Source organism: Paraburkholderia kirstenboschensis (genome assembly GCF_904848585.1).
GTDB lineage: Bacteria > Pseudomonadota > Gammaproteobacteria > Burkholderiales > Burkholderiaceae > Paraburkholderia > Paraburkholderia kirstenboschensis.
Window position 1 is genome coordinate 460205 of sequence record NZ_CAJHCR010000002.1, and the last position, 57671, is coordinate 517875.

47 protein-coding genes and 2 pseudogenes (2 of these 49 running past the window's edge) are annotated in these 57671 nt (G+C 62.3%); 19 read left to right on the plus strand and 30 right to left on the minus strand.

Translation table 11 applies throughout. The annotated features are described in order from the left end of the window. From JMY24_RS08655 to JMY24_RS08680, 6 genes are all read left to right on the plus strand, one after another. A protein-coding gene (locus JMY24_RS08655) for an aconitase family protein (protein ID WP_128594829.1) crosses the window boundary here: on the plus strand, nt 1-86 show its 3' portion. 1873 nt of this gene lie to the left of the window's left edge; only the last 86 of its 1959 coding nucleotides appear in the window; the start codon falls outside the window, past its left edge; its stop codon occupies nt 84-86. Then, nucleotides 83-289 carry an isocitrate/isopropylmalate family dehydrogenase gene (locus JMY24_RS08660; protein ID WP_128594828.1) on the plus strand — a complete coding sequence of 69 codons (207 nt, stop codon included), beginning with the start codon at nt 83-85 and terminating at the stop codon, nt 287-289. The genes JMY24_RS08655 and JMY24_RS08660 overlap by 4 nt, the downstream gene beginning before the upstream one ends. Before the next feature lie 47 nt (nt 290-336). Further along, on the plus strand, nt 337-1776 hold the full coding sequence (locus JMY24_RS08665; protein ID WP_128594827.1) for an MFS transporter: 1440 nt from the start codon (nt 337-339) through the stop codon (nt 1774-1776). 262 nt (nt 1777-2038) lie between these two features. Continuing rightward, on the plus strand, nt 2039-2386 hold the full coding sequence (locus JMY24_RS08670; protein ID WP_128594826.1) for an H-NS histone family protein: 348 nt from the start codon (nt 2039-2041) through the stop codon (nt 2384-2386). A 1198-nt stretch (nt 2387-3584) separates the two neighbouring features. Continuing rightward, nucleotides 3585-3815 (plus strand): hypothetical protein, encoded by a 231-nt coding sequence (locus JMY24_RS08675; RefSeq protein WP_128594824.1) that lies wholly within the window; start codon nt 3585-3587, stop codon nt 3813-3815. A gap of 402 nt (nt 3816-4217) precedes the next feature. Continuing rightward, nucleotides 4218-5561, plus strand: coding sequence for an alkaline phosphatase family protein (locus JMY24_RS08680; RefSeq protein ID WP_128594823.1), 1344 nt, complete (start codon nt 4218-4220; stop codon nt 5559-5561). Nucleotides 5562-5617: 56 nt separating this feature from the next. Here JMY24_RS08680 and JMY24_RS38315 read toward each other — a convergent pair whose 3' ends face one another. The 3 genes from JMY24_RS38315 to JMY24_RS08695 all read right to left on the minus strand — a co-directional run bounded on the left by JMY24_RS38315 (nt 5618) and on the right by JMY24_RS08695 (nt 8773). After that, a complete protein-coding gene (locus JMY24_RS38315; protein WP_328809179.1) occupies nt 5618-5923 on the minus strand; it encodes a dodecin family protein in 306 nt (101 codons plus the stop codon). A 265-nt stretch (nt 5924-6188) separates the two neighbouring features. Further along, nucleotides 6189-8066: a potassium transporter Kup gene (locus JMY24_RS08690; protein WP_201701833.1), complete on the minus strand. Its 1878-nt coding sequence runs from the start codon at nt 8064-8066 to the stop codon at nt 6189-6191. A gap of 308 nt (nt 8067-8374) precedes the next feature. Next, nucleotides 8375-8773: a hypothetical protein gene (locus tag JMY24_RS08695; RefSeq protein WP_128594822.1), complete on the minus strand. Its 399-nt coding sequence runs from the start codon at nt 8771-8773 to the stop codon at nt 8375-8377. Between the two features lie 332 nt (nt 8774-9105). Here JMY24_RS08695 and JMY24_RS08700 point away from each other — a divergent pair, with 332 nt between their 5' ends. Next, nucleotides 9106-9315 (plus strand): hypothetical protein, encoded by a 210-nt coding sequence (locus tag JMY24_RS08700; protein WP_128594821.1) that lies wholly within the window; start codon nt 9106-9108, stop codon nt 9313-9315. Between the two features lie 27 nt (nt 9316-9342). Continuing rightward, nucleotides 9343-9561 carry a hypothetical protein gene (locus JMY24_RS38320; RefSeq protein ID WP_128594820.1) on the plus strand — a complete coding sequence of 73 codons (219 nt, stop codon included), beginning with the start codon at nt 9343-9345 and terminating at the stop codon, nt 9559-9561. Nucleotides 9562-9727: 166 nt separating this feature from the next. Here JMY24_RS38320 and JMY24_RS08705 read toward each other — a convergent pair whose 3' ends face one another. Further along, nucleotides 9728-9937 carry a hypothetical protein gene (locus JMY24_RS08705; RefSeq protein ID WP_128594819.1) on the minus strand — a complete coding sequence of 70 codons (210 nt, stop codon included), beginning with the start codon at nt 9935-9937 and terminating at the stop codon, nt 9728-9730. Nucleotides 9938-10238: 301 nt separating this feature from the next. Between JMY24_RS08705 and JMY24_RS08710 the strand changes: the two genes are divergently transcribed. Continuing rightward, a complete protein-coding gene (locus JMY24_RS08710; RefSeq protein ID WP_201701834.1) occupies nt 10239-10778 on the plus strand; it encodes a plasmid partitioning protein RepB C-terminal domain-containing protein in 540 nt (179 codons plus the stop codon). A 169-nt stretch (nt 10779-10947) separates the two neighbouring features. On the opposite strand, the gene JMY24_RS08715 is transcribed toward JMY24_RS08710, so the two are convergent. Then, nucleotides 10948-11463: a hypothetical protein gene (locus JMY24_RS08715; RefSeq protein WP_128594817.1), complete on the minus strand. Its 516-nt coding sequence runs from the start codon at nt 11461-11463 to the stop codon at nt 10948-10950. A gap of 692 nt (nt 11464-12155) precedes the next feature. On the opposite strand from JMY24_RS08715, the gene JMY24_RS08720 reads away from it, so the two are divergent. Then, nucleotides 12156-12440, plus strand: coding sequence for a hypothetical protein (locus JMY24_RS08720; RefSeq protein ID WP_128594816.1), 285 nt, complete (start codon nt 12156-12158; stop codon nt 12438-12440). Nucleotides 12441-13490: 1050 nt separating this feature from the next. Here the strand turns inward: JMY24_RS08720 and JMY24_RS08725 are convergent. Together JMY24_RS08725 and JMY24_RS08730 are read right to left on the minus strand one after the other, a co-directional pair. Then, nucleotides 13491-14232: pseudogene (locus tag JMY24_RS08725) on the minus strand (amidohydrolase family protein); the annotation flags it as partial. Between the two features lies 1 nt (nt 14233). Beyond that, a pseudogene (locus JMY24_RS08730) lies at nt 14234-14687 on the minus strand (MFS transporter); the annotation flags it as partial. 565 nt (nt 14688-15252) lie between these two features. On the opposite strand from JMY24_RS08730, the gene JMY24_RS08735 reads away from it, so the two are divergent. From JMY24_RS08735 to JMY24_RS08750, 4 genes are all read left to right on the plus strand, one after another. Then, nucleotides 15253-16089: an IclR family transcriptional regulator gene (locus tag JMY24_RS08735; protein WP_128594814.1), complete on the plus strand. Its 837-nt coding sequence runs from the start codon at nt 15253-15255 to the stop codon at nt 16087-16089. A gap of 378 nt (nt 16090-16467) precedes the next feature. Continuing rightward, nucleotides 16468-17922, plus strand: coding sequence for an MdtA/MuxA family multidrug efflux RND transporter periplasmic adaptor subunit (locus tag JMY24_RS08740; protein WP_201701836.1), 1455 nt, complete (start codon nt 16468-16470; stop codon nt 17920-17922). Nucleotides 17923-17940: 18 nt separating this feature from the next. Continuing rightward, complete coding sequence (locus JMY24_RS08745; protein WP_201701838.1) at nt 17941-21090, plus strand: MdtB/MuxB family multidrug efflux RND transporter permease subunit; 3150 nt, start codon at nt 17941-17943, stop codon at nt 21088-21090. Between the two features lie 4 nt (nt 21091-21094). Continuing rightward, complete coding sequence (locus JMY24_RS08750) at nt 21095-24412, plus strand: efflux RND transporter permease subunit (protein ID WP_128594810.1); 3318 nt, start codon at nt 21095-21097, stop codon at nt 24410-24412. Nucleotides 24413-24516: 104 nt separating this feature from the next. Here JMY24_RS08750 and JMY24_RS08755 read toward each other — a convergent pair whose 3' ends face one another. From JMY24_RS08755 to JMY24_RS08765, 3 genes are all read right to left on the minus strand, one after another. Beyond that, nucleotides 24517-24981, minus strand: coding sequence for a hypothetical protein (locus JMY24_RS08755; RefSeq protein WP_128594809.1), 465 nt, complete (start codon nt 24979-24981; stop codon nt 24517-24519). Between the two features lie 23 nt (nt 24982-25004). After that, a complete protein-coding gene (locus tag JMY24_RS08760) occupies nt 25005-25568 on the minus strand; it encodes a peroxiredoxin (RefSeq protein WP_128594808.1) in 564 nt (187 codons plus the stop codon). Between the two features lie 226 nt (nt 25569-25794). Continuing rightward, entirely contained in the window at nt 25795-27132 is a 1338-nt protein-coding gene (locus JMY24_RS08765; RefSeq protein WP_128594807.1) for an EAL and HDOD domain-containing protein, read from the minus strand. 296 nt (nt 27133-27428) lie between these two features. On the opposite strand from JMY24_RS08765, the gene JMY24_RS08770 reads away from it, so the two are divergent. Together JMY24_RS08770 and JMY24_RS08775 are read left to right on the plus strand one after the other, a co-directional pair. Next, the gene (locus tag JMY24_RS08770; RefSeq protein ID WP_201701841.1) at nt 27429-29243 is read left to right on the plus strand and encodes a putative bifunctional diguanylate cyclase/phosphodiesterase; all 1815 of its coding nucleotides are present in this window, start codon (nt 27429-27431) and stop codon (nt 29241-29243) included. A gap of 91 nt (nt 29244-29334) precedes the next feature. Then, the gene (locus tag JMY24_RS08775; RefSeq protein ID WP_128591730.1) at nt 29335-30792 is read left to right on the plus strand and encodes an HDOD domain-containing protein; all 1458 of its coding nucleotides are present in this window, start codon (nt 29335-29337) and stop codon (nt 30790-30792) included. Nucleotides 30793-30942: 150 nt separating this feature from the next. On the opposite strand, the gene JMY24_RS08780 is transcribed toward JMY24_RS08775, so the two are convergent. From JMY24_RS08780 to JMY24_RS08850, 15 genes are all read right to left on the minus strand, one after another. Next, nucleotides 30943-32322 (minus strand): EAL and HDOD domain-containing protein, encoded by a 1380-nt coding sequence (locus tag JMY24_RS08780; RefSeq protein WP_201701842.1) that lies wholly within the window; start codon nt 32320-32322, stop codon nt 30943-30945. Between the two features lie 331 nt (nt 32323-32653). Beyond that, nucleotides 32654-33460 (minus strand): ABC transporter substrate-binding protein, encoded by an 807-nt coding sequence (locus JMY24_RS08785; RefSeq protein WP_128594805.1) that lies wholly within the window; start codon nt 33458-33460, stop codon nt 32654-32656. A gap of 279 nt (nt 33461-33739) precedes the next feature. Next, the gene (gene astE, locus JMY24_RS08790) at nt 33740-34792 is read right to left on the minus strand and encodes a succinylglutamate desuccinylase (protein ID WP_128594804.1); all 1053 of its coding nucleotides are present in this window, start codon (nt 34790-34792) and stop codon (nt 33740-33742) included. Continuing rightward, nucleotides 34776-36116 carry an N-succinylarginine dihydrolase gene (gene astB / locus JMY24_RS08795; protein ID WP_128594803.1) on the minus strand — a complete coding sequence of 447 codons (1341 nt, stop codon included), beginning with the start codon at nt 36114-36116 and terminating at the stop codon, nt 34776-34778. Before astB ends, astE begins: the two co-directional genes overlap by 17 nt. 9 nt (nt 36117-36125) lie before the next feature. Beyond that, nucleotides 36126-37589, minus strand: coding sequence for a succinylglutamate-semialdehyde dehydrogenase (gene astD / locus JMY24_RS08800; RefSeq protein ID WP_201701844.1), 1464 nt, complete (start codon nt 37587-37589; stop codon nt 36126-36128). 2 nt (nt 37590-37591) lie between these two features. After that, nucleotides 37592-38629: an arginine N-succinyltransferase gene (astA, locus tag JMY24_RS08805; RefSeq protein ID WP_128594801.1), complete on the minus strand. Its 1038-nt coding sequence runs from the start codon at nt 38627-38629 to the stop codon at nt 37592-37594. Continuing rightward, nucleotides 38626-39684 carry an arginine/ornithine succinyltransferase subunit alpha gene (gene aruF, locus JMY24_RS08810; protein WP_128594800.1) on the minus strand — a complete coding sequence of 353 codons (1059 nt, stop codon included), beginning with the start codon at nt 39682-39684 and terminating at the stop codon, nt 38626-38628. Before aruF ends, astA begins: the two co-directional genes overlap by 4 nt. A gap of 55 nt (nt 39685-39739) precedes the next feature. Next, nucleotides 39740-40975, minus strand: coding sequence for an aspartate aminotransferase family protein (locus JMY24_RS08815; RefSeq protein ID WP_128594799.1), 1236 nt, complete (start codon nt 40973-40975; stop codon nt 39740-39742). Between the two features lie 176 nt (nt 40976-41151). Then, nucleotides 41152-42201: a GlxA family transcriptional regulator gene (locus JMY24_RS08820; protein ID WP_201701846.1), complete on the minus strand. Its 1050-nt coding sequence runs from the start codon at nt 42199-42201 to the stop codon at nt 41152-41154. Between the two features lie 24 nt (nt 42202-42225). Further along, the gene (locus JMY24_RS08825) at nt 42226-43017 is read right to left on the minus strand and encodes an ABC transporter ATP-binding protein (RefSeq protein WP_201701856.1); all 792 of its coding nucleotides are present in this window, start codon (nt 43015-43017) and stop codon (nt 42226-42228) included. A gap of 78 nt (nt 43018-43095) precedes the next feature. Beyond that, complete coding sequence (locus tag JMY24_RS08830) at nt 43096-43809, minus strand: ABC transporter permease (protein WP_128590816.1); 714 nt, start codon at nt 43807-43809, stop codon at nt 43096-43098. Between the two features lie 4 nt (nt 43810-43813). Then, on the minus strand, nt 43814-44503 hold the full coding sequence (locus tag JMY24_RS08835) for an ABC transporter permease (RefSeq protein WP_128590814.1): 690 nt from the start codon (nt 44501-44503) through the stop codon (nt 43814-43816). Between the two features lie 334 nt (nt 44504-44837). Next, nucleotides 44838-45791, minus strand: coding sequence for a patatin-like phospholipase family protein (locus JMY24_RS08840; protein WP_128590813.1), 954 nt, complete (start codon nt 45789-45791; stop codon nt 44838-44840). A gap of 38 nt (nt 45792-45829) precedes the next feature. Beyond that, nucleotides 45830-46381, minus strand: a complete 552-nt coding sequence (bamE, locus tag JMY24_RS08845; protein WP_193414888.1) for an outer membrane protein assembly factor BamE domain-containing protein — start codon at nt 46379-46381, stop codon at nt 45830-45832. 603 nt (nt 46382-46984) lie between these two features. Then, on the minus strand, nt 46985-47971 hold the full coding sequence (locus JMY24_RS08850) for an ABC transporter substrate-binding protein (RefSeq protein WP_128594798.1): 987 nt from the start codon (nt 47969-47971) through the stop codon (nt 46985-46987). 163 nt (nt 47972-48134) lie between these two features. Between JMY24_RS08850 and JMY24_RS08855 the strand changes: the two genes are divergently transcribed. Further along, a complete protein-coding gene (locus JMY24_RS08855; protein WP_201701858.1) occupies nt 48135-49046 on the plus strand; it encodes a LysR family transcriptional regulator in 912 nt (303 codons plus the stop codon). Between the two features lie 237 nt (nt 49047-49283). On the opposite strand, the gene JMY24_RS08860 is transcribed toward JMY24_RS08855, so the two are convergent. From JMY24_RS08860 to JMY24_RS08875, 4 genes are all read right to left on the minus strand, one after another. Beyond that, nucleotides 49284-50885: a rhodanese-related sulfurtransferase gene (locus tag JMY24_RS08860; protein ID WP_201701860.1), complete on the minus strand. Its 1602-nt coding sequence runs from the start codon at nt 50883-50885 to the stop codon at nt 49284-49286. Next, nucleotides 50882-51490: a cysteine dioxygenase family protein gene (locus JMY24_RS08865; RefSeq protein WP_128589877.1), complete on the minus strand. Its 609-nt coding sequence runs from the start codon at nt 51488-51490 to the stop codon at nt 50882-50884. Before JMY24_RS08865 ends, JMY24_RS08860 begins: the two co-directional genes overlap by 4 nt. Nucleotides 51491-51726: 236 nt before the next feature. Continuing rightward, nucleotides 51727-52572 (minus strand): class II aldolase/adducin family protein, encoded by an 846-nt coding sequence (locus JMY24_RS08870; RefSeq protein WP_236597350.1) that lies wholly within the window; start codon nt 52570-52572, stop codon nt 51727-51729. 11 nt (nt 52573-52583) lie between these two features. Further along, nucleotides 52584-53699: an LLM class flavin-dependent oxidoreductase gene (locus JMY24_RS08875; protein WP_128594797.1), complete on the minus strand. Its 1116-nt coding sequence runs from the start codon at nt 53697-53699 to the stop codon at nt 52584-52586. 306 nt (nt 53700-54005) lie between these two features. On the opposite strand from JMY24_RS08875, the gene JMY24_RS08880 reads away from it, so the two are divergent. Then, a complete protein-coding gene (locus JMY24_RS08880; protein WP_128594796.1) occupies nt 54006-55001 on the plus strand; it encodes an LLM class flavin-dependent oxidoreductase in 996 nt (331 codons plus the stop codon). A 110-nt stretch (nt 55002-55111) separates the two neighbouring features. Here JMY24_RS08880 and JMY24_RS08885 read toward each other — a convergent pair whose 3' ends face one another. After that, a complete protein-coding gene (locus JMY24_RS08885) occupies nt 55112-56242 on the minus strand; it encodes an alpha/beta fold hydrolase (protein ID WP_128594795.1) in 1131 nt (376 codons plus the stop codon). 797 nt (nt 56243-57039) lie between these two features. Here JMY24_RS08885 and glgC point away from each other — a divergent pair. Then, nucleotides 57040-57671, plus strand: the 5' portion of a protein-coding gene (glgC, locus tag JMY24_RS08890; protein ID WP_128589869.1) for a glucose-1-phosphate adenylyltransferase. The gene runs 634 nt beyond the window's last position; the window shows 632 of its 1266 coding nt (coding positions 1-632); it begins with the start codon at nt 57040-57042; its stop codon lies off the right edge, out of view.

Below are 57671 nucleotides of genomic sequence, written 5' to 3' on the forward strand. Positions count from 1 at the left end.
GGCTCGCCAGCCCGCCAACCGTCGTGGCAAGTGCACTGGCCGGCAGGATTATCTCCTTCGCCGAACTCAAGGAGCAACACCAGTGAAGATTGCTGTCATTCCAGGCGACGGCATCGGGCCCGAAGTGACCGCTCAGTCGGTGCTGGTTCTGAATTCTCTTCGTCGGCACGACTTTGAATTCGATGCGGTCGAGCTGCGGGCCGGTGCAAGCGTTTATTGCCCAGGAACGCGACTCGTTGGCACTCGCGAGATGGGTGAAGCCATCGCGCAAGCCGCGCAGAACAGTTAGCCGTCTTCTGCCTGGCAGCATCAACCAAATACTAGACGGAGACAACCATGACTACTATGGAAGGCGCTTCATCCTTAGGCGCCAAAGAAACTAGCGTGCCCGGTGAGGATTCGCTCGTCGATAAAGCCGGAATATCTGCACGTCTTGACCGACTTCCCGCCACGCGGAGCGTCTGGAAACTGATCGTGTTGCTCAGCCTCGGCTTCTTCTTCGAACTGTACGATTTGCTCTTCACCGGGTATATCGCACCGGGTTTGGTGAAGGGAGGAATTCTCACTTCGACGACCCACGGGCTTTTCGGAACGTCGGGTGTTGCGAGCTTCATCGCATCTCTCTTTAGCGGTTTGTTCGTCGGAACCATCGCCTGCGGCTTCCTCGCTGACCGCTTTGGTCGGCGTGCAATCTTCACGTATTCATTGCTCTGGTACGTAGCGGCTAATACGGTAATGGCTTTCCAGGAAACGGCGACGGGGCTGAACTTCTGGCGCTTCGTCTCCGGTCTTGGCATCGGCGTTGAGCTCATCACCATTGGCACTTACATGTCCGAACTCGCACCGAAGCATATGCGCGGGCGGGCGTTTGCAATCTGCCAGGCAATCGGATTTTCCGCGGTCCCGGTCGTAGCCTTTCTGTCTTACTTGCTCGTACCGAAAGCCTACCTGGGATTGGACGGCTGGAGGTGGGTCGTATTGATTGGCGGTATCAGTGCGGCGTTCGTGTGGTATTTCCGTCGAAACTTACCGGAAAGCCCTCGATGGCTCGTCAGCAAGCAGCGATTCGCAGAGGCCGACGCCGTGCTATCTCGGCTCGAAGCTCAGGTCGAGAGCCAATACGGAAAGCCGCTTCCTCCGCCAGGACCGTCCGAGCCGATTGCAATCAAAGGCGGCTTCTCTGATATGTGGAAAGCGCCGTACCGGAAGCGGACCCTCATGCTGATTGTCTTTCACATATTCCAGACGGTCGGCTTTTACGGTTTTGCTAACTGGGTACCCACGCTGCTTGTGAAGCAGGGAATCACAGTAACCTCAAGCCTGCTTTATACGACAGTCATCGGCTTGGCGGCTCCCCTTGGGCCTTTGCTCGGCTATCTTATTGCTGACCGCTTTGAACGCAAGCACGTCATTGTTTGCATGGCGGCGCTCAATATCGTGGCCGGACTGCTTTTCAGTCAAACAACCTCGGCCGTGGCGATAGTGATGCTAGGCGTTTGTCTAACGCTTGCGGGCAATATCATATCCTTCACGTACCATGCCTATCAGCAGGAGCTGTATCCCACTACGATTCGTGCACGGGCGGTGGGCTTTGTTTACTCCTGGAGTCGGGCGTCAGCAGTATTCAGTTCGTTCATCATTGCGTTCATGCTGAAGGACTTCGGCGTGACCGGCGTGTTCATCTTCATCGCCGGCGCGATGATGCTGGTTATCCTGGCAATCGGACTGATGGGGCCCCGGACGCTCGGAAAGTCGCTGGAGAACATTTCTCGCTGACCTTGCTGCATGGGTGGTCAACTCGAGACGGCGGCAGAGACTGCTGTTGCTGCCGCCTCTCGTGGCTTCGAATGAATGCCGCGCAAGTCGCTTGAGCCAAAAATTGAATGAGCGCTCATAATCCAGGTGGCCGGCTCGTCGCCATTTTCGCTGGTCCTCGTATCGCTCGACCGTATCACGTGAGCGCATCTCGACCACCTATACTTACGAACTACCCGCCGAAATCAATCGACGGGGATATCGGCAACAGAGTTCAGAACATATGGCATATCAGGGTATTGAAATCGCTCAACTGCGCGCACAACAAGAAGCATTAAACAGGCAACTGGCTGAAGCCAAGGAACGGGAGACCCTCCTCGTGTTGCATGAAATCGTGCAAAAGATGGGTGAGTACGGCATCTCCGTCTCCGAGCTGACGGGGCGCAAGGTAGGCGTTCAAGCAAATGAACTGGCAGCAAAATACCGCGACCCCGTAAGCGGCTCAACCTGGAGCGGCCGTGGGCGAGCACCCGCCTGGATTGCAGGCAAGGACCGCAACGAGTTTCTGGTGGATAAGCGTGCCGCCCCGCACGCTATGGCGCAAGGGGTGCTGTTTTCTGAAGGGCATTGAACAAGTCGCGTTGCTCCACCGTCTCGTCTGGGGTTGTGATTTCACCGGTCCTTACCTTCGCCTCGCGAGAAAGCTGCCAACCTGGCCCCGAATCTGGGCGGCGCCGTAACTTCTCGCCGCCGATGGAAACCTGAAACGGAACAAAGGCTCGGGATACGCCAACCGTCTTACTCCGCTGACGCGGGGCGGTCGCTGCGCAGGCCATGCAACTCCAGGCGCGGACAACATCAATTTGCGCTTCACACATTGCGCGATTGGGTGCAGCCAACACGCACGGCGCTGTCACTTCGCAGCCGCGAGCTCACTGCCTCGCCGCCCACGCCGCGAGGCCGCCAAGCGGACGTTGTGTCAGCAGCAAACGCCGTCGCAAGCTGTCATTTCTTGCCGCGCCTCCATCGGCGGTCAAGCCGGGATTTCGCGAAAGACACGGCGTATTCGCACGCGGCTTTCTCGGTAGGAAAATGTTTCATCGGCCCATAGGCGCGCTGTTTGCCGAGTCCAGTGGTAACGATGGCAATCGCGGCATATCCGCTCGCGGATAGCGACGCCACAGGCACTATGGTCGCGCCTGCGTACTCAACCGGCTTTGTGTGCATGGCAGGTACCTCCCCAAGTCTGCAAGACTAGCAACGGGTGACGGCGAACTATGTGCGCACCCTCACAAACGTGACAGCTCACCTAAGCGCTTATTAGCATGCGTAATGCCGGGCTACGATTTCTAGAGTAGGCGACTCAGGCTTTTCTGGTCGAAGAAAAGTGGTGATAGAGTGCGGCGCCAAGCCGGCCGCTCTGACAGAATCAGAGCGGCCGGAGAAACGGAACCAGGCTAAGGCCTACAGTGAATTGAGCCTCGAATTCGATCGCCAGCCATCAGATTGGACTCAAACTTCCCACGGGCATTGACCGACACGACGCACCAGGAGCACCATGCGCTCGTACGTAGAAGGGTCGCCAGGCCGCACATACGACTCTGGAAGCACCGAGTTCTGTAAGCCGTACCTTTTTAGCGTATCGACGTCGAAGCAGGCGCTGGCGCGTCTGTACCTGCATTGATGTTATGCGTCCCTCCCAGGTAACGGCATCAAAACATCCTTCGGGTCATAACGGGTCCCTCTGCCGCCACGGGACGGCACAAGGGAAGCCGTGAGCTACGGCTCGTGCGGCATCAGCCGTGTCGGCTGAAGACAGGAAGTCCAACATGAAACTCGACGACGCCGATTTCCGGCAACTGCGCCGTCTCGCTCCGGTTCTCGACGACTTGCTGAATGCAGGCGAGGTCGAGCATGCGGACCAGGCTGTACATCTTGCTGCACTGGCACAACTCTGCTGGCACCTGTTCGAGGCGTATCAGCGTCAGTACCCTGATGAGACGGCGCAGGCAAGCCTTGATGCAATCGAGTCGCAACATCGCAAGCCGTCCCGGTTGTAAGCCCCGGTTGTAAGCCCCGTTTGTCAGTCCGCGCCCGAATGAGCAGATGTGCTGATTTTGCCGTAGGGCGTCGGACAGCCCCGCACGGCACGATAAGCGGACGTCAATCAGAAGCCGAGCGATTCAGACTTGCAGATGTATTGGCGACGCGCTCGCCGAACGCTCATGCGCGTCGCGGGCACACATGAAGCCCACCCAATAACCGAATACGACGCTGTGGGCAATGCAGTACGGGGTGGATTGTCATTGCGTTTTCCAGACGTGAGCATATAAATAAACCAGTTGGTTGCGCTCAACAGTAATTAGGGCGGAGTCGAACCGGCAATAACGGCCCGAATGCCTTTCTGCGCTGGCTTGCCGCCGACATGAAAGACCCACGGGTAATACATTCTGAGGTGCCCTATGTCGGCGATACAGCACGTTTTCGTTCTGATGCTTGAGAATCGTTCTTACGACAGCGTGTTTGGATGGTCCAACTTGACGGGCGTCTCACCCGGAGGTGAGACCACAACCGCCAACGGACTGCCCACTACGCCCATAGTCAATTTCGGACGAACCGGGACGGCTTATCAGCTAGGCAAGGGTGCGCCCTATGCGCTTGGCTTCGACCCCGGACACGAATTTACCGACGCCTGCGTGCAGCTGTGCGGGCTACAGGTCGCCAGTGGAGATACCGTGCGTAATGACTCCCTCGTTATCGGCCCGAACGGCTATCCACCATTTGCGACGGACACTTCGACGATGGGTTTTGCCGCGACGTACGAGGACCATTCCGACGCGGTAGCCGACGCTTTTAACGCCTTCACACCGGACCAGCTCCCGGTACTGAACTTCCTGGCCCGCCAGTACGGCGTGTGCGATAACTGGTTCGCATCGATGCCGGGGCCAACGTGGCCCAATCGTTTCTTTGCTGTGGCCGGCACCTCGTCCGGGCTCGACCATTCTCCGAGTGATGTGCAAGTTGTGGAAGCGGTGTTCTTCAACGCACCGCTTTTCACTTTTCCGAACGGCACGGTTTTCTCAAAGCTTCAGGAGTCGGACTGGCTTATCGTGCAAGGCGACGTTGCACAGACGCGCGGTATTCACGGGATGCAAAATCTGCTTAGTCGTTTCGTTCGAATGGATACGCTGCTTTCCCGGCTTGCTGATAATTCATTGACCGAGAAATTTATCTTTATCGAGCCAACGTACGATGCGAAGAATGACTTCAGAAACGGCAATTCGATGCATCCGGCCGGCGACGTTCGGAACGGGGAAGCGTTGGTCAAGCGGGTGTACGACGCTATAAGTGGCTCTAACCTATGGTCCAGCAGTGTGCTGCTCATAGTCTTCGATGAGCATGGTGGCTTCTTTGACCATGTGACGCCTCCAGATGCCGAGCCGCCGGGCTCCGCCGAAAATGCCCGCCTGAAAACTCACGGCTTCGCGTTTGACAGGCTCGGCGTACGCGTGCCGGCCATCGTCGTCTCTCCTTTCGTTCCCGCTGGCACCATTGACCATTCGGTGTACGACCACAGCTCTATTCTGAAAACAACAGATACACTGCTTGGGCTTAATGGATTGCTCAACCTGACGGCGCGTGTGCGCGCAGCGGACAACTTCGCGAAGATGTTGAGCCTTTCCACGCCTCGTTCCGATATCCCGCAATGCCCGTCACCCGTCGCTGCGAGTGGTGACCCGAGACCCACCAGCGAAGGCGCTCCGCGGTCGAAGGACCCTTTTCTGCCACTGTACGCGCATCACTAGAGCCAGCGGCTCACACCGGGACATCCGGTGCCCGACAAGCGACCATCGTAGTGAGCTCAGGCGACCGCCTTCTTCTGGCGACTCCGAGTGGCAACTTCAACCGCGGATGGCGGGAAAGACGCGCATGCCGCGACAGCAGAACGGGAGTACGTTGAAGGGCAATCGCGAGGGCCTCCGTGCACGACGGGTCCCGCCGTTTGATGATGTCGACGTGGCGAATTCGCACGGAGTTCCACAGCATTCTTCGAGGCATCTTCCCAGGAGTTCGGGCTGGTGCCGATAATCTCACTGACGCTGTAAACGCTGCATTCAGTGTCCTGCGTGGCCATGATTAGGAGAGGCGATTCCCGCACCTCGGTCATTTCATCATAGGCACCGACGCGCCAACCGTCGTCGCTGCCCTCGGAGCCGCGCGTCCCGGCTGGTTAGCGGCCGGTGGAGATTTTTCGGATGTTGTGCGCCCGCCACCTATCTCGCAGGCGTTCGTTCCTAACGAAGGCCGGCGCTTAATGCTCGTGGAGCGATTGGCCTCGTTACGAGCGCTGTACAGCCAACTATCGCCGCTTTTCCCAACGCGATGTTGTCAAGGACGGAGCCGAAACTCTTCGCTCGAGTCGGCATTACCCTTCAAATCTCTACCTGCGCTCCCAGTTCGATGACGCGATTGGGCGGAATCTTGAAGTAATCAGCCGCGTCGCGAGCGTTGCGAGACATCGCGGAATACAAGGCCTCCCGCCATAGCGCCATGCCGGCTTTCGGCGTGGCGAGGACGGTCTGGCGAGCGATAAAGAAGGAGGTTTGCATCGGGTCAATCGAGAGTCCAGCATGCCGACCTTCTTGCAAAGCGCGCGGTATGTCGCGCTCATCCGAGAACCCATAGTAGACGTTGACTTGATAGCAGTTGTGTCCATGCGGGACCACCTTGATGCGTTCCCTATCCGGAACTCTGGGGATGTCGGTGGCGTACACAGTCAAAAATATCGTTCGTTCATGCAGCACCTGGTTATGCAGCAGGTTATGCAACAGCGCATGGGGTACGCCGTCACCTTCTGCACGGAAGAATACGGCCGTACCAGGCACGCGTAGTGGTGGATTGATGAAGAGCGACTGCAGGAAGTCGTCGAGAGGAATGAGTTGGCGTTGGAGGCTTTGGAATACCAGTTCGCGCCCCCTTCGCCACGTCAGCATGAGCATGACCATCAGCGCACTGATTGTTAGCGTAAACCAGCCGCCGCTAATGATTTTCAAACTCGTGGAAGAGAACAAAGCGACGTCAATCGTCAAAAAGAATCCGGTCGCGGCGACCGACAGCAACAGCGGGAATTTCCAGCCGAAACGAACAACGAAGAACGTCAGCAGCGTCGTCGTCAACATCGTAGCGGTCGCAGCAATGCCATAGGCCGAAGCCAGATTGGAAGACGAGCCGAATCCCACAACGGCCAATATGACAGCCGTGAGCTGGAGCCAATTGACGAGCGGGATGTAGATTTGCCCCTTGTGACTTTCAGAGGTCTGGAGGATACGCATACGGGGCAGGAAGCCCAGTGCAATAGCTTGCTGGGTCACTGAAAATGCACCAGAGATTGTCGCCTGCGATGCGATAACCGTCGCCATCGTCGAGAGCACTACGAGCGGATAGACGCTCCAAGGGCCAAGTTGCAGAAAGAAAGGATTCGAAACCGCTGCCGGATTCGATAACAACAACGCGCCTTGCCCGAGGTAATTGAGTGCCAGCGCGGGAGCGACGATAGAGAACCAGGCCAGGCGAACTGTCTTCTTGCCAAAATGGCCCATATCGGCATACAGCGCTTCCGCACCCGTGAGCGCCAGGACAACCGCACCGAGCGCGACGAAGGCCAACCACCCGTTGTGGATGAGAAAGCCGAGGGCGTGGAGCGGATTGAAGGCAATCAGAATGACCGGGTTCTTGGCGATATTAGCAACGCCCATCGCAGCAAGCGTAATGAACCAGACCAGCACAATTGGGCCGAACCATTTTCCGATACCGGCTGTGCCCCTGCGCTGCAACAAGTACAGCGCAACAAGAACGGCCAATGTCACAGGGATAACATACGGCTTAAGAGCAGGCGCGGCCACTTCCAGCCCTTCAATGGCCGACAAGACTGAAATGGCTGGCGTAATTACACCGTCGCCGAAAAACAGCCCTGCGCCGACCATGCCAAGCAGCATCACCGGATAGTACCAACGGGATTTCTGAGTGACGGACGATAGCGCTAACGCGGTCATCGCCATAATGCCGCCTTCCCCTCGGTTGTCCGCCCGCAAAACAAGAGTTACATACTTGAGCGAAATCACGATTATGAGGCCCCACAAAATCAGCGAGACCACCCCCAGCACATTGACAGGGACAGGCGAAAGACCGTGATGTTTCGCGAATACCTCCTTCATTGTGTAAAGCGGACTGGTTCCAATGTCGCCATACACAATTCCGATGGCAGCCAGCGTTAGCGCAGCAATGCTATTTTTATTGGAGTCTGAAGTCACGACGCCGCCTCATTGTTGAGCCTCAAGGCATGTAACTGCGGAGCGAACTGCTGCTCCAGCCCACTACGAAACTTCTGCAACCGTCGCATCGCATCCGACCGCAACCGACTACAAGTCATTGCAGACACTGCCACGTCGCTGTGCTCTACGGATTCCGATATTAACTTCTCGTCGTCTTGGGCTGACTACATCGGATGGCACAGAACGCGTCGGCCATAACAATTGAATTGTTAACGTCAGTCCGGAATCAAGTCGCCGAGGCAACAGGATGATGACCCGTCCATTTTCCAGTTACCACGCATCGGCTGTCACGGCGACTCAGTGCAGCGACGCGATTCCGGCCGCGCCCACAGCGGGCAGGCCCAACAGAGGAAAGCAGCGACGCATGCGGTGAAGAGGATTCCGCCTTGACCGTGGCCGCGCATGAATGGGTTCAACCCGCCATACCAAGCCTCTACAAAGACAATGACGAAGGCAACCACAGTTGTTAGGATTCTTGCCCGCCGGGAGCCAAAAACGGTCGCCGCTCGCAGAAGCTTCGTCCGCATGAACAGGTAAACGGCAAGTGCCGCAAGCAGCCCCTCCATGGTCCAGAACGCCTGGTCCCTTCCTCTGATGAGATAGTCGACTCCATCGTACCAACCGATGAACAATGTAATCGCGAAGGCGCCGATTGCAGCCAAACCGATGATGACGTGAGCTTTCACAGGGCTGTCTCCATTCTGTTCAAGGCAGAACAACGTCCCGGCGAGTATATCTCGCGCAGTGAATGACTGGGAGTCCGGGCGGAGCCAGCATGTGTCGACCGCTATGGACAATGGTGAGGTCAGACAAGCACTTCGTTCCGATGACTCCGAGTGGCAACTTCAACCGCGGACTGGCGGGAAAGACGCGCATGCCGCGATAAATACCTGTATGAATGTACAGTACTCTACAGGCGAAAACGGTATCTGTGAACCGCAGACTCCTCGCGTCGACAGCCAGGCCAATTGGTCGGCCTCGAGGTGTGGAGTCGCAGGCTTGGTAAAGGAGGTGCAGCATGAGAGCGGATGTTTGGGTCCGGGAGGCCCAGCGAGAATCGAGTCTTGTCGATGCGCTGTTTAAAGCGCGCAATCTGATTTCCATGCACAACGGCATCACTGTGCGGTGCGACGGCGAGGAATGGGCGCTGGACTTCGGTCAGGAGTTTGAGGCGATTGACGCAGCTTTAAAGACGGCCGGAATCGACGTCACACGCCTTCGGCAGTGAGACGACACCGCATGTAGAGGTCAAGTGATGCAAGCGGATCAGTTTTGTGGATACGCGCTATGGGGGCATGCGATAAAACCGCATGAAAACATCCGTCACTCCCCGCGGTTTGCAGCGAGCGGCACCATCACGTGCGACAAAAAGTTCGTCGAAGCGTCGGGAGTTCTTGGTCTGTTTGACGCCGCGCAGGACGCAGAAGAAGCTGGACTAGCATGGGCGCGCGCCTGGATTGACAGCCACGCATAGCGAGACCGATTTAGCCGACGATAAGAGCTGAGATGCCGGACGAAGCCTTGCTTGTCCGACGCACACTGCGCTGACGGCTCTGTGCCCATCTTGCCTCACTCGAAGCGACAGGCCTTGAACATCGCTTCCATTTCCTGAACGAAGCCGGATGCATCGAGTGCGGCAACTACTCTTTTGACCCGTCCTGTAAGCCCTTCCTCGCGTCCGGGACTATGCCGAGCATGCGAAGCGTGTCTTGTATGACGTCGACCTCAGCCAGCATGCGCTCCTTGGAGCCAACAGGAAGGTCCTCCGGCATCATCTTCCCTTGCGCTTTACGAATGGCATCGACGGTCACGCAGAATGCGAAGGCCGCTAGATAATCGTTGTCCTCCACGTCTTGTCTCTGTCGATAACCACAACAGGCTAGATATCGACCGAATTTCACCTTTCTTGATGGCATTGGAATGTTTACTCAAAGAGGTTCGGGCAATCCCCGGTTCGCCCGGCACGTCAACAGATGCGAGCTGACCAGCACCGCGGATACGCGCTTTTGGAATATGCAATAACGCAGCCGGAGGACATCATCCGGAATGTAATGAAGCCGCTTCTGAACGAAGAGAGGTTCGTTGGGCTGCTGCGTCAGGAAGCAATTGGAAGCATACCGAAGGTGCTTGACAACGAATCCGGGAGCAACCGTGAACAGTGCAGATATGCAGGCGGATACCGCGCCGCTGCGCCCGGCGTTCTCGCCCGACCTGATGACGCTGAGTGTTGATGTACTTCGGCCGCATCGTCCACTTCCCGTGTCCGCCATCTCTGGCAAAAAATATCTTCAGGTCCTGGCGTCGGTCTACTCGACACTAAGATGGCTGACGCCTCTCAGGCAGATTGAGGCCGCGGAGCTCATGTGTAGCCAGGCCAACTTCACATCAGCATTTGCAAAGGCAATCAGGTCAACGACACCGGTGGAGCAATTGGTAACCCGGGTGCGCCGGCCAAGACGCGATGCAACGGAGGCTTCATTGCAGATTGCGCAGTTGGAGCATGAGATAGCCACGCTAGAGGCAAGTCACTCAGAGGCCGAGGAAACGTACAGCGTCGAGCATTTTGAGCTGGCTGTTTCCTTGGCCTTTATCGCCAGACTCCTTAATAACGATGCAATCTCGACGTGGTTGCATGAGCATTACGACCACCTATGGGGACAACTCGAAGCCGTTGCAAGCGAAGCTGCCTAAAAGAAGTAAAACCAAGCGCGCCGTACATACCATCGCCTGGTTATGCGGCGCTCGTCGAAACGGACCGCGACTCGCAAGTTGCGCATAATCTTCCTTGAGCTTGCGTCGGGTTCACCCATGGCCTCAGCTGTGGAGGAACTGTTGAACACGAGCGCATCTCGGTTAGCGTTCAATGCGAACGCCCGTGACCGCCGCCACCGCCCCAGTATCGGCCGCCGCCGCCCATACCACGCCCTGGGTATCCGTGCCCGCCCCAACTGCCATGACCGCCCCAACCGCCCCGATATCCATGGCCCCAATAGCCGTGGTGGCCCCAGTAGCCGTACCGGCTCCCGCCATAACAGCATCCGCCCCAGTAGCCGAAGCTCAGTGACACCGATGGTCCCCACCACGCGGGCCAGCCGTAGTACGGATACGCGACGGGGTAATACGCAGGCACGACGAAGACGGGCGCGGCTGGTGCGATATAGGTGTTCGCCGATGCGGTTACATCTGACGCGGCCGCACCGGTCGCGGCTGCGTCGGTCACCGAGAAAGGATATTGCTGCTGCGGCGCTGCCGCTGGCACTTCGCCGTACGGAACGTAGCCGTAGGGCACGTAGTAGTAGCAACCGGACAAAGCAGCGGACAGGACCACCACTGCAACGACGCCGCCCGCACGCGACGTTGCATCCAGCGTTTTCATAACCAGCTCCGGGGTCCGACGCGACGTAACGTGTGCCGCGGCTTTAATACAGCTAGCTTACTCCAGCAAGCAGGATGCCTGGCGTCGCGGGGTTCCTACGCAACTGGCTGCGGCCGCCGGGAACGGTCTCGAACGTCGGCCATTCATCAGTGGTCGTCGGGGCGGGGGCTCGCTTCGGAGAGTTACGCCTGTAAAACGCTTTCGCTTAGAGCGCGGAGTGTGGCGCACGGACACGTCTTGCCCTGGCCGAATACCCCACTACTGCGAATGCGTTCGACGGCGGCAGGCTCGGCGATGGCCTTCACGCCACAGCGGCCGAATCCCTCAACCGTCGGCCACCCCGGCTGGGACACATCAGGCTGAGTCATCGCGAGCATCCTGTTTTCGAATCCAGTCGCGAGTATTCGCCGTCACCCAGAGCAACGGCGTCATCATGGTCGTAGACAAAGTTCTGATGCCGAAGTAATAGGACAAGCACTCAGCGTCAGGCGCTCGAATCAAGCGTAACGATGTCATTTTTGGTGCCGGGCCACGACTCACTCACATGCCTCGCATCTGGACGCAGCAAATGTCTGCCCTGTTTGCATTGGAGTGGCTGCTTGCGATTTGCCGCTGCGCAACCAGTCAGGCTTTAGCGGCATACGAGACTTTGGCGTGGTTGACGAACGCGCCTGCATCAAAGGAGAAATACCATGGAAAAGTTGGCGACGAAAGTTCTGTTCGCGCGTGTCGCTGTCGCATCACTCTGCGCGTGCGCCGCGACGCTTGCGCAGGCTGGCGGGAATGGCAACGGTGGAAATGGCAGCGGCGGCGCCCACGGTGCTGCAACCGCAGGGATGACGTACCACAGCGAGCCCGTCTCGAGCCCCTGGAACCGGGTTCCTGGCGACATGAGCAAGAGCGCGGACACGGCTCATAGGGATATGCCCGGCATGACTCCCGACAACAGCGCCATGTCTAAAGAAACTGGGCAGTAAATGCTTGAAGTGTTGCCGGCGCCAGAAGGCTCATGGTCTGCGCGCCCGGCAACATCTTTGCAAGTAGCCGCTACGTCAGGTGCGGAAGGCCGTTGCCCCCTTGTCGGTTTCCTGGACTAAAATTCGCGGCACCGCTGGTGCAGGAAGAGCCTTACCTAGGGCCAGTCAGTCGGAAGGCGCAATCGCCGGTTGCGCTCACAGCTCTGTTCAGCGAGCCGGCAGTCCTGGTAACCGCATGAAGTTTTCGATGAGCCGCAGCAAGTCCGTTTCGTCCGGCCGCGTACCCCATCGGCTGTATCCCGCAACGGATGCAATGGCAAACCAGGAATGCGGCGGAAACCATTCTGCCCGCACTGTTACGCCGCCGATAATTCGCAGTCGGCCCGTATCGCTAAGAAATTCAGCGTGAATTTTTTCGCCGCCGACGGTTGTGCTGGCAATTACTGGCGCGGACCGAAACATGAAGCCCTCCTGCGGTTTCCGACTGCTGAAAGTGGATGCTTATGTGGTAGCTCTCCCGAAGAAAACGAATATCACCCAGGCGTTTGTATCAACACGTCGAGTCGGCGGCTAAAACCAGCGTTACTGGTAGCACTGCGTATCGAGAGGCAATTTGCATGCCCAACTGAACAAACGCCCGATAGACGGGCTTTTGCCCAATTTGCATTTGCTATTGGTTCTGGTAAGGGGCAGTTGCGCTTGTCGGATGCACGAAAGTGAACAACGAGGCACCCGTTCTGTGCTGCGCAACGCGCCGGCGGTAACCGGACGATTGTCGTCACAAAGAGGAGCGGAACCGCGTGAAGTGACCAACCACGCTGATGGCAGGCCACACAGAGCTTGGCAAGGCCAACCAGGCCTCTGACGATGGCTCACCGACGGAAGATGCCTCGCTTAATCAACGTCCCTGAAAAGCGGGAACCGCTCAAATAATCCACACTATTGAGGCGCAGATGGTGCTGATTAACGCGCACACATCGCAACCGTCCCAGTTAATGTTCGAGACTGGAAGGTCAACGACAGGCAGGCGTGCACATCTAGTTCGAAGCCTGGTGCGACGTCGGCGTATGCGGGGGCATTTGACCTGGTGTCAACATAAGGGCCCGACAAGGTAATCCAGGTATTGCCCTTATCGACCAACCGCCGTGCGGTTCGCAAGGCGTCCGACGATAGGCCATCAGGTTGCGGAACGTGGGCGATATGGTCAATCACGAGGGGGCACGGTAAAGGCGATAAAATCCGCTCTATCTCAGGATAGCCGCGCACCCTGAATGACAAGCTCGATATGCCAACCAAGAGGAGCAATCCGCGCAGCAAGCGGTTGAACCATATCGACGGTCGCGGCCCCGGGATAGCTGAGATTGAATCGAATCGCGCGAATTCCACCACTGTGAAGACTCTGCAATTCCTGGTCGGTAACGGTGTTATCGACGACGGCCACGCCTCGCGCATTTGCGCCAAAGCGTTTAAGCGCGTCAAGCGTCACACGATTGTCCGTTCCGTAGGTTGACGGAGTAACCACGACGTTCCTCCTGACGCCAAGGCGCTGCTGCAACGCGCGATACTGCTCGACCGTTGCATTCGGCGGCCGCAGAGTCGTGCCCGGCGCAGCCGGAAACTGGTCGTCATAGATATGCATGTGACAATCGACAGCGCCAGCTGGTAGCTGGAAAGCGGGACGCTCCGAACCACTTGACCACGACTCCCCGGCGAACACACTCTGAGGCAACACGCAGGCCGAAACCAGCGCGCCCGTGAACTGCAGGAACTCACGTCTTGACGGGCTATGCATGCTAGACGGCCTCGGTCTTGCCAGCAATATGCCGATTGCGACCGTTGCGCGTCAGAAGAAGAAGCGTAGCAACGCTTACAAGTGTCAGAACGGCGAGCGGCATGAGCGCCAGCGCGTAGCTGCCCGTGGCATCCTCGACCCACGCATAGACGTTCACCATGAGACCGCCGCCAAGCAGGTTGGCAATTGCGTTAATCGTCGCGAGACCCGCCGCCGCTGCGCTGCCCGACAGCATGTCTGTCGCGAGTGCCCAGAAAGGTCCTTTGAAGGAATAGGCACCCACCAGCACTGCACAGAGCAGAAACATCGTCGACAAAAGCGAGCCACTCAATGATGTTCCAAAGAGACCCAGGCCAATCAGCGCATGGGTACGACAGTGTGCCAACGGCGCTCCTGTACACGGTCCGAACGACGCCCCAGTAAACCACGAAGACACAGGCCAAAGCGTATGGGACACAATCGCCAAAGCGACCGACTCTAGCGCAGCAGCCATTTTTATGAATGGCGCACACTTTGTTGCACGCGAACCGACGGTTTCGACTTCGAGCAAACTTTGCTGTGCGCTCATAGGGGCAAAAAAAAGGCGTCACGTTACCGTGACGCCTTGAAAAGTTCTAGCCATTCCGAGGGCCGTGCTAGAACCTGAGAGACGGTATTTCGAATATTGGCGGGTGACCGCACATGCATAAGCGGTGCTCAACACAGACGGCGCCCGCAGACCAGTATCAAAGTGGGTGGGTACGCGCTGCTGGCCACAGGGCCCAGCCACCGAAACTTAAAGGCGGAAACTCGTCGCCTGATACCGGCTATCGAAATGAGGTTCCATTTTTTCCGGTAACGCTGACTTAGTCAAGCAAAATCTCGGGGCCTTGAGGGCGGCGCCGGAAATTATTTCTCTACAATAATCAGAGGAAGAAAATATGGCCATGCTCGCTTTCGGCTAGCGGCGTTTCAAGCCGGACGCATTGCGGTTAAGCGCCCCGATAAGCCAATAATCTGAAATAACGTTCCACAATTCACATGAACCCACGCAAGCGACTCAACACCTTCGCCGACCCCGTCAAGGAAAAAGACGGCTCCGGCGACGAGGTCACCGCGCTGGCTCGGGGTCTGACGGTGCTCCGCTCGATTGCCGCCGCGGACGCGCCGCTCAGCAACCGCGAGTTGACAGAACTCACTGGCATTCCCAAGCCGACCGTCTCGCGTATCACCGCGACACTCGTGAGCACCGGCTTTCTGTTCCGGCTGCCCGACAGCGAGCGCTTCGTGCTGACCTCGTCGGTGCTTGAACTGAGCAACGGCTTTCTGCGCAACTTCGACATTCGCGCGCGTGCCCGCCCGTTTCTGATCGAACTCGCGGAGCGCACCCGGCTCTCGGTGCATCTCGCCGTGCGCGACCGCCTCGACATGGTGGTGATCGACGTGATCCGGCCACGCTCGGCCGTGCTCGTGTCGCGCCTCGAGGTCGGCGCGCGGATGAGCCTGAGCCGCACCGCGATCGGCCGCGCCTACCTGGCGGCGCTCGACGAACCGGATCGCATGAAACTGCTGACCGGCTTGCAGGCCGCCGAAGGCGATGACTGGGGCCACGTCGGCGGCCCGCTTGAAACGGCGCTGCAAGAAACGATCGAGCGCGGCTTCGCGATCGCGACCGGCGAATGGCACGACGGACTGAATGCGATCGCGCTCGGCTTCACCGGCCCTTCGGGCGAGCGTTACGCGGTCAACTGCGGCGGCTCGGCCGACCAGTGCCCGCGCGACTGGCTCATCAACCGCGCCGGACCCAATTTGATCGATTGCGTCGCGCGAATCGTGCTGGAGATCGGCGGGACGCCCGGGCGCCGCCTCCACGACTGAACCACGGAAGTGCCGCGAACACGCTGCCCGCGCAGCAGCGAGCCCTCCTACATCCTGTAACCGGCGTAATCAAAAGAAAAATACGCGGGTGGACTGTTACAGAGCGCGGGACGTAGGATCATGCATTCCTGTCGCGGAGGCGCCCGCGCGGTCGGACCTCGGGGCGTTCGTCCCGGTGCGCCGCCGCCTGACCGCACGCGCGTCCCGCAGCACTGTGCATGCATCGTTGGCCGCGTCTCAGGTAGCATCGCGCTGAACATGCGCGGGCCGCCCGCTGTCGAAACCGCCTGTCGTGCCATCCGCACGCTCAAGCGCCAGGCGCTAATGCGGCACAATCGCGCGAACGCCTCACTTCCAAGCCAGTCACTGACCGAACCGATGGACGAACAACAACAGCATTCGGAAACTTCACGCCCCTCCGCTCCGGTTTCCCCGACGCCCGCCAGCGGCGCGCCAGACCGTCCGTCGCACAAACACGATAAGCGGGACACGCCGCCGGGCGTCGTCAGAACGCATCGCGGCCGCAATATCGCACTCATTGTCGCCGCGCTCGCGATTCTCGGCTTCGTGCTGTGGCGCTGGCATCCGTGGGGCTCGCCGGGCGGCGCCGCCGCTCCGGGCGCAAGCGGCACACACAGCGGACGGCCCGGCCGCGGCGGCCCGGGCGGCATGGCGAACATGCCGCAACCCGTCCATGTGGCCACGGCGACGCAAGGCGAGATGCCTGTCGTGTTGACCGCGCTCGGCACCGTCACCCCGCTTGCCAGTGTGACGGTATTGCCGCAACTGAGCGGCACGCTGCAGGACGTGTATTTCAAGGAAGGCCAGATGGTTAAGAAGGGCGACCTGCTGGCGCAGATCGACCCGCGCCCGTATCAGATCTCGCTCGACAACGCGCAAGGCACGCTCGCGCGCGACGAGGCGCTGCTGCAAACCGCGCGTCTGGACCTCAAGCGCTATCAGACGCTGCTCTCGCAAGATTCGATCGCGAGCCAGCAGGTCGATACGCAGGCATCGCTCGTGCGCCAATATGAAGGCACCGTGAAGTCCGACAAGGCCAACGTCGACACCTACAAGCTCGACCTGGTTTATGCGCGAATCACCGCGCCGGTGTCGGGGCGTGTCGGCTTGCGGCAGGTGGATCCGGGCAACTACGTGACGCCGAGCCTGACCAACGGCATCGTCGTGATTACGCAGTTGCAGCCGATCAGCGTCATCTTCACCACCTCTGAAGACAACCTGCAGCAGATTCTCGAGCAGACGCAGACCGGCACGAAGCTTTCGGTCACCGCGTACGACCGCAGCAACACCACGTCGCTCGAAGGCGGCTCGCTCGAGACGCTCGACAACCAGATCGACACCACGACCGGCACCGTCAAGCTGCGTGCGATCTTTCAGAACAACAAGAACCTGTTGTTTCCGAATCAGTTCGTGAACACACGGTTGCTCGTCAATACGATCAAGGACGCCGTGATCGTGCCGACATCGGCTGTGCTTAACGGCTCGATGGGCCAGTTCGTGTATGTCGTGAAGCCTGACAACAGCGTCACGGTACGCCCGGTGAAAATCGGCCCCGTCGACGGCGAGCGCACCAGCATCAAGTCGGGTCTGCAAGTGGGCGAGCGCGTCGTGATAGACGGTTCGGACCGCCTGAAGGAAGGCGCGAAGATCACGATTCCGGCGGACAAACCGCGCGGCGCCTCCGGCGCGCGCGGTGCAAGCGGTGCAAGCGGGGCAAGCGGTGCAGGCAGCGCAGGCGCGGCCTCGGGCGCCTCGGGTGCCTCCGGTGCACGCCCGCATCACGGCAAGCACGCGGCGCAAGCTTCGCAATAAGGGCACGGCACTTACCGCATGAATCCATCCCGCGCCTTTATTCTGCGTCCCGTCGGCACCGCGCTGCTGATGGCGGCGATCATGCTGGTCGGCCTCGTCGCGCTGCGCTTCTTGCCGCTTTCAGCGCTGCCGCAGGTCGACTATCCGACGATCCAGGTGCAAACGTTCTATCCGGGCGCGAGCCCGGACGTGATGACGTCGTCGGTCACCGCGCCGCTCGAACGTCAGTTCGGGCAGATGCCCTCGTTGAATCAGATGTCGTCGCAAAGCTCGGCCGGCTCGTCGATCATCACACTGCAGTTCAGCCTCGATCTGCCGCTCGATATCGCCGAGCAGGAAGTGCAGGCCGCGATCAACGCGGCGGGCAATCTGCTGCCCTCGGACCTGCCCGCGCCGCCGATCTACGCAAAAGTCAATCCCGCGGATGCGCCGATCATCACGCTCGCCATCACGTCGAAAACATTGCCGCTCACGCAGGTTCAGGATCTCGCCGACACCCGTCTTGCGCAGAAAATCTCGCAGGTCGCGGGCGTGGGCCTCGTGAGGCTGTCGGGCGGCCAGCGCCCGGCCGTGCGAATTCAGGCGAACCCGCGCGCGCTCGCCGCCTATGGGTTGAATCTGGACGACTTGCGCACCACGATCTCGAACCTGAACGTCAACACGCCGAAGGGCAACTTCGACGGCCCAACGCGCAACTACACGATCAACGCGAACGACCAGTTGACCGACGCCGACGCGTACAGGAGCGCGGTGGTCGCGTACAAGAGCGGCCGTCCGGTGATGTTGACCGACGTCGCCACCATCGTGCAGGGCGCGGAAAACACCAAGCTCGGCGCGTGGGTCGACGGCACGCCCGCGATCATCCTGAATGTGCAGCGCCAGCCGGGCGCGAACGTGATTCAGGTCGTGGACAGCATCAAGAAACTGCTGCCTCAGTTGCAGCAATCGCTACCGGCCGCACTCGAGGTGCAGATCGTCACCGACCGCACCACTACGATCCGCGCTTCGGTGCGCGACGTGCAGTTCGAACTGGCCATGTCGGTCGTGCTCGTCGTGCTCGTCATGTACCTGTTTCTCGCCAACGTCTACGCGACCGTCATTCCGAGCCTGTCGGTACCGCTCTCGCTGATCGGCACGCTCGCGGTGATGTACCTGTGCGGCTTCTCGCTGGATAACTTATCGCTCATGGCCTTGACGATTGCGACCGGCTTCGTGGTCGACGACGCGATCGTGATGATCGAGAACATCGCGCGCTATGTCGAAGAAGGCGAAGCGCCGCTCGAAGCCGCGCTGAAAGGTTCGAAGCAGATCGGCTTCACGATCATTTCGCTGACCGTCTCGCTGATCGCCGTGCTCATTCCGCTGCTCTTCATGGGCGACGTGGTGGGCCGCCTGTTCCATGAGTTCGCGATCACACTCGCGGTGACCATCGTGATCTCGGCAATCGTGTCGCTCACGCTCGTGCCGATGATGTGCGCAAAACTGTTGCGCCACACGCCGCCGCACGAGAGCCACCGCTTCGAGGCGCGGGCGCACCGCACGATCGACTGGGTGATCGCCCGTTACGCGGTCGCGCTCACATGGGTACTGGGTCGGCAGCGCGCCACGCTGGTCGTTGCGGTGCTGACGCTCGTGCTGACCGCGCTGCTCTACGTGTTCATTCCCAAGGGCTTTTTCCCGGTGCAGGATACGGGCGTGATCCAGGCGATCACGCAGGCGCCGCAGTCGGTATCGTATGCGTCGATGGCCGAGCGCCAGCAGGAACTCGCCGCGCAGATTCTGAAGAACCCGGACGTGGAAAGCCTGACTTCCTTCATCGGCGTGGACGGCAGCAATATCACGTTGAACAGCGGCCGCATGCTGATCAACCTGAAGCCGCGCGACGACCGCAGCAGCACCGCAAGCGAAGTGATCCGGCAGCTTCAGAAGGACGTCGCGCATATCGCGGGCGCGTCGCTCTACATGCAGCCGGTGCAGGACCTGACGATCGATTCGACCGTGAGCCCCACGCAGTACCAGTTCATGCTGACCGACCCGAACATGGCCGAATTCACGACCTGGGTGCCGAAACTCGTCGAGCGGTTAAGGCAGTCGCCGGAACTCGCGGACGTCGCAACCGACCTGCAAGACAACGGCCAGTCGGTCTACATCGAGATCGACCGCGCCACCGCGTCGCGTTATGGCATCACGCCCGCCACCGTGGATAGCGCGCTATACGACGCATTCGGCCAGCGCATCGTCTCGACTATCTTCACGCAGTCGAACCAGTACCGCGTGATCCTGGAAGCGCAGCCGTCGATGCAGCACTACACCGAGTCGCTCAATTCGATCTATCTGCCCTCTTCCACTTCGTCGGGCGGGCAAGTGCCGCTCTCCGCGATCGCGAGATTCATCGAGAAACCGGCCCCGCTGCTCGTCACGCACCTGAGCCAGTTCCCCGCCACGACGGTGTCGTTCAACCTCGCGCCCGGATCGTCGCTTGGCGCGGCCGTCAAGGCGATCGAACAGGCGGAAAAGGACATCGGCTTGCCGGCCTCGTTCCAGACGCGCTATCAGGGCGCGGCGCTGGCGTTCCAGGCGTCGCTATCGAACGAACTGTTCCTGATTCTCGCGGCCATCGTCACGATGTATATCGTGCTCGGCGTGCTGTATGAGAGCTTCATCCACCCGATCACGATTCTTTCGACGCTGCCTTCCGCAGGCGTGGGCGCATTGCTCGCGCTGCTGATCACCGGCCACGACCTGGACATCATCGGCATTATCGGCATCGTGTTGCTGATCGGCATCGTGAAGAAAAACGCGATCATGATGATCGACTTCGCGCTTTATGCGGAACGCGAGGAAGGCAAGGCGCCGCGCGAAGCCATTTACCAGGCGTGCCTGCTGCGCTTCCGGCCGATCCTGATGACCACGCTCGCCGCGCTGCTCGGCGCGCTGCCGCTGATGCTCGGCACCGGCGCCGGTTCCGAATTGCGCCGCCCGCTCGGTATCGCGATTGCCGGCGGCCTGATCGTCAGCCAGTTGCTGACGCTCTTCACCACGCCGGTGATCTACCTCGCGTTCGATTCGCTGGCCCGCCGCACGCGCGAGCGCTTCAACCGTGGCGGTCCGTCGCACGGCGGTCCGTCGCCGGGCGCCACGCCACCCGCCACGGACGCAGGGAACTGATGCGATGAACCTGTCGCGTCCGTTTATTTCGCGCCCCGTCGCCACCACGCTGCTGGCAATCGGTATTGCGCTGTCCGGCATCTTCGCGTTCATGAAGCTGCCCGTTGCGCCGCTGCCGCAGGTCGATTTCCCGACCATTTCGGTCCAGGCATCGTTGCCGGGCGCGAGCCCGAACACGGTGGCGACCAGCGTAGCGAGTCCGCTCGAACGGCATCTCGGTTCGATAGCCGACGTCACGGAAATGACGTCGACGAGTTCGGTCGGCTCTACGCGCATCACAATGCAGTTCGGTCTGAACCGCAACATCGACGGCGCGGCGCGCGACGTGCAAGCGGCGATCAACGCTGCGCGCGCCGATCTGCCGGCGAGCCTGCGTAGCAATCCGACCTACCACAAGGTCAATCCGGCTGACGCGCCGATCATGATTCTCGCGCTCACGTCAAAGACGCTCACCGCCGGCCAGCTCTACGACTCCGCGGCCACGGTGCTGCAGCAGTCGCTGTCGCAAGTGGACGGTGTGGGTGAAGTGGACGTGAGCGGCTCGGCCAATCCGGCGGTTCGCGTCGAACTGGAGCCGCAGGCGCTGTTTCACTACGGCATCGGTCTCGAAGACGTGCGCGCGGCGCTCGCCGCCGCGAACGCGAACAGTCCCAAGGGTTCGATCGAGTTCGGCCCGAACCGCGTGCAGATCTATACGAACGACCAGGCGAGCAAAGCGTCGCAGTATCGCGACCTCGTGATCGCCTATCGCAACGGCTCGGCGGTCAAGCTCTCGGACGTGGCCGAAGTCGTCGATTCCGTCGAAGATCTGCGCAACCTCGGGCTCTTCAACGGCAAGCGTTCGGTGCTCGTGATCCTGTACCGCCAGCCGGGCGCGAACATCATCGAAACCGTCGACCGCGTCACGGCAATGCTGCCGCAGCTGCATGCGTCGCTGCCGGCCGACGTCGACATCTCGCCCACGTCCGACCGCTCGGTCACGATCCGCGCGTCGCTGAAAGACACCGAGTACACGCTGATGATCGCGGTCGCGCTGGTCGTGATGGTCGTCTTCCTGTTCCTGCGCAACTGGCGCGCCACGCTGATTCCGAGCGTGGCGGTGCCGATCTCGATCATCGGCACGTTCGGCGCGATGTATCTGCTCGGCTTCTCGATCGACAACCTCTCACTGATGGCGTTGACGATCGCGACCGGGTTCGTCGTGGACGACGCCATCGTGGTGCTGGAAAACATCTCACGGCATATCGAGAACGGCGTGCCGCGCATGAAGGCCGCATTCATCGGCGCGCGCGAAGTCGGCTTCACGGTCATGTCGATCAGCATCTCGCTCGTCGCCGTATTCCTGCCGATTCTGCTGATGGGCGGCATCGTGGGCCGGCTGTTCCGTGAATTCGCGCTGACGCTGTCGCTCGCGATCGGTGTGTCGCTGATCGTCTCGCTCACACTCACGCCAATGATGTGCTCCCGCCTTCTGCGCGAGCCCCGGGAACAGAAAGAGGAAGGCCGTTTTGGACGCTGGCTCGAACGCGGTTTTGCGTCCATGCAACGTGGCTACGAACGCACGCTCGGCTGGGCGCTGCTGCATCCGCGCCTGATCCTCACAATTCTGCTCGCGACCATCGGCCTGAATGTCTGGCTGTATATCATCGTGCCGAAGGGCTTCTTCCCGCAGCAGGACACCGGGCGGCTCATCGGCGGCATTCAGGCCGACCAGAGTACGTCTTTCCAGGCCATGAAAGGCAAGTTCGCGCAGATGATGGAGATCGTCGGCAAGAATCCGGCGGTCGACAGCGTGGTCGGCTTCACGGGCGGGCGGCAGACCAATTCGGGCTTCATGTTCGTGTCGCTCAAATCGAAGGGCGAGCGCAAGCTTTCCGCCGACGAGGTGATCCAGCAACTGCGCGCGCCGCTTGGCGACGTAGCCGGCGCACGCACGTTCCTGCAATCGGTGCAGGACATCCGCGTGGGCGGGCGGCAATCGAATGCGCAGTATCAGTTCACTTTACTCGCCGATTCGACACCCGACCTGTATCTGTGGGGACCGAAGCTCACCGAGGCGCTGCAGGCGCGCCACGAACTGACCGACGTGAATTCCGACCAGCAGCAAGGCGGCCTCGAAGCGATGGTGACAATCGACCGCGCGAGCGCGTCGCGACTTGGCATCAAGCCCGCGCAGATCGACAACACGCTATATGACGCCTTCGGCCAGCGCCAGGTATCGACGATCTACAACCCGTTGAATCAGTATCACGTCGTGATGGAAGTCGCACCGAAATACTGGCAGAGCCCCGACATGCTGAAGCAGATTTACGTCAGCACGTCGGGCGGCAGCGCGAGCGGCGCGCAGACCACCAACGCGCCTGCGGGCACGGTGACGAAAGCGACCACCACCACGTCGTCCACGAGCGCCTCGGCGGGCGGCACGGCGGGCACCACGGCGTCGAGCGCCGCAACGATTGCCGCCGATTCCGCCCGTAACCAGGCGATCAATTCGATCGCCACGAGCGGCAAGTCGAGCGCTTCGTCGGGCGCGGCCGTGTCGACCTCGAAGGAGACCATGGTGCCGCTGTCGGCGATTGCGAGCTTCAGTCCCGGCAATACACCGTTGTCGGTGAATCACCAGAGTCAGTTCGTGGCCTCGACGATCTCGTTCAACCTGCCGCCCGGCGTGTCGCTGTCCACGGCAACCCAGGCGATCTACGAGACCATGGCTCAAATCGGCATGCCGGCGACGATCCACGGCAGCTTCCAGGGCACGGCGCAGGCATTCCAGCAGTCCATGTCGGACCAGCCGATTCTGATTCTGGCCGCTCTCGCCGCGGTGTACATCGTGCTCGGCATTCTCTACGAGAGCTACATTCACCCGCTGACCATTCTGTCGACGCTGCCGTCGGCGGGCGTGGGCGCGTTGCTCGCGCTGCTGCTCTTCAAGACGGAGTTCAGCATCATCGCGCTGATCGGCGTGATTCTGCTGATCGGCATCGTCAAGAAGAACGCGATCATGATGGTGGACTTCGCTATCGAAGCGTCGCGGCAAGGCCGGTCGTCGCGCGACGCGATTCACGAGGCGTGCCTGCTGCGTTTCCGTCCGATCATGATGACCACGTTCGCGGCGATGCTCGGCGCAGTGCCGCTCGCGTTCGGCCGCGGCGAAGGCGCGGAGTTGCGCGCGCCGCTCGGCATTGCGATTGTCGGCGGGCTGATCGTGAGCCAGATGCTGACCTTGTACACGACGCCGGTGGTTTATCTTTACATGGACCGGATTCGCGTTCGCTGGGAGTCGAGGAAAGCGCGCAGAAGCGGTATTGCTCCGTCTGCATGATGCATGGCGTGATGCGTGCACGGCATCGCGCATGCGCGGGGCACCGCACTGCGATCAAACACGCACTGCGGCCGCGCAATGCCCCTTCACCGCTGCAAGCGGCCTCACAGTTTCTGGTCTATAGCGAGCAGAAAAATGCGCCGCCATTGCCTGGCTTGCCGTTCGCTCTGCATAGGCAAGTGCCACACGCCATGCGCGGCGTCCTTCACTTTCAGCGCAACTTGCCATTGCGCGCCTTCGCGCACCAGGTCGGCCCCGCGCAGATCGGCAAAGATATAAGCGCCCTGCTCCGGGCCAAGATAAACCTCACACAGACGCTTGCCCGACGCGAGCCGCACCGAGCCCCAAGTGCCGTCGAGCCGGTGCGTCCAGTTGCCGTCGCGAATATTCGGTGCGACTTCCTTGCGGCGGCGCAACCAGTACGCGACGGCGGCAATCAGCAGCAAGGCGGCCAGCACCGCCACGCTGACGGCGACCGCCGTGCCGAAGGCCGACTGCAACGCATAGAACGCGCGCACCGCGCCATACACCAGCGCAATCAGCGCCAGTAGTGCAACAATGATCGGCATTGCGAGCTCCCGACGAAAAAGCCTTACGGCTGCTTGTGCGTCGCGGCCCAATCCTTCACCGCCTTAAGCGTATTCTCGACGTGCTTCTCCGGCGAAAGGCTCGTGTATTCGTAGATGATCTTGCCGTCCGGCGCGATCACGTATGAGACGCGATTGGCCATCGAACTATGCATCGGCAAGCCCGCGTCGTATGCGCCGATCACTTTCGACTCCGCGTCCGCGGCAACCGGGAATTTGCTGCGGCACTCGCTCACCGAGAATTTCGTCAACGTGTCGATGTTGTCGTGCGACACGCCGATCACGGTCGCGCCATATTTCTTGTATTCGTCGACGGCCTCGGCGAATTCATGAGCCTCGATCGTGCAGTCCTTCGTGAAAGCGGCCGGGTAGAAGTACAGCACCACCGGTCCCTTCTTCAGCTCGTCGGCAAGCGAATAGGTGTACGTCTTGCCGCCGAGCGACGCCTGTGTGGTGAACTGCGGTGCCGCTTCGCCCGGCTTGAGCGTCGCGCAAGCCGCTAACGAATACGCGGCGAACGCCACCGACACGGCAGCGGCCAGCGCCGCCGGTATGACTTTTCTTTTCATTTGCTGATCCTTTGAGCGTTGATGCACACGATTCCGGCGACGAGTCTACGGCCTCGCCGTTCCAGCGCGACCATGGTCGCCCAGGCTCGATCCGGGCGCCTTTCAAGCAGCCTGGACAGCCCGAAGCGGCAAAGCCGGACATGAACGACCGGCCTTGCGCTCTATTGGACCACGTACACGGAGAATACGTGCGCCGCACCTCGCGGGATGCAAGCATCGGCGCCGATCAGGCGGCCGCTTCTTCCACATGCGCGCCGAACCACGCGGCCGCGGAGAGATTGAGCTCGGCGAGTACCTCGGGCGTGAGCGCGGCGAATTCCGGCGGCGCATCGGGTCCGAGCGCGATCGACGCCGCGTCGCCGCCTTCGCCCGCCACCTGGGCGATGCGCAACAGCGTGCCGAGCGCCCCGCGATGCGTCACGATCGCCTCGCGGATCTGCGGCGCAAGACCGAGCTTTTCCAGCACCGCCTTGGGCGTGCTGCCGAGCAGCACATGTACGAGCGAGAAAATGCCGGTCATGAATGCGGCATCGGCGAATTCGTCGTCGGCGGGACGCATCCAGCCTGCCGCCAGTTCCATGAAGCGCGAACGGGTGCCGGCCAGTTGCACAAGCGGATCGGCGCGCCACGGCAAATCGCCGCTGTCCGCATAAAGCAGCAGTTGCGCCCAGCGCGCGATCTGGCGCGTCCCCGTGGCGATGATCGCCTCGCGCAACGACGCGATATTGCGCCCGAGACCGAATGCGCTCGAGTTCACGAGACGCAACAGTTGCACGACGACGCTGGGGTTCAGCTTCAACTCGGCTTCGAGTTCGACGATACCCGCATCGCGCGACAGTAGCGCGAGCAGCCGCAAGAGGCTCGGACGCGGCGACCGGTTGCGCGGCGCGGCCAGCACCTGGGGCCGCGCGAAGAAGTAGCCCTGAAACAGATCGAAGCCGAGATCGCGGGCGAGCGTGAAGTCCTCGCGCGTCTCCACCTTTTCGGCTATCAGCGTCTTGCCGTAGCCGCGCATGGCGGCGGCGAGTTCGGGCAGATGCGCTCGCTTGGTCTGCAAAAAATCGATCTTGACGATGTCCGCATGCGGCAACATCGCGAGCAGCTCGTCGGACAGCTCGCTGACGTCGTCGAGCGCGACCTGGAAACCGCTGCGCCTCAGTTCGTTCAGCCGGCGTGCGAGTTGCGCATCGAACTTCACCGTTTCGAGTATCTCGAGCACGAAGCGTTCGGGCGGCATGACGTGGACAATGTCGTCGAAGAGCATCGCCCGATCTATATTCACGAAGCCGCGATGCCGCCCGAGTACCGCAGGCACACCGATTCCGCCGAGGGCGCGCGCCACCACCTGCGCCGTCGCCTGAGCGTCGTCGGTGACTTCGGCATAGTTATGGGCGCCGGCCCGGAACAGCAGTTCGTATGCGTTGAGCGCGCCCAGGCGATCGAGGATCGGCTGCCGTCCAAGATAGACGAACTGGGGCGCGGACGCCCGGTCGCCGTCCTCGCCGGACGAGTCGCGCACCTCGATGCGCCGGGCAGTGGCCCGGACCAAATGAAGTTCAGACATGGATCATCGGTGCAGCTTGTCGAAATGTGGCGCGGCAGCGGCGCGCCGCCACCGCACAAGGGGTTTGCCGTATTAACGGACGCCGGGTCGCCGCACTTTAACGCAATCGCCGGAACCCGCGGCCATGGCGGCTCGCCGTCCCTTACGAAAAGTTTTTCTCGCTCGCCGGCTAAAGATTCCGGGACGCGAGCCGTTATCTTGTTCTGATGGGGCGGCCTGCTACTTTTTGACCGCCTTCACCAGGCGAAAAGCAAGCCGCTCCGCCTGCAGACGAACACAGGTTGCCAGCGACAAACATGGAAGCGAACAGGATCACCGCGCCCCGCCGGGGCTCCTTGCGCACGGTCGTCGACCGGCTTCTTGCGCTCGGCCGCCGCGTGGACGACACGCCGCAAGCAGCCCCGCCCCCGCCGCCGCAAATGGAACAGGTGGTGGGCGCCGTCGATCTGCTCGCCCACGTGGACAGCGAACTGCGCTTTATCTATGTGTCCGACGCGAGCCTGCGCTTTATCGGCTATCACCGCGAGTATCTCGAGACGATCACGCTACATGAACTGGTGGCGCAGGCCGATGTGGCCCGCCTCGACGCGCTGCTTGCCCGCGCGTCGGTTTCGGGCAACGTGGAGAAAGCCACGCTCGGGCTCATCAAGTCGCTCACCTACCCGATCACCGTGGAGTTGCGCGTGGTGCGCAGCAGCCACAACGGCATCGGCGGCTATGCGATTGCCGGCTTCGACGTGTCCGCCTGGCGTGCGAGCGAGGAGCGCCTCATCCAGGCACTGCATCTGGATCGCCTGACCAACCTCGCCAATCAGTCCGCGCTGATTCCCGCCGTGCTCGAGGCCCAGCAGCAAGCCGACGCCCACGGCACGCCGGCCGCGCTGCTGCTGCTCGACATCGACGACTATCAGCGCGTGAACCGCGCGCTCGGCTACGATGCCGGCGACGAGATGCTGCGCGACACCGCGCGGCGTCTCATGAACATGACGAGTCCGAGCGAGACAGTGGCGCGCGTGGCAAGCGACGAGTTCGCGATCCTTGTCAAGCCCGCTGCGAACCGCACCGACGCGGCCGCCGCCGCCGAAACGCTGGCCCGGCGCCTGTTGACCGCGATCCAGCAGCCGTATGTATTTAGCGGCCAGCAAGTGCATCTTTCGGCGAGCATCGGCATCGCGCTGTATCCCGATGTGCGCCACGCCAACGACACCGCGGCCCACGACACGCATCTGCTGCGCTGGGCCGACCACGCGTTGTTGCAGGCCAAGGCGGCCGGCGGCAATACGCTCGCGTTCTACGTGCCGGACGACAATCCCGCCGACGCGGAGCGCCTGAAACTGGAAGCGGATCTTTACGACGGCGTGCGCAACGGCGAGTTCTCGCTCCATTTCCAGCCGATCACGAGCAGCCGCACGCACGGCGTGGTCGGGGTCGAGGCGCTGATCCGCTGGCTGCATCCGGTGCATGGTCTCGTGCCGCCGTCGATGTTCATTCCGCTCGCGGAATCGATCGGCCTCATCAACTTCCTCGGCAACTGGGTGCTGAAAATCGCGTGCATGCAGTTGATCCAGTGGGACGCCAAGGGCATTTCGCTGCAATATGTCGCTGTCAACGTGTCGCCACAGCAGTTCCGCGATCCGCGTTTCAAGGACGCCGTGCGCGAAGCGATCAACCTGACCGGCATCGACCCGCGGCGCCTCGTGTTCGAAATCACCGAAAGCCTGCTGATGCACGACCCGGCACATGCAAAGGTGTTGCTGGAGGACCTGACCGCGATGGGCATCCGCTTTGCCGTCGACGATTTCGGCACCGGCTATTCGAGCCTGGCTTACCTGCAACGGTTTCCGCTTGCAAAGCTGAAGATCGACAGGAGTTTTGTCGAGAATCTGCTAACCTCCCGAAACGACCAGGCGATCGTCAGCGCGGTGGTCGGGCTCGCCCAGACACTCGACCTGGAACTGGTCGCGGAGGGCGTCGAAACCGAAGCGCAGCGCGCCCTGCTCACCGAGATGGGATGCGACCACATACAGGGCTGGCTCGTCTGCCAGGCGTTGCCTTCCGACGAACTGGCGCAGCGTTTCGAAGCGCGCTCGCTTCACCTGCACAGCGCCTAGCAGTGCGGGTCAAGCGCTTACGCAGCGGCACAAGCCGGCTTCAGGCCGGCGTGGCATTCATTGGAACATGTATGGCTTTTGCGGGACTCACATGGTAAAGGCGGCTGTGCTCGACCGGCTCTGGACGCGAATGAGCGAGCGCGGCGATTTCCCCATGCTGTCGCAGTCGCTGCGCACCACCATGGCGGCGATGAACAACGACGACCTCGACTTCACCGGCCTCGTGCAGGTGGTGCTCTCGGACTTCGCGCTCACGCAAAAGGTGCTGCGTCTCGCGAACTCGGCCATGTATATGGCTTTCGGCGGCAATATCACCACGGTGTCGCGCGCGCTGATGGTGCTCGGCATGGACGCGGTCGGCCATCTCGTCGTCGGCCTGAAGATCGTCGATCACTTTCATCACAGCGCGCCGCGCCGCATCGACGCGAAGCTCGAACTGAACCGCACGCTGCTCTCGGGCTGCGTTGCCCGCAAGCTGACCGAGCGCGGCGATCTGCGTGCCGGCGAGGAAGCCGTGGTCTGCACGCTGATGCGGCAAATCGGCAAGCTGCTGGTGGTCTTCTATCTCGACGCGGAATGGGATCAGATTCGCCGGCACATCGACAGCGGCACGCTGGAAACGGACGCATGTGTGCTGGTGCTCGGCGTGACGTTCGACGAAATCGGCGCCGAAGCCGCGGTGCGCTGGCGCCTGCCCGACATGATCCGCTCGGGCATGGGCGAGTTCGATCCGCAGGACACGGAGCAGCCGCGCCAGGTACAGTGGCTGCGCGCGATCACCAATTATTCGACGGCGGTCGCCGACGTCCTCACGCAGCAGAACGTGCCCGACTTCGAGCGCGAGGCACGCATCGCCGAACTCGCGCAGGAATATAGCCGCGCGCTCAACACCGATCCCGAAGTGCTGCTCGAAATGAGCGTCGCTCTTGCCCGCGAGGAAGGCGGCGACGGCGTGATGCGCGAAATTGTCGAACTGCGCGCGAACGCGGACGCAATGGCGCGCGAGGCGATGAACCCGGAAGCGCGCATTGCGGCAGGCGTCGAAGATCTGCGCGCCCTCCCCGACGGCAGTTCGCTCGCGCCGGCCCTCGGCATGGCTTCCGAAACGGTCCTCGCGGCGCTCGGCTTTGCGCGCACCGTGGTGTTCGTCAAGCACAGCAACGGCACCTTCCGCGCCCGCCTGGGTCTCGGCCCGAAGATCGACGCGGCGCTGCCCAAGCTCACGTTCGGTTCGGCGTTCGAACCCGACGTGTTCCACCTTGCTATAGCGAATTCGGTGGGCATCTTCATCGAAAACGCGCGCGATCCGAAAATGGTCGCGCGTCTGCCCGAATGGTTCCGCCGCTCTTTCGACGACGCCCGCGCCTTCGTGCTGTTACCGGTGGTGGATGAGACCGACCAGACTGTCGCGCTGCTTTACGGCGACTGGTCTCATACTCAGGAGCCACGTCGCATCTCGCAGAAAGAGATGAGCGTGCTGAACGAACTGGCCAAGGAGTTAGGCCGTTTTTTCGGCCTGGGGCAGATGCGGGAAATGGAGACGATGTAAAGACGTGGCGTGATCGTTGATCACGGTACGTGAGTCTCCTGCTTCTGCATTTGCCCGACGCCTGATTTTGCAAGTCAGATTCGCGATGCCGGTTTGCGCTGCATGCCGGCATCGCTCCAATCCGCTTTAATCCGCTTTAATCTCCGAGCTTCAGTCCTCGATTCTTTCCAGGCCTTCCGCGCTGCGGTCCGCGACACCTGCCCAGGCGCCGGCCGCGAGCCCCATCTGAGCGACCTCTTCCACCGTCAACGGCGCAAGCTGCGCGCACAGTGCGGCAAGCTCGTCCCACGAGCCGCTTTCCAGCGCCTCGACGGTGTCCAGCAACAAACCGAGCGCGCCCTCGCGTTGAAGAATCGCCGCCTGAATCGGACGCGACAGCGTGAGCACATTCAATGTGCTTTCGAGCGAGCCGCCGAACACCGCGTCGACGAATGAAAACACACCGGTGAGAAACGCCGCGTCGGCTTCGTCGCGGCCGGCTTCCGGCAAGCGTTCGATCGCCAGTTCCATGAAACGCGCGCGGGTCGCCGCGAGTTGCAGCAGCGGATCGTCTTCGAGCGCGACCTTGCGGCCGTCTGCATACAGCAGCAACTGGGTCCAGCGTGCGATCCGGTCGGTGCCGGTTGCGTTGATCGCCTCGCGCAGCGTGGTCACCTTATGACCGACTGCCAGCCCGCTGGAATTCGCGAGCTTCATCAGATGCATCACCAGCACGGGGTTGAGCTTGAGCTCCGCTTCGAGCTGCGCGACAGTCGGGTCGCCCGCGAGCAGTTGCAGGAGATTCAGCAGCGCATGGCGCGGCGCGCTGACGCGCCGGGTCAGCGCGGTTTGCGGGCGTGCGAAGAAATACCCCTGGAAGCGGTCGAAGCCGAGGCCCTGCGCCGTTTCGAAGTCGGCTTGCGCGTCGAGCCCCGATGCGATCAGCAGCTTGCCCGCCGACTTGAGCACGCTCGTCAGCTTCGGCAACAGCGCGGCGGGTGCGCGCGTGATGTCGATCTTGATGGCCTCCGCATAGGGCAGCAGCTTCGCGAAAGTCTCGTTGGGCTGCGTCACTTCGTCGAGCACGAAACGATAGCGCCGGCCATGCAAGAGCACGATGCGCGCAATCAGTTCCTCGTCGACTTCCAGGTTGGGCGGGAGTTCGAACAGGAAGCGCTCGGCGGGCAACCGCTCGATCGCGTCGTCGAACAGCATGTCGCGGCTCATGTCGATGTACGCCGGATGCCCGGTCAGCGCGCCGCGCACATTGCTCTGGGTGAGGCCGCGGATAATTGCGCGCGCCACGCGCTGCGCGGGCGTGGGCGCCCGGCCCGCCCTGCCGCTGGCGTCGTCCGCGTTGCTGTCAGCGTCGGCGTCGAGGTCGAGGTCCGGTAGCGGTTCTGCCGGCATTTCCGGCGCGCGTATCTTGAGCTCGTAACCGCACAGCATGCCGTCCCGATTGAGGATGGGTTGCCGTGCGAAGCTGGCGTTCAACTGCTCATCGTCCGTGGCGCCCGCATGGCCCGGATTTTCGACTGCAATGGTGCTCATTCTGGTCCCCCGCGAGGCGCCGCCCCGGCGCTTGTTGCTGTTATGGCTGTCTTATCGCTGCTGCTTATTGTTGCTGCCTTATTGTTGCTGCCTTATTGCTGCCGCTTTATGCCCGTCTTATCGCTGTCCTGGCATCACCACCGTACAGATTGCGCCTGATTTATCGTTTGCGACGGCAGCGCGTCCGGCGATTCTAGCGCAGGCAGTCTTGCACGGGCATGTCGAGAAAACAATATCAGCAAAAATTTCGTAAGCGCGGAAAACGCGGTCTTCTGACCTGGAATAAAAACGGCCGCAACTAGCGGCCGTTCATCTTAGGCGCGGCGATACGTTACTTGAGCACCACCTTCACATCGAAGTACTTCGCCGCGAAACGGTCGATCGTGCCGTCTGCCTTCAGTTCCTTCAGCGCCTGGTTCAATGCGTCCTTCAGCGCCGCATCGCCCTTGCGGATGCCGAAGCCGACGCCCGCGCCGAGCAGTTTCTCGTCGCTGACAGCCGGACCCGCGAATTCGAAGCCCGCGCCTTGCGGCTTCTTCAGAAAGCCCTTGGACGCAGCCTCGGCGTCCTGGAACGATGCGTCGAGACGACCGGACGCGAGGTCCGCATAAATCTGGTCTTGCGTCTGATACGGCACGACGTCGACACCCGCGGGCGCCCAGCGCGCCTTCGCGTACGTTTCCTGGATCGTGCCCTGCAGCACGCCGACATGCTTACCCTTTAACGACGCGGGCGTCGGCAGCAAGCCACTGCCCTTCTTGGCGATCATCTGATTCGGGATCGTGTAGATCGGGTCCGTGAAATCCACTGCCTGACGACGCTGGTCCGTGATCGTCATGTCCGAGTTGATCGCGTTGAATTTGCGCGCCTGCAACGCGGGAATGAGACCGTCGAACGAATTCTCGACCCACACGCACTTGGCCTTCAGCTTCGCGCAGACAGCATTGCCGACGTCGATGTCGAAACCCTGTAACTCGCCCGACGGCGACTTCGATTCGAACGGCGCATACGACGCTTCTACACCGAAGCGCACTTCCTTGATCTCTGCCGCCGCTACGGTGCCTGCCGTTACTGTCGCTGTCGCCGTTGCCGTCGCGAATAGCGCGAGCGCGGCCGTGTTTCGCCAATTCATCTTCATTGCGGGTGTTCCTCTACGGTATTGAACAAGACGGAGCCGAATCCGGACAGGCATGATTGCCGCGCCAAAAATGCGATTCAAACTCGTGCGGCCGATGTGGTGCAGCGCAGCAGCCGCGAGGCGGGGATTGTACAGGCGGGCGCGCCGCGCCTGCGGGCAACTGCGTCAAGGCGCTAAGCGGAACGCAGATTCAAGCGCACATGCAAAGCCGCAACTTGATGTCGCGTGCACGCAAAAACATCAGCGCCGATGCGGCCGCCGTTCATGCGAATGGCGCCGTTAGACGAGCTTCGACAACGTGTCGTGCGTGGTGTCCACTACCATCAACCCGGCACGCAAGCCGGGCTTGACGGTCGCGTTCGGGAACACCAGCCGCTCCTCGTCGTGTTGCACGACGTAGCGATAGTCGCCATCGCGTGCGAGCAACGTGCCCTTGCCGAACGGCGTGAAGTTGGCGACATCGGGCGCGACCAGCAATTCGAACGCTTCACTGTGCTTTGTGATCTGATCGATCACCGTGAAGGCGCGCGGCAGTTCCGCACGCGTGCGGCCATTCGTGCCCGCGAGTAGATGACGCAACGCCTCGTCGGCGCCGGCAAAACGCGTCAGGTCGTTCTGGCCGAACGGGCGCACTTTGCCCAGCTCGAGCGTGCAGGCTTCGGCTTCACACGCTTGCGCGGTGAAATGCGAGTACGTATTGCCCTTCGTGGTGTGCAGCAGCACGGCACTGATGCGCGCCTCTGCGAGCCACTCGAACATCGCGCGCGAAAACGGCCTGCCGGTATGCGGCAGCAACGCGAAGCGCTCGAACGCGGACGCGCGGATTGCCGTGTGCATGTCGATATGCCACCGTGCTCCAGGCTGCCGCGATGCGGTGGCGAAGAACTGCGTCGCCGCCTGTTCGAGCGCGGCCGCGCGTGGCGCTTCGTAACTGTGCGGCAGTTGCAGATGCCGGCCGCTGAAGAGGCGATTGAGGTCGTCGTCGCGATAACGGCACGCGTCGCGCATTGCATCGACATTGCCGAGAATCACCAGAAGACGGCACGTCAACGCGGCCTCGCCGCGCGCTATGTCGCGCACGAGATAAGACAGCAGTTCGATCGGCGCGGTCTCGTCGCCATGCACGCCCGCCGAGGCCAGCACGCTGCGCGTGTCCGCCGCAAGTACCGCGGGCTCCATCAACAGAACGCCGTCGTCGAGCCACGACCAGCGCACGCCGCCAGCACACGTGCCCTGTGTTTCGTTCGCGGAAGGCAGCGTGCCCGCGAGCGTGTACGAGAGGAAATCGTCCAGCATCGCGGGCTGCGCGTAGCGCTCAGCGCTGAAAGTCATAGAGCGACCCGAGTCCCAGAATCTGCGTCAGTTCGTCGAGTGCGCTGCGCGATTCGACGAGCAGTTTCGGATCGGCAAGATCGGCGGGGGCGAGACGGTCGCGATAATGCTTTTCGATCCACGAATCGAGCCGGCCGAACAAGGTGTCGTCGATCCACACGCCTTGTGTGACGGCCGCGCGTTCCGCATCGCTCAACACGACACGCAGGCGCAGGCAAGCAGGACCGCCACCGTTTTTCATGCTTTCGCGCAGGTCGAACACGAGCACGTCGTCGATAGGACCCGTATGCGATGTCAGGTCGTCGAGGTAAGCGGCCACGCGGGGATTTTCGCGGCACTCCTGCGGTACCACCAGAACCTGCTTGCCGTCGGGGCGCGTCAGCAACTGGCTGTTGAAGAGATACGACGAGACGGCGTCTGCCACGCTCACCTGCGCGTCGGGCACTTCGATCACATTGAACTGAGCCCTCAGACCCGCGAGCTTCGCGCGCAATTCGTCATACACCGCGTTCTGCTCGACGAACGCAAGCTCGTGACAGAACAGCGTATTGCGATTGCCGACCGCGATCACGTCGTTATGAAACACGCCCGCGTCGATCACCTCCGGGTTCTGCTGCGCGTACACCGTGGCCTCGTCTTGCAAACCGTGACGGTGCGCGACCGCGCGGCTCGCCTCGAACGTTTGACGCGCGGGAAAGCGCTTCGGCTCCGGCCCGCGACGATACTCGCTGCGGCCATACACGAAGAATTCGACACCACGGGTGCCATATTCCGAACAGAAGCGCGTGTGATTCGCCGCGCCTTCGTCGCCGAGCGCCGGCGTGCCGGGCAGCGCCTCGTGCACCGCGAAGCGATCGGCGTCGCTGAAAATGGCGCGCAACGTGCGGCGCGTCGATTCGTGCTCGATCGCGCGATGCAGCTTGCTGCACAGATTGGCCGGCGTGAAATGAACGCGGCCGTCGTGCGTGTCAGCGGACGGACTCACCGTCGCCGCATTCGCGGTCCACATCGCCGACGCCGAACTCGCCGCGGCCAGCAACTCAGGCGCGTTCCTCGACACGCGCTCGATCACCGTCGCGTCGTCGCCGGAAAAACCCAGCTCGCGCAACAGACGCATCGACGGACGTTCCTGCGGCGGCAACACGCCCTGATGAAAACCGAGATCGGCCAACTGCTTCATCTTGCGCAGCCCCTGCTTCGCGGCCGCCTTCGGATTCGCAACCGACTTCTCGTTGTTCTGCGACGCGACGTTGCCGAACGACAGCCCCGCGTAGTTGTGCGTCGGGCCGACCAGACCGTCGAAATTGGCTTCAGTGGCTTGCATCGTCGATCCTTAGAATTGGAGGCCCGGCGAGACGCTCGCGGGCATTTGCAGTTGCGCGCTTTCGACGGAAGCCATCGGGTACGCGCAGTAGTCGGCCGCGTAATAGGCGCTTGGCCGGTGATTGCCCGAACGGCCTGGGCCGCCGAACGGCGCACCCGACGAAGCCCCATTAGTCGGCCGGTTCCAGTTGACGATGCCCGCGCGGATGGTGCGCTGGAAATGCGTCCACAGCGATTCGTCGTCGGCGAGCAGTCCTGCGGACAGGCCAAACTCCGTGTCGTTGGCTTTTTCGAGCGCTTCGTCGAAGCTGCCGTAGCGGATGATCTGCGCGAGCGGTCCGAAATGCTCCTCGTCGGGCAGATTCTTCACAGCGCTCACGTCGAGAATGGCCGGCGTGACGAAGCCCAGCTTCGGATCGCGTTGCTCCATCTTCAACAACGCGTGTGCGCCGTCGGCAAGCAAACGCTCCTGCGCCGCGACGAGCCGCGAAGCGGCGCGCGCCGAAATCACCGCGCCCATGAAAGGCTGCGGTTCGGCGTTGTATTCGCCGACGCTGATGCGCGACGTCACTTCTACAAGGCGCGCAAGGAAGCGCTCGCCGAACGCGTCGTTGGGCACGAAGATACGGCGCGCGCAAGTACAGCGCTGTCCCGCTGACAAAAACGCCGACTGGATGGTGTGATGCACGGCGGCGTCGAGGTCCGCGACCGGGCCGATCACGAGCGGATTGTTGCCGCCCATCTCCAGCGCAAGCACGATCTCCGGACGTCCACCGAATTGCTTGTGCAACAATGTTCCGGTGTCCGAACTTCCTGTGAAAAACAGGCCGTCGATCTGCCGGTGATTCGCGAGCGCAATGCCCGTGTCCTTTTCACCCTGCACGAGATTGAGCACGCCGGCGGGCAAGCCCGCGTCGCGCCACGTCTGCACGGTAAGCGCCGCCACGCCGGGCGCGAGTTCCGACGGTTTGAAGACGACCGCGTTGCCTGCGATCAGCGCCGGCACGATATGCCCGTTCGGCAAGTGACCCGGAAAGTTATACGGCCCGAACACCGCCACCACACCGTGCGGGCGATGCCGCAATACCGCTGTGCCGTCTGCCATCGGCGAACGCTTTTCGCCAGTGCGCTCGTTGTACGACTGAATAGAAATCTCGACTTTCGCAGCCATCGAGGCCGCTTCGGTGCGCGCTTCCCATAGAGGCTTGCCGGTTTCGCGGCCAATCGCTTCTGCGAGCGCCTCCTTGCGTTCGGTGACGAGCGCGGCGAAGCGGCGCACTACCGCGCACCGCTCGTCGAGGCTCGCTGCGGACCAGGTTGCGAACGCGCGGCGCGCGCTGCGCACCGCGCGGTCCACGTCGTCCGCGGAGGCGCTATTGCCTTCCCACACCGTCGCGCCCGTGCCCGGATTGCGCGACGCGAATGCGGGTCCTGTGCCGGCGGCCCATTCGCCGTCGATGAAAAGCTCGCTCATGATCATCCTTGTTTATGTTTCAGCGACAGCACCCGAACCTGGTCGCCTGCGTTGACGCCCAGCGCCGACGCTTCTCTCGCATTCATGCGGAACACGCCGTCTTGCGGCACGCCCGCCGCCACGCCTACGCGAAAATCGCCGAGCGACGTGTTCGACACCATCGAGCGCGGTGCATCCTGCGCCGCGCCCGCCGGCACGTCGGCAATCTCGACCGGCACCAGCACGCTTTCGCGCACCGTGCGCAAGTCGGCGATATGGCATTCGAGCACCGGACCGGCATCGAAAATATCGACGTGGTTTTCGTAACGCAGCCCTTCCGCTTCGAGCATGCGGCGCGCCGGAATCGTGTCGTTATGGGTGAGGCCGACGCATTGCTGCGCCTCTTGCGGCAACAACTCGACATACACTGGGTAGCGCGGCATCAGTTCGGCAAGAAACGCTTTGCGTCCATGCGAACTTAGATAGTCGGCCGCGTTGAAATCGATCTGATAGAAGTGCGAGCCGACCGCGCGCCAGAACGGCGACGTGCCTTCCGCATCGAAATGCCCGCGCAATTCCGCACATAGGCGCTGCGGAAAACGCTCACGAAACTGCGCGAGAAACATGAAGCGCGAGCGCGATAGCAAGCCGCCCACACCGCTCGTGCGATATCGCGGACTCAGAAACAGCGAACACACTTCGGCATAACCGGTCAGGTCGTGCGAGATGTTGAGCGCGCGCATGCGCGTCCAGATGCCCAGGTCCTGGCTCGCGTGCACCACTGTGCTCACGCGATAGTTGTAGAACGGCTGTTGCAGACCGACTGCCGCTTCGATTCCGCACACACCGGCCACGTCGCCGGTTGCCGTGTCTTCCATCACGAAGAAGTAGCCCGCTTCATGGGGCTCGGCCTTGTCTTCCATCGTGCGGCGCGCACGTTCGACTCGCGCCGCAAGTGCCTCGCGATCCGGCTTGAATGTGGTGAGCCCCGGCCCCGTTTCCTGCGCGAGCCGCATCAACGCGTCGACATCGCCTCGTTGCACCACGCGAACGACGATCATTGCGCGTCTCCCGATTGTTCATTCGTTTCCGGCCGATGCAGCGGCACGCAGCGCACCGTATCGCCGTCCTGCACGCCGAGCGCCGCACGCGCCGGCTGCGCAAGCGGCGCGCCTTCGTTCCTCGCCGTGGGCAACTCGCCGAGCACACAGCGGAATTGACCGTCCGCGCCATTGTGGGCGATCAGATACGTCGAGCCGTTGGCCCCGGCCGCCGCCTCGTGCGCCACCCGCGTTTCGTTGTGGGTCACGCAGGCGCTGCGATCCACCTGTGCGGTGAGCACCGGGCCCGCATCGAAGATGTCAATGAAGCGATCGGTCTCGAAACCCTCTTCAAGATGAATTTCGTACGCGAGCAGAGCCTTCGAATCCGGCTCGCCGAGCACACGCTGCGCCGCTTCCGGCAGCAACGGCACATAGATTGGGTACGTCGGCATCACTTCGGCGATGAACGTTCTACTGCGCCCGCCCGACTCGATTTCGATGTCGGCGAAATTGCGGCCGAAGAACTTGCGCCCCACCGCTTCCCAGAACGGCGACACGCCGTTTTCGTCGGTGACGCCTAGCAGCAGCGAGAACACCTCGGGCGTGAAGCGCTTGCGATTGGCCGCGATATACATCATTCGCGCGCGCGACATGAGATGCGCGGCGGCGTCCCCGCGCAGCGACGGGTCGATGTAGTAGCCCGCGAGCCGGCTCTTGCCGGTCAGTTCATGCGACATGGTGAGCGCGTGAATCTTGCGGTTCACGTGCAGTTCACGCGATGCATGAATCAGCGCGTCGTTGCGAAACGCATAGAACGGATCGGAGTAACCCGCGGCGGCGACGATGCTCGCCGTGCCCATCAGCTTGCCGCTCTCCGAATCTTCGAGCACGAACAGATAGAATTCCTCGCCCGGAAAATCGACCTCCGCGCGAAACGAGTCTTCCGACAACGCGACGCGTGCTTCGAGCGCGCGCCGGTCGTGCGGTAGCGAATGCAGCACCGGTTGCGCGGTGCGCGCCATGTGTTCGAGCGCATCGAGATCGGCGAGGCGGCCGGGGCGTACGAAGAGCATCATCGTTCCTGTTGAATGTGACGCATGAACCCATGCGAAGCGTTCGAACCGCCGTTCACTTGGACGCGGCTTCGGCCTTCGCGCCGACCACGTCGGCGATAGCTTTGGCGAGACGCTCGAAGCCCTCGTTCATGTCGTCGAGCGGCATGATCAGCGACGGCACGAAGCGCAGCACGTCCGGTCCTGCCATGAGCATGATGACGCCATGCTGGCCGGCCGCCGTGACGAAGTCTTTCGCGCGACCCTTGTAGGCGTCGGTCAGTTGCGCGCCGATCAGGAGGCCCTTGCCGCGCACCTCGTCGAACAGGCCGAAGCGCTCGTTGAGCTTCGCGAGGTGGCCTTTCAGCACTTCGCTGCGGGTACGCACGCCTTCGAGCAGCTTCGGATCGCTGACCAGCTCGACCACTTTTTCCGCGATGGCGGAACCGAGCGGATTGCCGCCGTAAGTCGTGCCATGCACGCCGACCTTGAAGTGCGCGGCGAGTTCGTTCGTGGTCAGCATCGCGCCGATCGGAAAGCCGTTGCCGAGCGCCTTCGCGGTGGTCAGGATGTCGGGCGTGACGCCCGTGTCCTGATACGCGTAAAAGTAACCGCTGCGGCCGACGCCTGTTTGTACCTCGTCAAAAATCAGCAGGGCGCCGTGCTGATCGCAGGCTTCGCGCAGCGCCTTGAGGAACGCCGGATCGGCGGGGATCACACCGCCTTCGCCCTGAATCGGCTCGACGATGACCGCGCAGGTCTTCGCGCCGATCGCCTTTTTCGCGGCCTCGATGTCGTTGTACGGCAAGTGAACGATGCCTTGCGGCACCGGCCCGAAGCCTTCCGAATACTTCGGCTGACCGCCCACGCTGACGGTGAAGAACGTTCGGCCATGGAACGACTGCGTAAACGAGATGATTTCGAATTTGTCGGCGCCATGACGCTCGAATGCGACGCGGCGTGCGAGTTTCAACGCGGCTTCGTTCGCTTCCGCGCCCGAGTTCGCGAAGAAAGCGCGGTCGGCGAACGTCAGTTCTTCGAGACGCCTCGCCAGACGCAGCACCGGCTCGTTGGTGTAGCCGTTACCGATGTGCCAGAGCTTGCTGCCCTGCTCGTGCAAGACTTTCAGCAGTTCGGGATGCGCATGACCGAGCGCGGTGACGGCGATACCGCCGGCGAAGTCGATATAGTCGCGGCCTTGCGTATCCCAGACGCGTGAGCCGAGACCGCGATCCGGCACGAAGGCGGCGGGTGCGAATACCGGCACCATGACTTCGTCGAAGGTCTTGCGTGTCACAGTCAGGTCGTTCATGGCAAATCCTCGTTACAGGTGAGAGGTAGTACAGGTAGTGTAGGAAACCGCACGCGTTACGTCTTGCGCATACGCGACGCTTTCTATGAGGTTCGGCCCGCGCCGCGGGCGGTAAGCCCGCCAGCTTCGCCGCGCGGCCAATCGGCTGCGGCCAGCGAGCCGCGCCCGGCCGCCTTTCAATCGCCCCTATCCGGCGGCTCGATCAGCGCACCCGCGCGCGGCTCGCTGGCCGCAGCGCCGCTTGCGCCGGTCTGTTTGTCGATCCAGTTGCGGCGGTCCTCGCGCGGCGTGACGCCGAAGCGTTCGCGATAAGCATTCGAAAAATGCGCCGCCGACGAAAACCCGCAAGCCAGACTGATCTGCACGACCGACTTGCTGGTGCGCTGCAATTGCGTGCGCGCCTTCGAAAGGCGCAGGCCAAGATAGTATTTGGACGGCATCGAGCCGAGATACTGGCGAAACAGGCGCTCCAGCTGGCGTCGTGAAACGCCGACGAGACCCGCGATTTCGTCGGTGGTGAGCGGATCTTCGATATTCGCTTCCATCAGCAACAACGCATCGTTCAGGCGCGGATGACGCTCGCCGGGCGCTGTCACGAACGGTATGCGCTGACGCTCCTCGCCCGCGCGCAACACGCCTACGCCGAGCGTATCCGCAATGCGATCCGCGAGTTCCGGACCGTGCTCGCGGCCGATCATCGCGAGCATGAAGTCGACGGTCGCCTGACCGCCCGCGCAAGTGGCGCGATCGCGGTCGATTTCGAAGATCTGCTGGGTGACGATGGAGCGCTCGAACTGCTCGGAGAACTGCTGATACGTTTCCCAGTTCACACTCACGCGATAGCCGGACAACTGGCCCGCCATCGCGAGCCACCACACGCCGTGATGAATGCCGGTGACGAGCGGCGTGCGTTGCCCGACGCGCGACAAACTGGCGAGAAACAGGCGGTAGTCGGCGAATTGCTGAAACCGTTCGCTGACCACGATCAGCCAGTCGCACACAACCGCGTCGCCGAAGGCCGCGTCGGCGGGCCATTGAGCGCCGCCCGCAAGCGGCACCGCGCGGCCGTCCCACGAGCACACCTGCACGCGGTACAGCGCGCGGCCGTCGATTTCATTGGCGAGATTGAGCGCGTCGACAATCGGCCCGACGCCCGACATCGACACAGGCGGCAATGCCACGATTGCAACCTGCATGGTGCGCGCGGGGCTGGACGTACGAGCCATCGGTTAAATAGAAATCGGCGAGCGTTACTTCAGGCTGCCGGAGAGGAACTGCTTGAGCCGCTCGCTGCGCGGCGAGCTCAGCACCTCGGCGGGCAGACCTTCTTCTTCCGTGCGGCCCTGATGCAGGAACATCACATGGTTCGACACGTTGCGCGCGAAACCCATTTCGTGCGTGACGACGATCATCGTGCGCCCTTCTTCGGCGAGCTTCTGCATGACCTTCAACACTTCGCCGACCAGTTCGGGGTCGAGCGCGGAAGTCGGCTCGTCGAACAGCATCACGTCAGGGTCCATTGCAAGTGCACGCGCGATCGCCACGCGCTGCTGCTGACCGCCCGACAGGTGCGACGGATACTGTTTTTCCAGACGTGGCGCGAGGCCCACTTTCTCGAGATATTCGCGCGCGCGCTCCTCGGCTTCGCGACGCGGCAAACCGAGCACATGAATCGGCGCCTCGACGATGTTCTCGATCACGTTCATGTGCGCCCACAAGTTGAAGTGCTGGAACACCATCGCGAGCTTCGTGCGGATGCGCTGCAATTGCTTGTGATCGGCCACTTCGAGATTGCCCGCGCGGTCGGGTTTCGTCTTGACCGCTTCGCCGTCGACGATGATCTGCCCGGCGTTCGGCCGCTCGAGAAAATTAATGCAGCGCAGGAAGGTGCTCTTGCCCGAGCCGCTCGCGCCGATGATGCTGATCACGTCGCCCTTGTTCGCATTGAGCGATACGCCCTTGAGCACTTCGTTGTCGCCGTAGCGCTTGTGGATGTCCTGCACGGCGAGCTTGCAAGCTTCGGTTTGCGTGGTGTGGAGCAAGATGCTCTCCCTGTGAAAATACGGATCGAACGTCGACGGCGCGCTTGTATCGCACCGCCTGCTGCAAACACGGCGCGCTCAATGCGTGCGCACCGCCAGGTAGCCGAGCCAGTGACGCTCGGCGCGGCGGAACAACGCGACGAGGGCGAACGACACCACGAGATAAATCAGCGCCGCAAGGCCGAACGCGTCGAACGATTGATAAGTGGCCGAATTCGCGTCGCGCGCCACCTTCAGAATGTCCGGCACGGTGGCCGTGAACGCGACCGTCGTGGCATGCAGCATCAGGATCACCTCGTTACTGTACAACGGTAAAGCGCGGCGCAGCGCGGACGGTATCACAATGCGCCGGTACATCGTGAACCAGCTCATGCCGTAGGCGCGGGCCGCTTCCACTTCACCGTGCGACGTCGAGCGGATCGCGCCAGCAAAGATCTCGGTGGTGTACGCGCAGGTGTTCAGCGCGAACGCGAGAATCGCGCAGTGAAAACCGCTGCGAAAGAACGCATCGAGCAGTTGATGCGAACGCACGAATTCGAGGCTATACATGCCGGTATAGATCAGCAGCAATTGCACGTACAGCGGCGTGCCCCGAAACACGTAAGTGTAAAGACGCACCGGCGTGGAAAGCCAGCGCTTCCTCGACACGCGCGCGACTGCCAGCGGAATCGCGAGACAGAAGCCGATACCGACGGACGCTACCAGCAGCCACAACGTGACCGCAAGGCCGGATATGCGCTGACCGTCCCAGTAGAGGAACGCGCGCCAGAACTGATTGAGAATGTCGATCATGGTCTTAAAGCTCCGCGTGCCGCACGCCGATCGAATAGCGGCGTTCCAGCCAGATCAGCGCGAGGTTAGAGACAGTCGTCAGCGCGAGATAGATCAGCGCAGCGATCAGAATGAAGAAGAACATGTTGAAGGTGCTTTTACCCGCGTCCTGCGCGGCCTTGACGACATCCGCGAGACCGATGATCGACACCAGCGCCGTCGCTTTCACGAGCACCTGCCAGTTGTTGCCGATGCCCGGCAGCGCGAAACGCATCATCTGCGGAAACAGGATGCGTGCGAACACGCGCACGCCGCTCATGCCGTAAGCGCTGCCCGCTTCGAGCTGGCCGCGCGGCACCGCGAGAAACGCGCCGCGAAACGTCTCGGTGAAGTACGCGCCGTAAATGAAACCGAGCGTCAGCACGCCCGCCACGAACGGGTCGATGTCGAACTGCGGCAGATCGAGCGCGTCGGTCAGATTGTTGACCCCGATCTGGATGCTATAGAAGAGCAGCAGCATCAGCACGAGGTCCGGCACCGAGCGGATCAGCGTCGTGTAGCCGGTGGCGAGCGCGCGCAACGGCCGGTTAAACGAGAGTTTCGCCGCCGCGCCCGCGAGGCCGAGCACCACGGCGGCTGCGAGCGAGAGGACCGACAGTTCGACCGTCTGGATCGTGCCGGCCAGTAATACCGGACCAAAGCCGTATAGCACCACGCGTGTCTCCATCCAGGTTCGTTGAATTCCTATGGATGTCGTCGGCTCGAACGCCCCGACTCATCCTGCATGGCGCGCAGTCTCGCAAGCGAAAATTAAATTCTCAAAGGCGGCCGTGGCATTTGCTGCGACGCAACAAACCCGAGATGACGGCGTCGCACGGCCGACGGCGCTTGGTACGGGGGCGCCTCGAGCAATACGACGAGCAGCGCGGGCAGCCGTGGCCGCCGCGATTTCGCAAGTTTGAGGTCGCTTTTTCGATAGAGGGCGCGGGCTTCGCGCGGAGCGAAGGGCCGCACTCAAGCGCGGCGTAGGGGCGCATTGCGCGCCGCTGCTATTCGATGCCGAGCCGCGCGCGAATTGCCGGCAGCATGTATTCGACTGCCGCGCGCCCTTCCTCGATGGCCGGCGCCGCGCGGTGAAAGTCAAAAATGCCCATGCCGCCCAGACGCGGCTGGATCAGAATGTCCGCAGGCTCGCCGGCGAGGCGGCTGCGGGTAATCCGAACCTGCATGATGTCGATGCTTTGCGCGATCGAACTCAGCATTGAAGGCACGCGCGCGCTCGGTGGGGGCGGCACGCGAACGTCGTCGGTGACGCGCTCCTCGGCGGGTGCGAGCCAGCGCGGCCACGGCTTGCCGTTACGGCGCAGCGACACGGGCGGCGGTGCGGTTGGATCGATAGACGGGGTGTCCACCACCGCGCCGCCGAAATCGCGGCCGTTGAGAATGTCGTTGTTCAGATCGACGGCGATCACACAGTCCGCCCGCATGCCGCGCGCGACCGACACCGGCACCGGATTACTGAGCCCGCCGTCGACGAGCCATACGCCGTTGTGCCAAACCGGCGTGAAAATGCCAGGAATCGCAATCGACGCGCGCACCGCGTCGACCACACTGCCGTCCTGCAGCCAGCTCTCGCGGCCCGAGTCGAGTTCGGTGGCGACCGCCGCGAACGGCATGTTCAACTGCGCGATCGAACGGCCGTTGAACTTGTCGGCGAAAAGCTGGATGACCTTGCGCCCGCCAAGCAGCCCGCCCGAGAGGCGCAAGTCGAGCAGTCGCACGACCGTCTGCCACGTGAGGCGCGACACCCACTCCTCGAGCCAGTCGAGATCGCCGTTCGCATACACCGCGCCGACCAGCGCGCCGATCGATGTGCCGCACACCACGTCGGGCTTGATGCCAGCATCGTGCAGCGCGCGAATCGCGCCGATATGCGCCCAGCCGCGCGCCGCGCCGCCCCCCAACACCAGCCCGATACGGCTGTATCGACGTCGACGTATCATGATTCCCCGCCTTCCATTCGTCTGTCTTGTCGTTGCTTCTAGCGCCCGCGCACCACGTCCGAGCGCGATGTCGTGTACACCTTTCTGTTCTGGTCGAAGTGCACGTTGAAAATGCCTTCTTCCGTCACGCCGCCTTCGCGCCACTTCCAGCTCCACACCGTCTCCGGCTTGAGCGGGAATACCGCGATTTCGCCCGGTTTGCCGAGCAGGCGCCGCACTTCGTCCTCGCTCATGCCGATGCGGATCTTGCCGAAGTTCGCCGCGGTCAGCACCTGCGTGATGGATTGAAGCTTACCGTCACGGTCGATGTCGACCATGTACGTATTCAGACCTTGCGGACCACGTGGATATTCGAAGCGTTTCGAGCCGTCCGTATAGGTGCGCTCGGTTTCGGGCTTGCCCATCTGCTCACGGATCTGCGCTTCGGTCGTGACGCCCGGCGTCATGTTCTTCAGCAGCAACGCGTCGGGCTTCACGGCGTTGAAGAATTCCTTGATCTTTTGCACGGCGCGCTCGCTCTGTTGGTCGTCGCAAGCAGTGAGCGCGATGCACGCGGCCAGCATGGCGGCAATAGGCAATTTCAGGCTCACAGCGAATTTCCTGTATCGATGCGAGCGCGACTGTGCGCACCGCTCGTGTAGTGATTCACCAAAGGGACTTCCTTTGGAACGCGCTACAGGATAACCGCGTGCGGCAAAAACCGCGAGCGAGCGCCGGTGCGCCAAAACCGGGCGATGCCGGTGCTGGCGTGCGAAAAACGCGGGACGTTAGGCACTTTTTGGAGGATCAGGCTGTCTGTGGGAGATTTATTGCAAACAGCAACAGACGCAACAGAAAGCAAAAAGGCGACGCTGTGCGAAGCGTCGCCCGGGCTCGTGGCGGCAATGAGGTCCTGCACCGGTACGGTAGGTACGTCGGCAGCAGCAAGGGACACGCGGAAAGACGGGACTGTGGAAGATGCCAAAGACCGGGGCGACAGCGTGGACGACGCGCAGCGGTCCGGTTCCGACGCGGCGATGAACGACCTTGGCCGCTCACCTTGCGCCATCGCCGGAAGTGGCGAACCGCTGCTTGTTCGGCCGTCCTGGTCCCTCGATAAGTCTTCCAAGTGACGTTAATCTAACGGGATCGGACGGTTTAGACGAGAGCGCGTTTACACCGAATTTGCAGAGGATTTCGTCGCGAGAGAACGATCAAGGCAATGAAAAACTGCGGTCGAAACTCGCACGCACATCCAGATGCGCGCGAATTACGTTGGCCGCCTCGTAGGTGTCGGCGGTGCGCTGCTGCGCGGCCACGACGCTATCGTCTATGGCGACCGGATGCACCTGACCGCGCTGATAAACGGTCTTCAACACGTCGGTCGGCAAGCCGGTGACGCGCGACTGCATCGCCGCGACTTCGTCGGGGTGCGTGAGCGCCCAGCGCTGACCCGTCGCCACGCGCCGCAGAAAGTCGGCTAACTGCGCCCGCTTGGCCGCAATCGCGGCCTCGGTCGCGACCTGATAGCTAAGCCCTTCCGACAGACCCACGCCGTTCGCGATGATGCGGTCGTGATCGCGCGACTCGCCAAGCGCCGTGTACGGGTCCCAAACCGACCACGCATCGACGCTGCCCGAAGCGAGCGCGGCCTTTGCGTCGGCCGGCGCGAGGAACACAAACCTGACGTCGCTCGCGGACAGATTCGCTTTCTTCAGTGCGGCGAGCGCGAGAAAGTGGCCGATGGAGCCGCGCGTCGTGGCAAGGCGCTTGCCCTTCAGATTCGCGACCTCGGTGAGCGGCGAATGCGGACCGACCACGATGGCGAGATCGAGCGGATTGGACCGGGTCGCGGCGACGGCCCGCACGCGCGCGCCGGCAGCGAGCGCGAATACGAGCGGCGCGTCTCCGAGTCCGCCGACATCCACGGCACCTGCATTCAACGCTTCGCCAAGCGGCTGGGCTGCCGGGAAGTTGAACCATTCGATCTTGTACGGCAAGTCTTTCAACTGGCCCGAAGCTTCCAGAATGCCGCGCGTTTGCAACGATTGATCGCCGACCTTGAGCACGGGCAGATCCGCAGCATTTGCTGACGTCGCGCATAGCAGAGCGGGAATCGCCAGCACAGCGGCGGCGAGCGGTTTGACAAGCGTGCGTTGCAGCGCGGAGAGCGTCGCGAAAAGAGAACCGGATAGCGTCATGTGGAAGGCCTGCGAATGAGTTTCCAGCGACGATAAGCGAGCGGCCCGTATAAGACAAACGCATTATTCTTCTATGCAAATATGCGAATTTTTATTACGCGCGACGCTTGAAAAAACGGCGACGCGCCTATCATCGGGCGCATGAACCATCTCACCGCTCATTATGAAGATCGACGAAATCGACGCCTACGTCACCGTTATTCGCTGTGAGTCACTGCAGCAGGCAGCGCTCACGCTTGGCCTCACGCAACCGGCCATCACGCGCCGCCTGCAGAATTTCGAGGAAGCGCTCGGCGTCGAATTGCTCGACCGTAACACGCGTCCCCTGAAGGCGACGGCGACCGGCCGGGTCGTCTACGAACAATGCCGCGTGATTCAGCGCGAACTGGACGTGCTGCGCGAAATCGTCGCGACCGATACGCCCCCCGTCGGCACGCTACGCGTAGGCGTGGCGCAAACCATCGCCGACATCGCGCTCGGCGAAGCGCTGCGCGTGGTGAAAGCGGCTTACCCGGAGTTGCAGGCGCGCGCGTCGACCGGCTGGGGCAGCCAGTTGTTGCAACGTCTCGAAGATGGCGAACTCGACGCCGCCGCGATCCTCCTGCCTGCCAACAAAACCTTCGGCGACGCGTTGTCGGCGCGCTCGCTTGGCCGCATCAAGCTTGCGGTGGTGGCGCGCAAAGGCCTGCTGAAAAAGCGCGTGCATACGCTTGCGCAATGCCAGTCGACCGGTTGGGTTCTGAATCCCGATGGCTGCGGTTTCCGCGACGGCCTGCAGCGCGCGCTGACGGGCCTCGGTCTCGCGCTCAAGCTGAATCTGGAAACGCTCGGCACGGAATTGCAACTGCAGCTTGTCGCGGATGGTCATGGCTTAGGGCTCGTACCCATGCCGCTGCTGGTTGGCAGCGCTTACGCGGATAAACTCGACGTGGTGACGATCAGCGACTTCAAGCCGCTGATCGATATGTGGCTCGTGCACCCGCGTGTGCTCGGCAAATTGCAGCAGCCGGTCGAGCGGTTCGGCGCGGCGATCGAACGGCAATTCAAGGAGGCCCGCACGCAACGCGCGGCTTGAAGCGTGTCTGCGTGTCTGCGTGCTTGCTGTCTTCGTTGGTTCGTCGTTGGTTCGTCGTTGGTTCGTCGTTGGTTCGTCGCTGGTTCGTCGCTGGTTCGTCGCTGGTTCGTCGCTGGTTCGTCGCTGGTTCGTCGCTGGTTCGTCGCTGGTTCGTCGCTGGTTCGTCGCTGGTTCGTCGCTGGTTCCTGGTTCAGCCCGCGTTGCACGGCAGTGGCAGCGCGGGCTTGAACGCCAACGTCAGATCACATGGAATCCATGCGTGCCGTCGCGAGCCAGTTGCGCGACGAGCCCATACTCCCACTCGAGATAGGCGTTCATTGCCTCGCGTGCGTTATCGGTGCCTTCATACGGACGCCGATACCGATCGATGCGCGGCGACGCCAGCCGCGTCTCGCCGCTCTCCACGGGCAGACCCGCTTCGATCCACGCCGCCGTGCCGCCCGTGAGCACCTGCACCGGCTTGCCGGTCAACGCCGCCAACTCGGGCGCCGCGAAGCGCGCGAGCAGACTGCTGCCGCATGTGAGCACATAACGCTGTGCGTCCGGCAGCTTATGCACCGCCTTCTCCAATTCGCTGCGAATCGCGAACCACGCGCCTGGAATATGACGCTTCACATAGTTCGCGCTGCTCGTGACATCGAGCACGACCGTGCCGGGCGACTGTAGGAGCGCGGCGAGTTCCGCAGGCGCGATTTCGTCGGCGCCGGGTGGCTGGGGCGCGAGGCGCGCGGCAGGGGCCGGGCCTTTTTCGGCGAAGTCGGCGGCGGTCAGACCGTCCACCACGTATACCTCGATGTTCATCTGCGCGAGCCACGACGCAGTCATGTTCGCACGCACGCCGTCGCTGTCCGCGAGAATCACGCGCGCACCGCGCACTGGCGCGAACATCTCGGTTTCCTGCACGAGCTGGCCGCCGGGCGCGTGGCGAAAGCCCGGTACGTGGCCCGCTTCGTATTCCTCTGGCGTGCGCACATCGAAGCGGTACACGGTGCGCACCGCTTCGTCGGCCCAGCGGCGCGCTTCGTCGCGTGACGTGCGCCCCACTTTCGCGCGATCGGCGACCGCCCGCGCGCCGTCGGCGGCGACGAGACGCAGTGCATCGTCGACTACGGGATGCGGCCGTCGCGAACTGCCGTGCGCGAGCGGCTGCCCGGCGAGCGTCCAGCCCATGGTGCCATTGCGCAGCGCGGCGACCGGGTTCGGCACGCCCGCGTTGATGAGCGACTGCGCGCCGATGATGCTGCGCGTGCGCCCTGCGCAATTCACGATGATCCGCGTCGTGGGATCGGGCGCGAGCTCACGCGCGCGCAGCACCAGTTCCGCCCCAGGCACGCTGATGCTGCCGGGAATATTCATCGTCTGATATTCGTCGAAACGGCGCGCGTCGAGCACGACCACGTTTTCTTCGCGATCGAGCAGCGCCTGCACCTGCTGCGCCGGCAGCGACGGCGTGTGGCGCACGCTTTCCACCAGTTCGCCGAACGCTTTGCTCGGCACGTTGACGTCCTGGAACAGCTCACCGCCGGCCTTGCGCCAGCCTTGCAAACCGCCTTCGAACAGCGCGACGTCGGTGTAGCCGAGGCTCCTGAGGCGCTCCGCCGCACGGGCGGCGAGCCCTTCGCCGTCGTCGAGCACGACAATGGGCACAGCGCGGCGCGGCAAGCGCACCGGCGCATCGAGTTCTAGCCGCGACAGCGGCAGGTTCGCGGCGAACAACGGATGACTGCGCGCGTGCGGATCTTCCTCGCGCACATCGACGAGCGCGATTTCCTCGCGTTCGAGCAGTGCGCGGCGCACGTCTGCATAAGATCGGGTACGTAAATCTTTTTCGAATGTCATGAGATCGGGGACTCCTTCGACACATTCCAGATGTTCGGCAACACGTCGTTCGAATAGCCGGACACAAAATTTTTGCGGCCACCGCCGCCCGGATACACGGAGCGGCTCACCGCTCCGATATTTCCACCGTACACGTGAATGCTGATCGACGTACGGTCACCAAATGCATTGCTCACGCGATGAATATCGCCGATGCGCGGCGACACCGCATCCACGGCGCCCGTATCGAGGCGCCGCGGCGCGCCCTCTTCAACCAGGTCGCCATGCGGCGCGACACGGTAATGCTGCGCAATTTCCGCGCCACGCAGCACGCCGATCAACCCCCACACCGTATGGTCGTGCACGGGCGTCGCCTGCCCCGGCCCCCAGACGAAACTGACGATCGAAAAACGCTGCCGCGAGTCCGCATGCAACAGAAACTGCTGGTAGCGCTCGGGGTCGGGCCGCGCGAAAGCATCGGGCAGCCAGTCGTCGTGCGCAATCAGTTCGCGCAGCGCGGCACCGCCCGCTTCGAGCAGCGCGGCTTCGGGCGTTTCGTCGTCGACGAGCGCCGCAATACGGCCGACGAACGCGCGCAGCCGGTCAGGCCTCAGAGTCTGGGTCATGGGTAGCTTGACAGAATAGTGAGGAAGTTCGGCGCGCGGCAGGCACTAGTCGCTTCGCGCACCTGCATCAAGCGCCGCGTTGAGGAATCGGGTCCAAAGCGGTGCGAGTTCGGCACGCCGCTCGATCGTGGTCGCGCCGCTGTCGCCCGCCGTTGCCCGATATCGGCCGATATCGCCGCGATGTCGCCGGGCCACAGCGGCGCTGCGATGAAACCGTGAGACACCCGCGAAGACGCTCAGGTCAGCACGTCGGGCTCCGCTTCCACGAGACCTTCGAGCAGGCTCTGGAAGGCGAACACGGCGCCGTTCGCGCGGCCCACCTGCTCGTGCGTGAGCGCGGCCATCTCATGGGGAATGGCTTGGGGCGCGCCGGCCGCTTCGGCGAGCAATTGCGCGTGACAGGCGTTGTCGAGCGCGATGTACCACCAGGCCGCCGCCTCGACGCTCGGACCCGCCGTCAGGATGCCGTGGTTCTTCAAAATCACCGCCTTGTTCCCGCCGAGCGCCGCAGCGATGCGCGCGCCTTCATCGGTATCGAGCACGACGCCGCGAAAATCGTCGAACAATGCGTGGTCCTGGTAGAACGCGCACGAATCCTGCGTCAGCGGATCGAGCTTGCGGCCAAGCGTGGACCACGCCTTGCCGTACAACGAATGCGTGTGCGCCGCCGCGACCACCTCGGGACGTGCCTCGTGAATCGCTGCATGAATTGCAAAAGCGGCCTGATTCACCGGCCCCTCGCCGACCACGATCTCGCCTTGCGCATTGACGAGCAACAGATCGGATACGCGGATGCGACTGAAATGCTTGCCGAACGGATTAACCCAGAAGTGATCGGGCCATTCCGGATCGCGTGCGGTGATGTGACCGGCAAGCCCCTGATCGAAGCCGTAGCGTGCGAAGAGCCGAAACGCGACCGCGAGCCGCTCCTGACGGTAACGGCGCTCTTCGGCGACGCCTTCGCGCGGCGGCACGTCGTCGAACCAGAACTTGCGCAGCGGTGCGTGGCGCTTCAATGTCGATGGTTCGCCGCCGGGCGCAAGACGTTCGCCGGTCGGACGTGCGTGAGAAAGATCGGTCATCGCGCCTCCGGTCACGCGGCCACGGTCTCGGTGGTCGCGGCGCCCTGGGCACCCTCGGCGCTGCGAATGCGCGCAATGCGTTCGCGCGTCGCGGGAATCAGCTCGCGGCCATAGTCGATCGCGTCTTCGAGCGGATCGAAGCCGCGCACGAGAAAAGTGGAGACGCCTAGCGCGTAGTATTCCGCGAGCGTCTCGGCGACCTGTTGCGGCGTGCCGACCAAAGCGGTCGAATTCGAACGTCCGCCTATTTCCCTCGCGATGCCGGTCCACAGGCGTTCGTCGGCGCGATCCGAATCACCGGAAGCCGCGAGCAAACGCCGCGCGCCTTCGCTTTGCGCGGGCCCGCCTACTCCGAGTCCTTGCGCCGCGCGCAGCCGTCTCGTTTCAGCGAGGATGTGATCGGCGCGCTCCCACGCGGCGGCTTCGGTCGCGGCGAGAATCGGCCGGAACGACACCGAGAAGCGCACGGTGCGGCCGTGCTTCGCGGCTTCGGCGCGCACGCGTGTTACCTGCTCACGCACTTGCGCCTTCGATTCGCCCCACAGTGCGTAGACATCCGCATGACGTCCGGCAATTTCGAGCGCGGGCGCCGACGCGCCGCCGAAATACACCGGAATATGCGGCTGCTGCACCGGCTTCACTTCGGAAAAGCCCTGTTCGAAACGATAGTACTGGCCTTGGTGATCGAACGGCTTCGCCTCGGTCCAGATGCGACGCACGATGTGCAGGTACTCGTCGGTGCGCGCATAGCGTTCGTCGTGCGAGAGGAAGTCGCCGTCGCGGCGCTGTTCCGCGTCGTCGCCGCCCGAAATGATATGCACGGCGAGACGGCCGCCCGAATACTGGTCGAGCGTCGCCAGTTGGCGCGCGGCGAGAGTCGGCGCAACAAAGCCCGGGCGATGCGCGAGCATGAAGTGCACCTTGCTCGTCACGCTGGCTGCATGCGCGACGGTGAGCAGCGCATCGGGGCTCGTGGAATGGTGCGGCACGAGAATGCGGTCGAAGCCCGCCGCCTCGTGCGCGCGGGCGAACTGCGCGACATAGTCGACGTCGACAGCGGGCCCTTGCGGCGCATGCGTTTCCGATACCTTCCGGGTCTGAATCATGCCGATGAATTCGATGGACACGCGAGTGCCTCCGTGAATGGTTGCTGCCCGGCGGGGCAGCGGCATTGCACGCGGAATGCCGTGCTCTGTGGAGGCGTTCAAGGTAGCAGCGAGTCATGCGCTTGTTAAATATTGATCAGCCATATCTATATCGACTTTGCATGTAACGGCGTCGCTTCCAGCAGCGACTCTGCGTCGCCTTGACCGGCTTCGCGTGGACAGACCCTTCCGCGAACGTGGGCATCGCGCCAGCGCAAGCAGAAAGCCGAAAGCTTTGGGAGAATGCTCCATCGCGTGAAAGCGCCAGAAACAGCAAGCGAACAGACAATGATCCCCTTTTCGGTCCTCGACCTCTCGCCGGTCATCGTGGGCGCAACGCCCGCAGATGCCTTCAAAAACACACTCGATCTCGCGCAGCACGCGGAACGGTGGAACTACCGTCGCTTCTGGCTCGCGGAGCATCACAACATGACCGGCATTGCGAGCGCGGCGACCGCGGTCGTGATCGGTTATGTGGCCGGCGGCACGAAGACGATCCGCGTCGGCTCTGGCGGCGTCATGCTGCCGAATCACGCGCCGCTCGTGATCGCGGAACAGTTCGGCACGCTCGAGTCGTTGTATCCGGGCCGGATCGACCTCGGACTCGGCCGCGCGCCGGGCACGGACCAAACCACGGCACGCGCGCTGCGCCGCGATCTGCAAGGCAGCGCGGATTCTTTCCCCGACGACGTCGCCGAATTGCAGCGCTATTTCGCGGACCCGGTCTCAGGCCAGCGGGTTCGCGCGGTGCCCGGCGCGGGCTTGCATGTGCCGCTGTGGCTCCTGGGGTCGTCGCTCTTCAGCGCGCAACTCGCCGCGTCGCTCGGCTTGCCTTTTGCGTTCGCGTCGCACTTCGCCCCGGACTATCTGCTGACGGCGTTGCAGGTTTACCGCTCGCAGTTCCGTCCGTCGGAGACGCTCGACAAGCCCTACGCGATGGTCGGCGTGAACCTCTTTGCAGCGGATACCAATGACGAAGCACAGCGTCTTTTCACGTCGCTTCAGCAGCAGTTCATCAATTTGCGGCGCGGCACGCCGGGGCAATTGCAGCCGCCGGTCGAGCGGCTCGCGGCTTCGGAGACGGAATCGAACTCGGTTGCCCATTCGCTCGCATGCACGGCGATCGGCGATCGCGATGCGGTGCGCGAGGGCTTGAAGTCGATCATCGATCAAACCGGCGCCGACGAATTGATGCTGACCGCACAGATCTACGATCACAAGGCGCGGCTGCGGTCGTTCGAGATCGGGGCGGAAATTCACGAGGAATTGGCCAGCGGAAAGTGAACCGCAACGGGATGAAAAAAGGGCGGCGCATACGCGACCGCCCTTCTTTTTTCGCCTTCTTTCTCGTGTTCTTCTTCTGAGCGGTTCGATCCGCTCCAGTCTCTACTAGCTCAACGGTTCGCCTGCACCGCCGCCATTCCGTCGAGCAGCGCCTTATGGAACGCCTGCGGGTCCTGCATCTGCGGCGCATGGCCCAAGTCGGCGAATTCAACCAGTGTCGCATGCGGAATCGCTTTCGCCGCTGCTTTGCCCAGCTCGGGATAGTGGCCGATCTTCGCACGTACCTCGGGCGGCGCCGCGTCCTTGCCGATGGCGGTGGTGTCCTTCTGGCCGATCAGCAGCAGCGTTGGCATCTGCAACTGGCCGAGTTCATAAACAACAGGCTGCGTGTAGATCATGTCGTAAAGCAATGCCGAATTCCACGCGACGATCTGCTTACCCGGCCCCCGGTACATGCCGGCGAGCATCTGCACCCACGGTTCGTAGTCCGCGCGCCATTGGCCCGCGTAATAGGTCGACTGCTCGTAGCGGCGAATGCCGTCGGCGGTGGTCTTCAACTCGCGCTGGTACCACTGATCCACCGACAGCGACGGCACGCCCTTCGCCTTCCAGTCTTCGAGCCCGATCGGATTGGCGAGCACCAGTTGCTGCGTCTCGCGCGGATACATGAGCGCATAACGCACGGCAAGCATGCCGCCGGTCGAATGACCGATGATGGTCGCGTCCTTCACGCCCAGCGATTCGAGCAGCGCATGCGTGTTGCGCGCCAGTTGCTGAAAACTGTACTGGTAATGCTCCGGCTTGCTCGACTTGCAAAAGCCGATCTGGTCCGGCGCGATCACGCGATAGCCGGCGTCGCTCAGACGATGAATCGTCGTGCCCCATGTCGCCGCGCAGAAGTTCTTGCCGTGCAGAAGCACTGCCGTGCGACCGTTCGCGTGCGCCGGTTTGACGTCCATATACGCCATATGCAGCGCAACGCCTTGCGAAGTGAACTCGTATTGCTCAACCGGCGCGGGATAGTTGAAGCCCTCCAACTCAGGTCCATAGGCTGGGCCGTCATTGCCGACCGGCTGAGCGGGCTCGCTTGCAACGCTGGCCGGCGCGGCTTGCGAAGTAACGGACGGCGCCGTCGCCGGACTATCCGGGGATGCGGCGGAAGCGGCACGTACCGCGACCGGTGCAACGCAGAACATGGCGGCGCTCAACGTGGCAAGCAAGGAAAGGCGGCGAGAGGTCATCGATATTTTTGCATGGTTGGAAGTGCGTTCACGGCCCGCCGCAAGCACTCACAGGCTTGCTCACCGGCCGCCGACGATTCTACGACGCCTCTCGCAGCCGCGCAGCGGCGCACACAACACCAGCCGCGTCGTAGCGTGCCGCTAAGTGGCACGCATATTGCGCGCCGAACCTCGCCGGCTATGTGTCGTGGCGCACGGAGCACAGGCGCGCAACGGTCGATCGTTCGCAGTTGGGCGCGAGGCGGCTAGCGCACGACAAACGTCGCCCGCGCGAGGCGATTCGGTGCTAGAACTACGGGACGGGCTCGCCAGCGCAGCGGCCCGGCAGTGGGATTGGATATGCAGAGCCGGGCGACCGGCATCAGCGGGGAATAGTAACCAGCAACGGATTGCATGGCGCCGTAAAGAGGACGGGCATGTGACTGGAGTACGCCGAAGCGCGAAGTTTGGTCCATTGCTAGCAAACCGGGTGGGCCAGAGTAGACGCTGAAGCGCCAACTTCGGTCGACCGCGATAAAACTGCATGGGACCGGAGGAAGCGCTAAACCGCCAACTCCGGTCGACCGCGATAAAACTGCATGGGACCGGAGTAGGCGCTAAAGCGCCAACCCCGGTCGACCGCGATAAAACTGCATGGGACCGGAGCAAGCGCTAAAGCGCCAACTCCGGTCGACCGCGATAAAACTGCATGGGACCGGAGTAAGCGCTAAAGCGCCAACTCCGGTCGACCGCGATAAAACTGCATGGGACCGGAGTAAGCGCTAAAGCGCTAACTCCGGTCGACACAGGAGACGGACATGGATACTCCGGCACGGCTGAACGACCTTCAACGCACCACCCTCGCCATCGTCCTCGCCGGCGGACGAGGCACGCGGCTCGGACCGCTGACCAACAAGCGCGTCAAACCGGCAGTGCATTTCGGCGGCAAGTACAGGATCATCGACTTCGCGCTGTCGAATTGTCTGAACTCAGGCATCCGGCGCATCGCCGTCGTCACGCAGTACAAGGCCCACTCGCTGTTGCGCCATCTGCAGCGCGGCTGGAGTTTCCTGCGCGGCGAGTTCGGCGAATTCATCGATCTGTGGCCCGCGCAGCAGCGCGTGGAAGGCGCGCACTGGTATCGCGGCACCGCCGACGCGGTGTTCCAGAACCTCGACATCATCCGCTCCATCCGCCCCAAGTACGTGGTCGTGCTGGCGGGCGATCACATCTACAAGATGGACTACACGCGCATGATCGCGGATCACGCCGATAGCGGCGCGGATTGCACGGTCGGCTGCATCGAGGTGCCGCGCATGGACGCGGTGGCCTTCGGCGTGATGGCCGTCGACGAAAACCGCCGCGTGATCGGCTTCGTGGAAAAACCCGCCGACCCGCCCGCAATACCTGGCCGCCCCGACACCGCATTGGCGAGCATGGGCATTTACGT

Bases quoted from the DNA above. Each gene is read 5' to 3' on its own strand.
- JMY24_RS08665 (WP_128594827.1), top strand. From the start codon at position 337: ATGACTACTATGGAAGGCGCTTCATCCTTAGGCGCCAAAGAAACTAGC.
- JMY24_RS08670 (WP_128594826.1), top strand. From the start codon at position 2,039: ATGGCATATCAGGGTATTGAAATCGCTCAACTGCGCGCACAACAAGAA.
- JMY24_RS08675 (WP_128594824.1), top strand. From the start codon at position 3,585: ATGAAACTCGACGACGCCGATTTCCGGCAACTGCGCCGTCTCGCTCCG.
- JMY24_RS08680 (WP_128594823.1), top strand. From the start codon at position 4,218: ATGTCGGCGATACAGCACGTTTTCGTTCTGATGCTTGAGAATCGTTCT.
- JMY24_RS38315 (WP_328809179.1), bottom strand. From the start codon at position 5,923: ATGACCGAGGTGCGGGAATCGCCTCTCCTAATCATGGCCACGCAGGAC.
- JMY24_RS08700 (WP_128594821.1), top strand. From the start codon at position 9,106: ATGAGAGCGGATGTTTGGGTCCGGGAGGCCCAGCGAGAATCGAGTCTT.
- JMY24_RS38320 (WP_128594820.1), top strand. From the start codon at position 9,343: ATGCAAGCGGATCAGTTTTGTGGATACGCGCTATGGGGGCATGCGATA.
- JMY24_RS08715 (WP_128594817.1), bottom strand. From the start codon at position 11,463: ATGAAAACGCTGGATGCAACGTCGCGTGCGGGCGGCGTCGTTGCAGTG.
- JMY24_RS08720 (WP_128594816.1), top strand. From the start codon at position 12,156: ATGGAAAAGTTGGCGACGAAAGTTCTGTTCGCGCGTGTCGCTGTCGCA.
- JMY24_RS08735 (WP_128594814.1), top strand. From the start codon at position 15,253: ATGAACCCACGCAAGCGACTCAACACCTTCGCCGACCCCGTCAAGGAA.
- JMY24_RS08740 (WP_201701836.1), top strand. From the start codon at position 16,468: ATGGACGAACAACAACAGCATTCGGAAACTTCACGCCCCTCCGCTCCG.
- JMY24_RS08745 (WP_201701838.1), top strand. From the start codon at position 17,941: ATGAATCCATCCCGCGCCTTTATTCTGCGTCCCGTCGGCACCGCGCTG.
- JMY24_RS08750 (WP_128594810.1), top strand. From the start codon at position 21,095: ATGAACCTGTCGCGTCCGTTTATTTCGCGCCCCGTCGCCACCACGCTG.
- JMY24_RS08755 (WP_128594809.1), bottom strand. From the start codon at position 24,981: ATGCCGATCATTGTTGCACTACTGGCGCTGATTGCGCTGGTGTATGGC.
- JMY24_RS08760 (WP_128594808.1), bottom strand. From the start codon at position 25,568: ATGAAAAGAAAAGTCATACCGGCGGCGCTGGCCGCTGCCGTGTCGGTG.
- JMY24_RS08765 (WP_128594807.1), bottom strand. From the start codon at position 27,132: ATGTCTGAACTTCATTTGGTCCGGGCCACTGCCCGGCGCATCGAGGTG.
- JMY24_RS08770 (WP_201701841.1), top strand. From the start codon at position 27,429: ATGGAAGCGAACAGGATCACCGCGCCCCGCCGGGGCTCCTTGCGCACG.
- JMY24_RS08775 (WP_128591730.1), top strand. From the start codon at position 29,335: ATGGTAAAGGCGGCTGTGCTCGACCGGCTCTGGACGCGAATGAGCGAG.
- JMY24_RS08780 (WP_201701842.1), bottom strand. From the start codon at position 32,322: ATGAGCACCATTGCAGTCGAAAATCCGGGCCATGCGGGCGCCACGGAC.
- JMY24_RS08785 (WP_128594805.1), bottom strand. From the start codon at position 33,460: ATGAAGATGAATTGGCGAAACACGGCCGCGCTCGCGCTATTCGCGACG.
- astE (WP_128594804.1), bottom strand. From the start codon at position 34,792: ATGACTTTCAGCGCTGAGCGCTACGCGCAGCCCGCGATGCTGGACGAT.
- astB (WP_128594803.1), bottom strand. From the start codon at position 36,116: ATGCAAGCCACTGAAGCCAATTTCGACGGTCTGGTCGGCCCGACGCAC.
- astD (WP_201701844.1), bottom strand. From the start codon at position 37,589: ATGAGCGAGCTTTTCATCGACGGCGAATGGGCCGCCGGCACAGGACCC.
- astA (WP_128594801.1), bottom strand. From the start codon at position 38,629: ATGATCGTCGTTCGCGTGGTGCAACGAGGCGATGTCGACGCGTTGATG.
- aruF (WP_128594800.1), bottom strand. From the start codon at position 39,684: ATGCTCTTCGTACGCCCCGGCCGCCTCGCCGATCTCGATGCGCTCGAA.
- JMY24_RS08815 (WP_128594799.1), bottom strand. From the start codon at position 40,975: ATGAACGACCTGACTGTGACACGCAAGACCTTCGACGAAGTCATGGTG.
- JMY24_RS08820 (WP_201701846.1), bottom strand. From the start codon at position 42,201: ATGGCTCGTACGTCCAGCCCCGCGCGCACCATGCAGGTTGCAATCGTG.
- JMY24_RS08830 (WP_128590816.1), bottom strand. From the start codon at position 43,809: ATGATCGACATTCTCAATCAGTTCTGGCGCGCGTTCCTCTACTGGGAC.
- JMY24_RS08840 (WP_128590813.1), bottom strand. From the start codon at position 45,791: ATGATACGTCGACGTCGATACAGCCGTATCGGGCTGGTGTTGGGGGGC.
- JMY24_RS08850 (WP_128594798.1), bottom strand. From the start codon at position 47,971: ATGACGCTATCCGGTTCTCTTTTCGCGACGCTCTCCGCGCTGCAACGC.
- JMY24_RS08855 (WP_201701858.1), top strand. From the start codon at position 48,135: ATGAAGATCGACGAAATCGACGCCTACGTCACCGTTATTCGCTGTGAG.
- JMY24_RS08860 (WP_201701860.1), bottom strand. From the start codon at position 50,885: ATGACATTCGAAAAAGATTTACGTACCCGATCTTATGCAGACGTGCGC.
- JMY24_RS08865 (WP_128589877.1), bottom strand. From the start codon at position 51,490: ATGACCCAGACTCTGAGGCCTGACCGGCTGCGCGCGTTCGTCGGCCGT.
- JMY24_RS08870 (WP_236597350.1), bottom strand. From the start codon at position 52,572: ATGACCGATCTTTCTCACGCACGTCCGACCGGCGAACGTCTTGCGCCC.
- JMY24_RS08880 (WP_128594796.1), top strand. From the start codon at position 54,006: ATGATCCCCTTTTCGGTCCTCGACCTCTCGCCGGTCATCGTGGGCGCA.
- JMY24_RS08885 (WP_128594795.1), bottom strand. From the start codon at position 56,242: ATGACCTCTCGCCGCCTTTCCTTGCTTGCCACGTTGAGCGCCGCCATG.